Origin of the sequence: Kangiella shandongensis (genome assembly GCF_020005365.1) — a bacterium.
In the GTDB taxonomy this organism is placed as follows: domain Bacteria; phylum Pseudomonadota; class Gammaproteobacteria; order Enterobacterales; family Kangiellaceae; genus Kangiella; species Kangiella shandongensis.
This window is the reverse complement of sequence record NZ_JACNML010000002.1, coordinates 115,344-173,014: the sequence shown is the minus strand read 5'-3', so window position 1 is coordinate 173,014 and position 57,671 is coordinate 115,344. Positions and strand designations below refer to the sequence as shown.

At 43.8% G+C, this 57,671-nt stretch carries 52 protein-coding genes and 2 tRNA genes (2 of these 54 cut by a window edge); 21 read left to right on the top strand and 33 right to left on the bottom strand.

Annotation, left to right across the window (positions count from 1 at the left end; genetic code table 11):
• On the top strand, positions 1 to 658 hold the 3' end of the coding sequence (locus H7708_RS02665) for a ligand-binding sensor domain-containing diguanylate cyclase (protein WP_223668927.1). Its footprint begins 2,633 nt before the window's first position; the window shows 658 of its 3,291 coding nt (coding positions 2,634-3,291); its start codon lies off the left edge, out of view; its stop codon occupies positions 656 to 658.
• Positions 659 to 666: 8 nt separating this feature from the next.
• On the opposite strand, the gene H7708_RS02660 is transcribed toward H7708_RS02665, so the two are convergent.
• The 3 genes from H7708_RS02660 to H7708_RS02650 all read right to left on the bottom strand — a co-directional run bounded on the left by H7708_RS02660 (position 667) and on the right by H7708_RS02650 (position 3,038).
• Entirely contained in the window at positions 667 to 1,404 is a 738-nt protein-coding gene (locus H7708_RS02660; protein WP_223668926.1) for a hypothetical protein, read from the bottom strand.
• Entirely contained in the window at positions 1,404 to 2,798 is a 1,395-nt protein-coding gene (locus H7708_RS02655) for an FAD-binding oxidoreductase (protein WP_235727476.1), read from the bottom strand. The genes H7708_RS02660 and H7708_RS02655 overlap by 1 nt, the downstream gene beginning before the upstream one ends.
• A gap of 164 nt (positions 2,799 to 2,962) precedes the next feature.
• Positions 2,963 to 3,038, bottom strand: a tRNA-Val gene (locus H7708_RS02650).
• A 208-nt stretch (positions 3,039 to 3,246) separates the two neighbouring features.
• Between H7708_RS02650 and gltX the strand changes: the two genes are divergently transcribed.
• Positions 3,247 to 4,665 carry a glutamate--tRNA ligase gene (gene gltX, locus H7708_RS02645; protein WP_223668924.1) on the top strand — a complete coding sequence of 473 codons (1,419 nt, stop codon included), beginning with the start codon at positions 3,247 to 3,249 and terminating at the stop codon, positions 4,663 to 4,665.
• A gap of 60 nt (positions 4,666 to 4,725) precedes the next feature.
• Here gltX and H7708_RS02640 read toward each other — a convergent pair whose 3' ends face one another.
• Complete coding sequence (locus H7708_RS02640; protein ID WP_223668923.1) at positions 4,726 to 5,343, bottom strand: hypothetical protein; 618 nt, start codon at positions 5,341 to 5,343, stop codon at positions 4,726 to 4,728.
• Between the two features lie 45 nt (positions 5,344 to 5,388).
• Positions 5,389 to 6,270, bottom strand: a complete 882-nt coding sequence (locus tag H7708_RS02635; protein ID WP_223668922.1) for a cyanophycinase — start codon at positions 6,268 to 6,270, stop codon at positions 5,389 to 5,391.
• A gap of 241 nt (positions 6,271 to 6,511) precedes the next feature.
• Between H7708_RS02635 and H7708_RS02630 the strand changes: the two genes are divergently transcribed.
• The 3 genes from H7708_RS02630 (at position 6,512) to H7708_RS02620 (ending at position 9,794) form a co-directional block, all read left to right on the top strand.
• On the top strand, positions 6,512 to 8,470 hold the full coding sequence (locus H7708_RS02630; protein WP_223668921.1) for a M1 family metallopeptidase: 1,959 nt from the start codon (positions 6,512 to 6,514) through the stop codon (positions 8,468 to 8,470).
• A 99-nt stretch (positions 8,471 to 8,569) separates the two neighbouring features.
• Positions 8,570 to 9,160, top strand: a complete 591-nt coding sequence (locus H7708_RS02625) for a carboxymuconolactone decarboxylase family protein (protein WP_223668920.1) — start codon at positions 8,570 to 8,572, stop codon at positions 9,158 to 9,160.
• A 301-nt stretch (positions 9,161 to 9,461) separates the two neighbouring features.
• Entirely contained in the window at positions 9,462 to 9,794 is a 333-nt protein-coding gene (locus H7708_RS02620; RefSeq protein WP_223668919.1) for a YegP family protein, read from the top strand.
• A 38-nt stretch (positions 9,795 to 9,832) separates the two neighbouring features.
• On the opposite strand, the gene H7708_RS02615 is transcribed toward H7708_RS02620, so the two are convergent.
• Positions 9,833 to 10,354: a TIGR00645 family protein gene (locus H7708_RS02615; protein WP_223668918.1), complete on the bottom strand. Its 522-nt coding sequence runs from the start codon at positions 10,352 to 10,354 to the stop codon at positions 9,833 to 9,835.
• Between the two features lie 121 nt (positions 10,355 to 10,475).
• Between H7708_RS02615 and H7708_RS02610 the strand changes: the two genes are divergently transcribed.
• The 3 genes from H7708_RS02610 (at position 10,476) to clpA (ending at position 13,912) form a co-directional block, all read left to right on the top strand.
• On the top strand, positions 10,476 to 11,048 hold the full coding sequence (locus H7708_RS02610; protein WP_223668917.1) for a SixA phosphatase family protein: 573 nt from the start codon (positions 10,476 to 10,478) through the stop codon (positions 11,046 to 11,048).
• A gap of 205 nt (positions 11,049 to 11,253) precedes the next feature.
• Positions 11,254 to 11,586 carry an ATP-dependent Clp protease adapter ClpS gene (gene clpS, locus H7708_RS02605; RefSeq protein ID WP_223668916.1) on the top strand — a complete coding sequence of 111 codons (333 nt, stop codon included), beginning with the start codon at positions 11,254 to 11,256 and terminating at the stop codon, positions 11,584 to 11,586.
• 52 nt (positions 11,587 to 11,638) lie between these two features.
• A complete protein-coding gene (gene clpA, locus H7708_RS02600) occupies positions 11,639 to 13,912 on the top strand; it encodes an ATP-dependent Clp protease ATP-binding subunit ClpA (RefSeq protein ID WP_223668915.1) in 2,274 nt (757 codons plus the stop codon).
• A 96-nt stretch (positions 13,913 to 14,008) separates the two neighbouring features.
• Here clpA and infA read toward each other — a convergent pair whose 3' ends face one another.
• The 5 genes from infA to H7708_RS02575 form a co-directional block, all read right to left on the bottom strand.
• Positions 14,009 to 14,227, bottom strand: coding sequence for a translation initiation factor IF-1 (gene infA, locus H7708_RS02595; protein WP_223668914.1), 219 nt, complete (start codon positions 14,225 to 14,227; stop codon positions 14,009 to 14,011).
• Between the two features lie 112 nt (positions 14,228 to 14,339).
• Positions 14,340 to 15,059 carry an arginyltransferase gene (locus tag H7708_RS02590; protein ID WP_223668913.1) on the bottom strand — a complete coding sequence of 240 codons (720 nt, stop codon included), beginning with the start codon at positions 15,057 to 15,059 and terminating at the stop codon, positions 14,340 to 14,342.
• Positions 15,060 to 15,099: 40 nt separating this feature from the next.
• On the bottom strand, positions 15,100 to 15,810 hold the full coding sequence (gene aat / locus H7708_RS02585; protein WP_223668912.1) for a leucyl/phenylalanyl-tRNA--protein transferase: 711 nt from the start codon (positions 15,808 to 15,810) through the stop codon (positions 15,100 to 15,102).
• Between the two features lie 37 nt (positions 15,811 to 15,847).
• The gene (locus tag H7708_RS02580; RefSeq protein ID WP_223668911.1) at positions 15,848 to 17,095 is read right to left on the bottom strand and encodes a Y-family DNA polymerase; all 1,248 of its coding nucleotides are present in this window, start codon (positions 17,093 to 17,095) and stop codon (positions 15,848 to 15,850) included.
• Positions 17,092 to 17,514 (bottom strand): LexA family protein, encoded by a 423-nt coding sequence (locus H7708_RS02575; RefSeq protein WP_223668910.1) that lies wholly within the window; start codon positions 17,512 to 17,514, stop codon positions 17,092 to 17,094. Before H7708_RS02575 ends, H7708_RS02580 begins: the two co-directional genes overlap by 4 nt.
• A gap of 242 nt (positions 17,515 to 17,756) precedes the next feature.
• On the opposite strand from H7708_RS02575, the gene H7708_RS02570 reads away from it, so the two are divergent.
• Positions 17,757 to 20,621 (top strand): TonB-dependent receptor plug domain-containing protein, encoded by a 2,865-nt coding sequence (locus H7708_RS02570; protein WP_223668909.1) that lies wholly within the window; start codon positions 17,757 to 17,759, stop codon positions 20,619 to 20,621.
• A gap of 48 nt (positions 20,622 to 20,669) precedes the next feature.
• On the opposite strand, the gene fghA is transcribed toward H7708_RS02570, so the two are convergent.
• Both fghA and H7708_RS02560 read right to left on the bottom strand, forming a co-directional pair.
• Positions 20,670 to 21,506: an S-formylglutathione hydrolase gene (gene fghA / locus H7708_RS02565; protein WP_223668908.1), complete on the bottom strand. Its 837-nt coding sequence runs from the start codon at positions 21,504 to 21,506 to the stop codon at positions 20,670 to 20,672.
• A gap of 25 nt (positions 21,507 to 21,531) precedes the next feature.
• Positions 21,532 to 22,656 carry an S-(hydroxymethyl)glutathione dehydrogenase/class III alcohol dehydrogenase gene (locus tag H7708_RS02560; protein ID WP_235727475.1) on the bottom strand — a complete coding sequence of 375 codons (1,125 nt, stop codon included), beginning with the start codon at positions 22,654 to 22,656 and terminating at the stop codon, positions 21,532 to 21,534.
• Positions 22,657 to 22,753: 97 nt separating this feature from the next.
• Here H7708_RS02560 and H7708_RS02555 point away from each other — a divergent pair, with 97 nt between their 5' ends.
• The 4 genes from H7708_RS02555 (at position 22,754) to H7708_RS02540 (ending at position 24,880) form a co-directional block, all read left to right on the top strand.
• Positions 22,754 to 23,620, top strand: a complete 867-nt coding sequence (locus H7708_RS02555; RefSeq protein ID WP_223668907.1) for a LysR substrate-binding domain-containing protein — start codon at positions 22,754 to 22,756, stop codon at positions 23,618 to 23,620.
• A 51-nt stretch (positions 23,621 to 23,671) separates the two neighbouring features.
• Positions 23,672 to 23,747: transfer RNA gene (locus tag H7708_RS02550), tRNA-Arg, on the top strand.
• Between the two features lie 65 nt (positions 23,748 to 23,812).
• On the top strand, positions 23,813 to 24,493 hold the full coding sequence (locus tag H7708_RS02545) for a rhodanese-like domain-containing protein (RefSeq protein WP_223668906.1): 681 nt from the start codon (positions 23,813 to 23,815) through the stop codon (positions 24,491 to 24,493).
• Between the two features lie 15 nt (positions 24,494 to 24,508).
• Positions 24,509 to 24,880, top strand: coding sequence for a VOC family protein (locus tag H7708_RS02540; RefSeq protein ID WP_223668905.1), 372 nt, complete (start codon positions 24,509 to 24,511; stop codon positions 24,878 to 24,880).
• Between the two features lie 43 nt (positions 24,881 to 24,923).
• On the opposite strand, the gene aguB is transcribed toward H7708_RS02540, so the two are convergent.
• The 5 genes from aguB to speD all read right to left on the bottom strand — a co-directional run bounded on the left by aguB (position 24,924) and on the right by speD (position 30,203).
• Entirely contained in the window at positions 24,924 to 25,784 is an 861-nt protein-coding gene (gene aguB / locus H7708_RS02535) for an N-carbamoylputrescine amidase (protein ID WP_328798963.1), read from the bottom strand.
• 20 nt (positions 25,785 to 25,804) lie between these two features.
• Positions 25,805 to 26,794: an agmatine deiminase family protein gene (locus H7708_RS02530; RefSeq protein WP_223668903.1), complete on the bottom strand. Its 990-nt coding sequence runs from the start codon at positions 26,792 to 26,794 to the stop codon at positions 25,805 to 25,807.
• Between the two features lie 2 nt (positions 26,795 to 26,796).
• Positions 26,797 to 28,725, bottom strand: coding sequence for a biosynthetic arginine decarboxylase (gene speA / locus H7708_RS02525; RefSeq protein WP_223668902.1), 1,929 nt, complete (start codon positions 28,723 to 28,725; stop codon positions 26,797 to 26,799).
• Between the two features lie 135 nt (positions 28,726 to 28,860).
• On the bottom strand, positions 28,861 to 29,709 hold the full coding sequence (gene speE / locus H7708_RS02520) for a polyamine aminopropyltransferase (protein ID WP_223668901.1): 849 nt from the start codon (positions 29,707 to 29,709) through the stop codon (positions 28,861 to 28,863).
• Positions 29,710 to 29,729: 20 nt separating this feature from the next.
• Entirely contained in the window at positions 29,730 to 30,203 is a 474-nt protein-coding gene (gene speD, locus H7708_RS02515) for an adenosylmethionine decarboxylase (RefSeq protein ID WP_223668900.1), read from the bottom strand.
• 602 nt (positions 30,204 to 30,805) lie between these two features.
• Between speD and H7708_RS02510 the strand changes: the two genes are divergently transcribed.
• Complete coding sequence (locus H7708_RS02510) at positions 30,806 to 32,029, top strand: hypothetical protein (RefSeq protein ID WP_223668899.1); 1,224 nt, start codon at positions 30,806 to 30,808, stop codon at positions 32,027 to 32,029.
• A gap of 291 nt (positions 32,030 to 32,320) precedes the next feature.
• A complete protein-coding gene (locus tag H7708_RS02505; protein ID WP_223668898.1) occupies positions 32,321 to 34,138 on the top strand; it encodes a winged helix-turn-helix domain-containing protein in 1,818 nt (605 codons plus the stop codon).
• Between the two features lie 43 nt (positions 34,139 to 34,181).
• Here the strand turns inward: H7708_RS02505 and H7708_RS02500 are convergent, their stop codons facing one another.
• The 6 genes from H7708_RS02500 to mfd form a co-directional block, all read right to left on the bottom strand.
• Positions 34,182 to 35,219, bottom strand: a complete 1,038-nt coding sequence (locus H7708_RS02500) for a Glu/Leu/Phe/Val family dehydrogenase (protein WP_223668897.1) — start codon at positions 35,217 to 35,219, stop codon at positions 34,182 to 34,184.
• Between the two features lie 62 nt (positions 35,220 to 35,281).
• Positions 35,282 to 36,802, bottom strand: coding sequence for an L-piperidine-6-carboxylate dehydrogenase (gene amaB, locus H7708_RS02495; protein WP_223668896.1), 1,521 nt, complete (start codon positions 36,800 to 36,802; stop codon positions 35,282 to 35,284).
• 295 nt (positions 36,803 to 37,097) lie between these two features.
• Positions 37,098 to 37,337 carry an EF-hand domain-containing protein gene (locus H7708_RS02490; protein ID WP_223668895.1) on the bottom strand — a complete coding sequence of 80 codons (240 nt, stop codon included), beginning with the start codon at positions 37,335 to 37,337 and terminating at the stop codon, positions 37,098 to 37,100.
• 24 nt (positions 37,338 to 37,361) lie between these two features.
• On the bottom strand, positions 37,362 to 38,501 hold the full coding sequence (locus tag H7708_RS02485; protein WP_223668894.1) for a saccharopine dehydrogenase family protein: 1,140 nt from the start codon (positions 38,499 to 38,501) through the stop codon (positions 37,362 to 37,364).
• 33 nt (positions 38,502 to 38,534) lie between these two features.
• A complete protein-coding gene (locus tag H7708_RS02480) occupies positions 38,535 to 39,275 on the bottom strand; it encodes a CsiV family protein (protein WP_223668893.1) in 741 nt (246 codons plus the stop codon).
• 98 nt (positions 39,276 to 39,373) lie between these two features.
• The gene (gene mfd / locus H7708_RS02475) at positions 39,374 to 42,826 is read right to left on the bottom strand and encodes a transcription-repair coupling factor (RefSeq protein WP_223668892.1); all 3,453 of its coding nucleotides are present in this window, start codon (positions 42,824 to 42,826) and stop codon (positions 39,374 to 39,376) included.
• Positions 42,827 to 42,983: 157 nt separating this feature from the next.
• On the opposite strand from mfd, the gene H7708_RS02470 reads away from it, so the two are divergent.
• Both H7708_RS02470 and H7708_RS02465 read left to right on the top strand, forming a co-directional pair.
• A complete protein-coding gene (locus tag H7708_RS02470; RefSeq protein WP_223668891.1) occupies positions 42,984 to 44,300 on the top strand; it encodes a hypothetical protein in 1,317 nt (438 codons plus the stop codon).
• A gap of 79 nt (positions 44,301 to 44,379) precedes the next feature.
• On the top strand, positions 44,380 to 44,898 hold the full coding sequence (locus H7708_RS02465; RefSeq protein ID WP_223668890.1) for a hypothetical protein: 519 nt from the start codon (positions 44,380 to 44,382) through the stop codon (positions 44,896 to 44,898).
• Positions 44,899 to 45,011: 113 nt separating this feature from the next.
• Here the strand turns inward: H7708_RS02465 and H7708_RS02460 are convergent, their stop codons facing one another.
• The 6 genes from H7708_RS02460 to H7708_RS02435 all read right to left on the bottom strand — a co-directional run bounded on the left by H7708_RS02460 (position 45,012) and on the right by H7708_RS02435 (position 51,053).
• Entirely contained in the window at positions 45,012 to 45,230 is a 219-nt protein-coding gene (locus H7708_RS02460) for a hypothetical protein (protein WP_223668889.1), read from the bottom strand.
• 128 nt (positions 45,231 to 45,358) lie between these two features.
• Complete coding sequence (locus H7708_RS02455; protein ID WP_223668888.1) at positions 45,359 to 45,787, bottom strand: hypothetical protein; 429 nt, start codon at positions 45,785 to 45,787, stop codon at positions 45,359 to 45,361.
• Between the two features lies 1 nt (position 45,788).
• Complete coding sequence (locus H7708_RS02450) at positions 45,789 to 46,901, bottom strand: hypothetical protein (protein WP_223668887.1); 1,113 nt, start codon at positions 46,899 to 46,901, stop codon at positions 45,789 to 45,791.
• Positions 46,901 to 47,728 (bottom strand): hypothetical protein, encoded by an 828-nt coding sequence (locus H7708_RS02445; RefSeq protein ID WP_223668886.1) that lies wholly within the window; start codon positions 47,726 to 47,728, stop codon positions 46,901 to 46,903. Before H7708_RS02445 ends, H7708_RS02450 begins: the two co-directional genes overlap by 1 nt.
• A gap of 99 nt (positions 47,729 to 47,827) precedes the next feature.
• Positions 47,828 to 49,705, bottom strand: coding sequence for a cation:proton antiporter (locus tag H7708_RS02440; RefSeq protein ID WP_223668885.1), 1,878 nt, complete (start codon positions 49,703 to 49,705; stop codon positions 47,828 to 47,830).
• 142 nt (positions 49,706 to 49,847) lie between these two features.
• Positions 49,848 to 51,053, bottom strand: a complete 1,206-nt coding sequence (locus H7708_RS02435; RefSeq protein WP_223668884.1) for an HD-GYP domain-containing protein — start codon at positions 51,051 to 51,053, stop codon at positions 49,848 to 49,850.
• A 232-nt stretch (positions 51,054 to 51,285) separates the two neighbouring features.
• On the opposite strand from H7708_RS02435, the gene H7708_RS02430 reads away from it, so the two are divergent.
• The 3 genes from H7708_RS02430 to H7708_RS02420 all read left to right on the top strand — a co-directional run bounded on the left by H7708_RS02430 (position 51,286) and on the right by H7708_RS02420 (position 52,725).
• Positions 51,286 to 51,606 carry a YeaC family protein gene (locus H7708_RS02430; RefSeq protein ID WP_223668883.1) on the top strand — a complete coding sequence of 107 codons (321 nt, stop codon included), beginning with the start codon at positions 51,286 to 51,288 and terminating at the stop codon, positions 51,604 to 51,606.
• A 187-nt stretch (positions 51,607 to 51,793) separates the two neighbouring features.
• On the top strand, positions 51,794 to 52,249 hold the full coding sequence (locus H7708_RS02425; protein WP_223668882.1) for a M48 family metalloprotease: 456 nt from the start codon (positions 51,794 to 51,796) through the stop codon (positions 52,247 to 52,249).
• Positions 52,250 to 52,260: 11 nt separating this feature from the next.
• Positions 52,261 to 52,725, top strand: a complete 465-nt coding sequence (locus tag H7708_RS02420) for an OsmC family protein (protein ID WP_223668881.1) — start codon at positions 52,261 to 52,263, stop codon at positions 52,723 to 52,725.
• Here the strand turns inward: H7708_RS02420 and ansA are convergent.
• Both ansA and H7708_RS02410 read right to left on the bottom strand, forming a co-directional pair.
• Positions 52,722 to 53,735: an asparaginase gene (gene ansA, locus H7708_RS02415; RefSeq protein WP_223668880.1), complete on the bottom strand. Its 1,014-nt coding sequence runs from the start codon at positions 53,733 to 53,735 to the stop codon at positions 52,722 to 52,724. The genes H7708_RS02420 and ansA overlap by 4 nt on opposite strands.
• A gap of 91 nt (positions 53,736 to 53,826) precedes the next feature.
• Positions 53,827 to 55,131 carry an amidohydrolase gene (locus H7708_RS02410; RefSeq protein ID WP_223668879.1) on the bottom strand — a complete coding sequence of 435 codons (1,305 nt, stop codon included), beginning with the start codon at positions 55,129 to 55,131 and terminating at the stop codon, positions 53,827 to 53,829.
• A 125-nt stretch (positions 55,132 to 55,256) separates the two neighbouring features.
• On the opposite strand from H7708_RS02410, the gene H7708_RS02405 reads away from it, so the two are divergent.
• Complete coding sequence (locus tag H7708_RS02405) at positions 55,257 to 55,901, top strand: site-2 protease family protein (protein ID WP_223668878.1); 645 nt, start codon at positions 55,257 to 55,259, stop codon at positions 55,899 to 55,901.
• Between the two features lie 656 nt (positions 55,902 to 56,557).
• On the opposite strand, the gene H7708_RS02400 is transcribed toward H7708_RS02405, so the two are convergent.
• Positions 56,558 to 57,671, bottom strand: partial view of an acyl-CoA dehydrogenase gene (locus H7708_RS02400; protein WP_223668877.1) — the end only. The gene runs 1,301 nt beyond the window's last position; 1,114 of the gene's 2,415 nt are visible here — the last part of the coding sequence; its start codon lies beyond the right edge, outside the window; its stop codon occupies positions 56,558 to 56,560.

Below are 57,671 nucleotides of genomic sequence, written 5' to 3'. Positions count from 1 at the left end.
TCAGCTAACCGGGTTTAAGACTAAGCACTATCTGAAGCAGCATATTGATAAAGAATTAGAAAGCATTGCCAGCACATGGATTGAAAATGATGGCATTGCCGGGGTTTATCTTGGTGTATTTGCAGTTGATATCGACAATTTGTCGATGATTAATAAAGAGCACGGTCATCTGTGTGGTAATGAAGTGTTAAAGCAAGCCGCTGAGTGCTTGCGAACCATCAGCTATGGTACTGATACGCTAGTTCGATGGCAGGGTGCGACACTGTTGATACTCAGTCGTGGCATTGAGAAACGCGAACAAATGATTATGGCTGAAAAGATACGCTCTATCATTGCGTCTCGAAAATTCGATCTGGGGAATGGTGCGAGTATTGATGTCACCTGCAGTGTTGGCTTTGGTCGCTTCCCGTTCTTGCAAGATCCTAAGGAGGTGATCACCTGGGAGCAATTAATCTATGTCATCAGCCGTGCATTGGCTGTAGCTAAGAACAATAGTCGTAATGCCTGGCTCGGTATTTATACAAATCAGTTCTCCCATCCCCAAGAGATCCGGGCGCAAATTACCACTAACTTAAGTGGCTTATTGGCAAGCGGCCAGTTAGATTATGTTTCTTCGATTCCTAAGTCGAATAAAATCAACTGGAGCGCAAATAATTAGTCTTTGGCTTAGTGGTGTAAGTGATGAAGAATAAGCACCAACAGAGCTGCGATAACTAGACCTGCGATGAAATACCCTTTATGGTGGATTGAATTCACGAACTGGTGTTCTGCGGCATCTTCATGGGTGTGAGCATGGGGCTCGTCATCTTTATGATCATGGCTGTGAGGTCTGTGTATAATGACGTGTAATAGTGTGCCGCTGACAATGGCCTGGAAATAATCAATAAAGGTATTGTGTAAGCCAAATAGCTGTTTCTCGCCAATATAAAAGCCTGCGGCTGTGGCGATTAACATCAGTCCAAAAACGATGGCGGATTTTTTCTGACCCCACAGTGGGTTTACGATCCACCACAGGCTTAAGCCGACCACAAGGCGGTGGAGAATGACAGCATAGGGTAGCATTTCGTTACCTGTTACGGTTACAACTGCAGCCCCATCGATGGCTGAATGCGTTAATAAGCCGGCAATGCCCAATACTAAAGCGACGCTATGTGTTTTATGGGCAAAGCGCCTAAAAGTAATTTCTGCTAATGCGGGTCCAAAAAAGCCTAACAGTAGCAATGGTAATAGAACGATACCGATATTGTTCCACAGTACTGGAAGTACATCGAAAATAAGTAGTGAGCCTACTGAAACCAAAACGAACGGGAAAAGAAAATCATCCATACGTCTGTTGTGCCCAATAACTCTTAACGCTAATGGGCCTATTAACAGAGCCACCAGGCTCAATAGCAGCAAGACCATTAAAAAACCTTTCCAGGGTTCATAATATTATTTGGATCAAAGGTAGCTTTAATCCCTTTCATGTAAGTTATTTCCTGCTCAGAGCGACTATAGGACAAATAAGGTTTCTTCAGTAAACCCACACCATGCTCTGCAGAAATACTGCCGTCCATCTTTTCTAGTTCAGAGAATATTAGTGGGTTAACTTTTTCACAAGCTGCAATGAAATCAGAATATTCCATAGTTTCTGGAGCTAAGATATTCAGGTGCAGGTTGCCATCACCAATATGTCCAAACCAGATGACTTCAAAGTCAGGGTAGTGTTTCGACACAATGTCATCTACTCGATGTAAAAAGTCAGAAACTTTATCTGGAGTGACAGCAATATCATTTTTATAAGGTTTGCGCGAGGAAATGGTTTCAGAAATATACTCACGGTACTTCCATAGTTCCTCAGTTTGCTGCTGACTCTGGCTCATGACACCATCTATAATGGAACCATCTTCTAACCCTGATTCGAAGCAACCAAGTGCCTTCTCAATAATATCCTCTGAAGAAGCATCAAACTCAAGTAGGCTGTAGAAGGGGGCCTCTGTTTCTACAGGACGAGGTAAGTCATGATGTGCCATAACCTTGACCAGGGCTTCTTCTGAGAAAAATTCAAACGCGGTTAAATCGACTTCTTTCTGGAACAAGTTAAGCAGGGCTTTAACTTTATCTAACTCAGGGGTCGCCAGCAGCAGTACCGTCAGGTTGCCTGGTTGGCGAGTGAGTTTTATGGTGGCCTCAGTAATCAGCCCCAAAGTCCCTTCGCTACCGATAAATAGATGACGCAAATCTAAGCCGGTAGCATTTTTTATCAAACCAGAGTTAAGCTCCAGAATGTCGCCTTTTCCGGTTACGACCGTTAGGCCCATCACCCAGTCACGGGTCAGGCCATAGCGGATGACCTTGATACCACCTGCATTGGTTGCGATATTGCCGCCGATCTGGCTCGAGCCACTTGAGGCAAAGTCTACCGGGTAGTAGAGATCATTATCTGCCGCAAACTGTTGCAGCTGTTCAGTAATAACACCTGCCTGACAGTGGACCTGTTGTGTCGAAGCTTCGAAGCTACCAATATGGTTCATTTTATCGAAGGCAACGACCAGTTCACCGTTACTGGCGACAGCGCCGCCGCTCAGGCCCGTACGACCACCAGAGGGGACAAGAGCGATATTGTTATCGTTCGCCCAGCGTACGATAGCTGCAACTTGCTTGGTGGTTTTAGGAAGCGCTATAGCTAATGGAGCGACAGGGTAGTTATTCGTCCAGTCTTTACCATATTGCTGCAGAGCGTCGGTATCTGTGAGTAAACAGTCGGCGTCAAGTATGCTTTTTAAAGCGTCTAACGAAGGTTGCACAAAGAGCTCCATTTGTCTTTGATTTCAAAAGGCTGAGGCATATTTTGCCAGAGCTTTTACCGAAAAGAAACGAGTTGTGCTTTTATCTTCCCGGTTATAAAGCATTGAGGCAAAAAAAAGCCCCTGAACAAAGTCAGAGGCCTGGAATACAATTCAATCTAAAAGGGTATGGAAAGTGGTGGGTGGTACTGGGCTCGAACCAGTGACCCTCGCCTTGTAAGGGCGATGCTCTCCCAACTGAGCTAACCACCCACATTCCAATGTGTTCCTCAAGAACGGGGCGCATTCTAAGAGCGGGAGCGAAGAAGGTCAACTGTTTTTTTCGAAAAAAGGAAAAAAAGTTTCAAATCAATAAAATACGGCGGTAAATTGCTTGATTATTAAGCGTTTAAGCTAAATAGGTTTTGAAACAGTTGTGGTCTTGGTAGAATAGCGCCAACTTCGATAACCTGTTTATATTATGACCGTTAAAACTCGTTTTGCTCCTAGCCCTACGGGCTATTTACATGTTGGTGGCGCTCGTACTGCGCTTTATTCCTGGTTATATGCAAAAAAGCATCAGGGGAAGTTTATCTTACGTATCGAAGATACGGACAGAGAGCGCTCAACAGAAGCATCGGTACAGGCGATCTTTGATGGGATGAGCTGGCTGAACCTTGGGCATGATGAAGGTCCTTTCTATCAGACGGAACGTTTTGAGCGTTATAAAGAGCAAATTAACAAGCTGCTTGAGTCTGGTAATGCTTACCGCTGTTACTGTTCAAAGGAACGTTTAGATAAGTTACGTGAAGAGCAGCAGGTGAATAAGCAAAACATTGGTTATGACGGCCATTGTCGTCATTTATCCCAAGATGAGCAGGACATCAGTCAGCCGCACGTTATTCGCTTCAAGAACCCACAAGAAGGCACAGTAGTCTTTAATGATTTAATTAAAGGCGAAATTGCTGTTAGTAACAGCGAGCTTGATGACTTAATTATTGCTCGAACCGATGGTACACCTACTTATAACTTTACGGTTGTGGTGGATGATTCTGATATGGAGATAAGCCACGTTATCCGTGGTGATGACCATGTTAATAATACGCCTCGCCAAATTAACATGATTAAAGCGTTGGGCGCTGATGTCCCGCACTATGCTCATGTACCAATGATCCTTGGCGATGATGGTAAGCGTCTGTCTAAGCGTCATGGTGCGGTCAGTGTGATGCAGTACCGTGATCTGGGCTATCTGCCACAGGCGGTGCTCAATTATTTGGTCAGACTGGGCTGGTCGCATGGTGATCAGGAAGTTTTCTCGATTGATGAGATGATTGAGTTGTTTGACCTGAAAGACGTGAACCGTGCACCTTCAGCATTTAATACCGAAAAATTGAACTGGCTGAATCAGCATTACATGAAAAACTTACCAGTGGAAGAGGTGATGCCACATCTTCAGTGGCATATTGAGCAGGCTAAGCTAGACGTTAGTAATGGGCCAGATCTAAAACAGTTAATTCCAGTCATGGCGGATCGTGTTAAGACCTTGAAGGAGCTTGTAGCTTCGGTAAGTTATTTCTACCAGGATTTTGATGAGTTTGATGCAAAAGCTGCTAAGAAGCATCTGCGACCAGTAGCAAAAGAGCCATTGGAGACGGTCAAATCCAAGTTGACTGCACAAAATGACTGGACGGCAGATTCTCTTCACCACTTGGTTAGCGCTACTGCTGAAGCGCTTGATATTGGTATGGGTAAGGTCGGTATGCCGCTACGTGTTGCTGTAACTGGTTCCGGAATGTCTCCAGACTTAGGTATTACATTGGAGTGGATCGGGAAAGACAGAGCGTTACAGCGAATTGATAAAGCTTTAGCATTTATTGCGGAGCGTGAAGCGCAGGCTTAATTGCCGTAGCGATTAATAAAAAAGCCTGCAGATGCAGGCTTTTTTATTGAGTGAGGAAAATTAATTCTGAGTTAGTTCAACACTATGTTTGCCTTTGATGCTGTTAATGGCCTGCAAGATATCTTCTGCATGGGAGCCCTTAAGATCATCAACACCAGCTGTGAAGGTATATTTCATACCGCCAGCAAAAAAGTCCGCAGCAATGACTGAGCGCCAGTTTGATAGAGGGAAGACCTGATAACACTTTGCGCCATTGTGGCAGGTGTGATGAGTGTAACCACCAATTTTATGGTTATCGTTGATTTGCTTGTAAGTTTTGCGCTTTAGCTTAGAGCCTGTGCGATACAGGATTGTGACACTGGCTAAGTCTTTTTTACTTTTATTAATGTTAAAAGTTGAGCGCTTTGCTTTATAGCCTGAAATCACTAAATGTACATTTTTGTTTTTGATAGTGTAGCTGACATAGCCTTTAGGCATGATGTTTTGCTTTAGCTTCCAGCTTGAAGGAACCTTCATGTAGTTATTGGCACCGATGTTGGCATGCTCGTAGGTTTTCTCCTTTTTGACAGGAGTCTTTTGCGCTACCGGTGTCTGTTTTTTCGGAGCGGAGCTACAAGCCCATAAAAGTAATGACCCCGTGATAATAATACTGATATTTTTTAAGTTACTCTTTGTCATTAATGTCACCTAATGAATACTAAATGGTTGAAGTTGAACTTGTTATTAAGCCCAATGCTCATCATATGCTTGATGATCTGAGGCTTTAAATCGGCTTCCTGGTGCCAAAATATGCATCTGTAAACCAAACAGCGAAATATAGTCGCCACTGCCTGCTGAACCCATTGAAGAATATTGCAAGTTGCTCGGGTCTATCAGCGTTGCTGAACCTTTGCCATGAACTTGCAGTTCTTCTTCAGGACTAATAAAAAGCGCTGAACCCTCATCTATGCCTATCCCAATAGTAAATGGGTTGTAGGAGAGGGCTGTTAACAGTCGCCCTAACCTGCCAGGCTGTTGAAAGTGATAGTCAAGCATAAAGCGGTTGGTCAGGCCGAGTCCTGGAGCCATGGTTACACCGTCTTGTTTCGGGGTTATCGATTCTTCCCCCCCTGCAATCATATGCTCACTCAGCAAGGCCGCAGCGCCATAACTGCCGGCGATATGGACCCCATCAGCATTTAACTTACGAAGCTGTTTGGCCATCGGGGTACCACCAATAATTGTTGAGATCTGTAATGGCCTTTGCCCCACGATGATGATGAGATCATTGTCTGCCAGCTGTTGCACCAGCTCTTCTTGGCTAGCATCCTGTCGAGAAGTAATGGTTACTTCTGAGCAAGTGCTAAAACCATTGTCGATAAGGTTGCTACGCAAATCATGCTCAATGGTATTAGAGCTAATGGTTAAGATGACTGCCGAAGCATTTGCATTAAGGCAGATGCTTCGAATTTGTTCAGCTATGTCATCCGTTATGTGGTGCTTACAACCGCCGATAGGGATGATATATCCTCTATCATATTTACCGCTACCCAGTGATGGCATCGACTTACTCCATGGTTCTCGGTTACTACACTTCGCTATCAGTGCCGGCACTGTAGCAGCCAATACTAACACCAACAATTGACAAAAAATGTGCAGGAGTTGGTGCTATTCGTAAAAAAAGTTGACACTTTAAGCAAAACCTTTCCGAAGTAATTACTGCAACTTCTTGTTTTTATTAACACGTCATGAAATTTTATGTAATTTATACAATTCAGCTAAGAGTGCTCATGACTTGACTTGCGAGCTTTACTTCATTTTTTTTTATTGGTTAAATGTCTGTCTTCTACGATAAAAGAGAAGTGTGATGAAGACAAGTTATAAGTATTTATTGATGGCTGCAGCCCTTGGCTTAGCAGCATGTCAGCAGGAGTCGGAAGACAAAGTTGATACCGCTCAAGCAGCTGCTGCGCAAGAGGCAGAAAGTGTTAAGGACCAGGCCGAAGAAAAGGCTGAGCAACCAGCAAAAGAGGTCAAAGTAAGCTCGCGCATAGATGAGCATTCTTACGGTAATCTGAATGAGGTTCAGCTACAGCACCTCGATCTCGATTTAACGGTAAATTTTGAAGAGAAAGAGTTACAGGGCCACGTAGATATCAGCTTTAAGCGTTTAAAAGATGACGTTACACGTCTGGATCTGGATACTCGTGACATTGATATTGAGAAATCTCAGATTTGGTCCAATGACACTTGGCAGGATACGACTTTTGAGTTAGCTGAAAAGGATCCAGTCTTAGGCTCAAAATTGAGCATTGCTCTGGACGATAAAACAACAAAAGTTCGCGTATTTTACAACACACAGCCACAGGCTAGTGGCTTACAGTGGTTAACGCCAGAACAGACGGCTGGTAAAGAGCATCCCTTTGTCTATAGTCAGGCGCAAGCCATTCATGCGCGTAGTTTTATTCCTATCCAGGACTCGCCGTCAGTTCGTGTCACTTACAATGCCAACTTAAAAACACCGAAAGAACTATTAGCTGTGATGAGTGCTTTCAATGAGCCAGATACTGAGCTTGATGGCGACTATCACTTCGAAATGCCACAGGCGATTCCACCGTATTTGATCGCATTAGGCGTTGGTCACCTTGAGTTCAAGCCGATGAGTGATCGCACCGGCGTTTACGCTGAACCTAGCTTACTGGATGCTTCGGTTGCTGAATTTGAAGATACCGAAGAGATGGTTAAGGTGACGGAAGAAATGTACGGCCCTTATCGTTGGGGACGTTACGATTTATTAATTCTTCCGCCAAGCTTCCCATTTGGAGGTATGGAAAACCCGCGTCTATCTTTTATTACACCAACAGTGATTGCCGGTGATAAGAGCTTGGTTAACTTAATCGCTCATGAATTAGCACACTCCTGGTCAGGTAACCTGGTGACTAATGCCACGTGGCGCGACTTCTGGTTAAACGAAGGTTTTACCAGTTACGTAGAAAACCGCATTATGGAAGAACTTTATGGCGAAAAGCGTGCTGTGATGGAAAAGGCATTGGCGGTTCAGGACTTGCGTCATGAAGTCAAAGAGTTGCCAAAACATTACACCGTATTAAACGTCAATCTGGAGGGTAACGATCCTGATGATGCTTTCTCCGGTGTTCCTTACGTCAAAGGTCAAATGTTTTTGGTTTACCTTGAGAAAAAGTTTGGACGTGACGTGTTTGATGAATTTCTGGTCGACTACTTCAACAATCATGCATTCCAGAGTTTGACGACGCAAGAGTTTGAAAAGTACCTTAAAGAAAACTTACTGGACAAGCACCCTGGGGTTGTTTCGATGGAGCAGGTGACAACCTGGTTACACGAGCCTATGTTGCCTGAGATGATGCCTAATCCAACTTCTGATGCTTTCACTACGATTAATTCTGAAACTCAGTCATGGTTAGCTGACGAAGCTAGGTTAGACGATTTGGGCACTGACGAGTGGACTGTGCATGAATGGTTACACTTCATTAATAATCTGCCTGAAGATTTGGCTCAGGAGCGTATGAAGCAACTGGATGAGACCTTTGGCTTAACAGACTCGACCAATAATGAGATCGCTCATGCTTGGTTGTTGCTATCGTTAAAGGCTGGTTATGATGCTGTCATGCCGCGACTTGAGACCTATCTTGTATCTATTGGTCGTCGTAAATTAATTGTGCCACTTTACAAGCAGCTAATGGAAACCGAGGAGGGAGCGGTTTTTGCCAAAAGAGTCTATGATATTGCTCGGGCTGGCTATCATCCTCTGGCACAAGGTACACTTGATGAAATAGTAAACAAATAATCAGTTAAAAGGCTTTCTTCGGAAAGCCTTTTTTGTAACAGATGACAGAATAACGTATCTATATAAAATGATAAAACGCAAATGATATAAGGACCAACTATGGCTTTTTTAGAACCACTATCAAAAGACTTACATCCTGAATTGGCAGAAGATTTTGCCATTTTCGAAGAGATCCTTGGCTTTGTTCCAAATAGCTTATTAACCATGCAGCGCCGTCCTGAAATTGTGAAAGGTTTTGGTGTATTAACTAAGGCTGTTATGTCACCGGACGGCGAGGTTGATCTCGGCTTTAAGCGATTATTGGCACACTTTGCCAGTCGCGCGGCCGGTTGCCAGTACTGCGAAGCACATTCTTTGGTTGCTGCAAAAATACACGGCATTAGCGAAGAAAAACTTGAACAAATCTGGGAGTACAAAACGAGTGACTTATATTCAGAGGCTGAGCGAGTTGCATTGGACTATGCTTTAGCAGCCGGAGCAGTTCCTAATGACGTTGATCAGCCATTGATGGAGCGAATGAAGCAGCACTGGAGCGAAGATCAGATCGTGGAAATTCTGGGAGCGATTTGTCTGTACGGTTTTCTCAATCGCTGGAATGACTCGATGGCAACCGAGCTGGAGGAAGCACCTACAGCCATGGGTGAAAAAATTCTCAGCAAAGGTGGTTGGGATGGTAAACGCCACAAATGATGAAAAATTACAGCTTTTCGGGATAGTGTGGTCATCACAAGTTGTTACAGACTGTGGTGGTTCCTGAGAATGCCACCCTTTCTTTCATGTTTTTTTTGTTGCAGGATACTCTTAACTTAGTGTAAGCAGAAGCTTTTGCTCTGAACAGATCTTATTATGCATTTAATATCCATCAAATATTCAAATGTTGAGAAAGTGTTAAATGTCAATCTAGTTGCTTGAACTTTTTATATAAATCAGTGATATTGATTGGCGGGAGGCTGTAAAAGAATCAGCTGAATTAACGAAAGAGGTAATAAAAATGGCAGGAAAATTTGTAATCTCAAAGGGTAATGACGGAAAAAGTTACTTTGTATTAAAGGCGGGTAACGGAGAAACTATACTGCAAAGCCAAGGATACTCATCCACTTCAGCATGTGAAAATGGTATTGATTCGGTCCGAAAAAATTCACAGGATGATAATCGCTTTGAAAAGAAAACAGCTAAAGATGGGCGTTACTACTTCGCACTAAATGCATCTAATGGACAGCAGATTGGTAAGAGCCAGATGTATAAATCTGAAAGTGGTCGCAATAACGGGATAAGCTCCGTCGCCCGGAATGCTCCTGATGCTAACGTCGTCGAGGAAGAATGAGTAATACTAAAAAGCCCCGCGATCGGCGGGGCTTTTGCTTAATGATTATGGCTACTTTTCGATGTTAAGTAATCCATGACGGCGAACAGTAATCCTGAAATAACGAAAACACCGTGTATTAATAACTTCCACTTCACAACCTCGAGGCTAATGGTTCCATCATTGTCCAGCTGCATATAGGTCCGTAGTAAGTCGATGCCGGATATGGCGACGATAGAGCTGATTAGCTTAACCTTAAGAGTGGAAAATCCAACCTTGCCCATCCAGCCGGGCTTGTCTTCGTGCTCGGATACATCCAGCTTTGATACAAAACTTTCATAGCCACTAAAGATGATGATAATTAACAGGTTGGCAAGTAGCGTCATATCGACCAGGGCTAAAATACCTAAAATCGTATCGGTCTCACTTAGCGAGCCAAAATGAGTGACAAGATGCCAAAGCTCTTTGGCAAAACCGCCAAATAAAATAGCTATAGACAAGATGAGTCCTACAAAAAATGGTGCGAGAATCCAGCGACTACTAAAAATACCGGCTTCAAGTACGTGTTCCACTTTTTTCATATTTAATCCTAAGTTACATCCAGTTCTGAATGGGCAATATTGTAGTCTAAAGCAAAGATCTGTAAATAATAATATGATGTATTGATGTAACAACGTTTAACATGTCATAAAAGTGTTGTTGATGTGTCATATAAGCATCTTTGTAGGCCGCTATGATGTGTACAAATGTCATAAACCAGAAGACTTGAACGTGGCAAATAAAAAGTTATATATTTTCCGACATGGGAAATCAGACTGGAAAGCTAAATTTAAAAATGACTATGAACGGCCTCTAGCCGAACGGGGAATCGAAGCGGCCAAAAATATGGGGGCTCATATGAAAAAAGTTGGACAAACACCGGATTGTATTATGAGTTCCAGCGCTAAACGCAGTTTTGATACTATAAATTTAGCTATGGAGTTTGGTCAATGGGAGTCATCTTTAACAACAACGCGCTCGTTATATTTAGGAAGTGTTGAGGAAACGATTGAGCTGATTCAGTCTTTTGACGGTGATGAAAAGCGGTTAATGATTGTATCGCATGAGCCATTATGCTCTGCACTGCTTGCTGAGCTAACCATGGGGACTCACATCAAATTTCCGACAGCGAGCGTTGCCAGGGTTGATTTTAAAGTAAGCTCCTGGGCTGATGTTGACTCCGATAAAGGGCAGCTCGCCTGGTTGTTAACCCCAAAAAGTATATTTGGTAAGTAAGAGGTGGCTTAAGCACTGTCCATTAAGCTTTCTTACCTCTTTAAACAGGCTTCTTAAAACTTATTTTTCAATAAGTTAGCCAAGGTATTCGGGTAATAAAATATACTCTTGCTTGCAAAACTTTACCAAAGATCAAGCTTGAACTCCTTCCAAATGCCCTCATTAATAGCCATAATAGAGGTAACAATGCCAGTATTGATACATTATGAGTAACGAGCATAAGTTTAATGAGGAAAAAGACCATGGGTTGGCGGTGGCAGAGGCAAAGCCGAAGCTAAAAAAACCTCCAATGTACAAGGTCATGATTTTAAACGACGATTACACACCCATGGATTTTGTGGTTGAAGTGTTAAGAACCTTTTTTTCGATGGATCAAGACAAGGCCACTCGAGTGATGCTTCAGGTTCATAATGAAGGTCAGGGGGTATGTGGTATTTATACTCCTGATATCGCGGAAACGAAGGTCGTACAAGTTAACGAGTTTTCGCGCTCTAATGAGCATCCGTTGCTTTGTGTGATGGAGCCTGAAGAGGAATAGGTTGAATCATTGGTTAGCCACGTTGCGGCGGGCCATGTAAGTAGAGGTTATTATGCTTGATAAAGAGTTAGAACGGTCTCTGAATAAGGCATTTCATCGAGCCAGAGAGTATCGTCACGAATTTATTACCATTGAGCACTTAATGCTGGCGTTGCTGGATAATAAGGATGCTGTAGAGGTCCTCAAAGCCTGCTCCGTTGATTTGTCCAAGTTGCGCGAGGAATTAGAAAACTTTGTGGGTAAAACCACGCCTCAATTTTCAGAAGACAACGAGGAATATGAAATTCAGCCAACCATCGGCTTTCAGCGAGTGTTGCAGCGTGCTGTTTTTCATGTGCAGTCTTCAGGTAAGGAATCCGTTAGTGGCGCTAATGTCTTGGTGGCTATGTTCAGTGAGCCAGAATCGCAGGCGGTTTACTTATTGTCGCAGCAAGATGTGTCACGATTGGACGTGGTGAACTTTATTTCACACGGAGTATCAGATGACGAAGAGTTTGATACTGCGGAAATAGAAGATGACGTACAGCCTGAAGAAGCAACCGAAGCGAAACCTTTGGATCAATATGCAATTAACCTGAATCAGCTGGCCGAAGAGGGCAAAATTGATCCTCTTATTGGGCGTACTCATGAAGTGGAACGAGTGGTGCAGATTTTATGCCGTCGCCGGAAAAATAACCCGCTTTTAGTGGGTGATGCGGGTGTGGGTAAAACCGCTATTGCCGAGGGGCTGGCAAAGCGAGTTACTGATGGCGATGTACCGGACGTTATTTCCGATGCTGTGGTTTATTCTTTGGATTTAGGCGTGTTGTTGGCTGGCACAAAATACCGGGGTGACTTTGAAAAGCGCCTGAAAGCAGTATTGGCACAGCTGAAAAAAGAGCGTCATGCGATCTTATTTATTGATGAGATTCATACCATCATCGGTGCAGGCGCGGCATCTGGCGGTACCATGGATGCTTCTAATTTAATCAAGCCGGTGTTAGCTAACGGCGACTTGCGTTGTATTGGTTCGACAACTTTTCAGGAGTACCGTGGTATTTTTGAAAAAGATCATGCCTTGGCACGTCGCTTCCAGAAGGTGGACGTTAATGAACCTAGTGTGTCTGAAACCGTTTCTATTCTTGAGGGGCTGAAAGAGCGCTATGAAAAGCACCATCTTGTGAAATATACGCAGTCGTCGTTGAAGGCAGCTGCTGAACTGTCGGCAAAGTATATTAATGACCGCCAGTTACCGGATAAAGCCATTGATGTGATTGATGAAGCTGGTGCTCGTCAACGTATTCAGCCCGATGATAGTCGTAAGAAAGTGATTGATACGACTGATATCGAGCAGGTTATCTCTAAAATAGCACGTATTCCTGAAAAGACGGTATCGTCATCTGATAAGAAGCTGTTACGCAACCTGGATCGCAACCTGAAAATGGTGGTTTTTGGTCAGGATAAAGCGATTGATACTTTATCCGAAGCGATCAAATTATCGCGTGCAGGCTTGGGACAGGAAAACCGTCCGGTGGGCTCCTTCCTCTTTGCCGGCCCTACGGGTGTTGGTAAAACGGAGGTTACTCGTCAACTGGCTAAGTTGATGGGGGTTGAATTAATACGTTTCGATATGTCGGAATATATGGAGCGGCATACGGTATCTCGCTTGATTGGGGCGCCTCCAGGTTATGTCGGCTATGATAAAGGTGGGCTACTGACCGAAGCGGTCAACAAGAATCCGCATGCTGTGGTGCTGCTTGATGAGATTGAAAAGGCACACCCGGATGTTTTTAACTTACTCTTGCAGGTTATGGATCACGGTACCTTGACGGACAACAATGGCCGTAAAGCAGATTTCCGTAATGTTGTGCTTGTCATGACCAGTAATGCGGGAGCCCAGGATCTGGTAAGGCAGTCTATTGGGTTTAAAGAGCAGGATATGTCGCGTAACAATGAGGAAGCGATTAACAAAACTTTCTCTCCAGAATTTCGCAACCGATTAGACGCTACTGTTTGGTTTAATGCATTACCGAAAAAAGTCATTTTGTCCATCGTCGATAAGTTCTTAACCGAGGTGCAGGGGCAACTGGATGCGAAACAAGTTAACCTTCACGTTGATGATGAGGCGCGTGAGTGGCTGGCTGAACATGGCTATGATGTCAACATGGGCGCGCGTCCTATGTCACGTCTGATCAGCGATAGAGTGCGTAAGCCTCTAGCCAACGAAATTTTATTTGGTGAGCTGGTTGATGGTGGCGATGTGTATGTTGGTCTCAAGGATGGGGAGTTGGATATAAAAGTGGAGCCGTTGCGTAAGAAAATCACACAAAAGGAAGAAACTGAATAAGTTGAGACTGTTAGGAGCTAACAAAAAGGTGTTGTTTTTAAGCAACACCTTTTTTAATTTGCCTGCGCTTAGATTCTTAACCAGCGCAAGAGCCAATTAACGCGCACGGAAGGTAATTCTACCTTTAGTTAGATCGTATGGGCTGATCTCAACCGTTACCTTATCGCCCGTTAAAATACGAATATAGTTTTTACGCATTTTCCCTGATATGTGGGCGGTAACAATGTGACCATTTTCTAGTTCTACTCGGAACATAGTATTTGGAAGGGTTTCAAGTACCTTCCCCTCTAGTTCAATTACGTCTTCTTTCGCCATCCGGCTAATCTCTCCTGTGCAATTAATTAATAATGTGCTTAAAAAATGGGCGTATGATGCACTATTTAGCCCATAATCGCAAAGTATTTTATCACTTTCTGTCTCTGCTTCGTTAATCGAGACTTAACCAGCGTTTATTTCTAAAGACCTCTGCGGGGCGGTATTTTACTTTATAATCCATCTTTTGACATCCTTTTACGTAGTAACCCAAATAACAATAGGGAAAGCGCATTTTTTGGCAATACTCGATGCTTTTTAAAATAACGAAAACGCCTAAACTCTTATAGTCGGAGCTGGTATCAAAAAACGAATAAACTGCAGAAAGGCCATCATCGAGAACGTCCAGACACATTACGGCAACCAGCTTGTCACCGTCTCTAACTTTCAGCAGGACCGTATCACACCACTCGGAAAATAAAAAGTCGGCATACTGACGTTTTGAAGGAGGGTACATGTCGCCATCTTTATGCCGGTTAGTGATATAGTGTTCGTACAGCTGATAGTCTTCTTCGAAGCAGTCCGCAGGCTCCAGGCTGACGTGATAATCGCAGTTATTGCGCAAAACTCGTCGCTGGCTTTTACTGGGTTGGAATTGATCCGCCAGCACTCTGTAAGCCCAGCAGGCAGAACAACCAGGACAGTGCGGACGATAAACGTGCTCGCCGCTACGTCGAAAGCCTTGGCGACTCAATTCAGAATATAGTTCACTATTGAGCAATAAACTTGGATCAGCAAAGACGGATACTGCAATTTTGTCATCGAGATAGCCACAAGCATGCTCTGGCCCTTTAAACAGCCTGATATGCTGTGTCGTTTTTTGCTTATTACTCATACCCTTAGGGTACTATCCTAGAATGACTTTTACCACCAGATTATTGCCATTCAGAAAGCGTTTTAGGCAGCCACATACCCTTCGGTTGCGGCCAGTCGATATGCGTATTCAATAAGTTTAAGAATTCACTTCGTGGTATATCCACTGCCCCCATACGGTATAAGTGCGGGTTACCGACCTGACTATCCAGTAGTAGAAAACCCTGTTCTTTCAAGTAATGAGCAAGGTATATCAAGGCAAACTTTGAAGCATTTGGTGCGCTGCTAAACATTGATTCACCAAAGAAAAAACGCCCCATGCTAACGCCGTATAACCCGCCAAAAAGCTGCTCATCGCGCCAGACTTCTACCGAGTGCGCAAAACCTCTTTGATGCAGTTGCTCATAGGCTTGCTTCATCTCCGGTAAGATCCAGGTCTCTGGTTCTTTGGCTCTCGGTGCCGCACAACCGTCGAGGACTTCCGCGAAAGCTCTATTAATAGTGACTTGATAAGGTTTTCGTTTTAATTCTCGGCGCATAGAGCGAGATATATGAACATCATCAATAGGGAAGACACACCTAGGATCGGGAGACCACCATAAAATAGGTTCGCCTTCAGAATACCAGGGAAAGATTCCATGCCGGTATGCCTCAATTAACCTTGGTAGAGACAAGTCGCCACCGATGGCAAGCAAACCGTTTGGCTCATCCTGTGCAAGCGATGCATCGGGAAAGTTAACCGAGTCATCTAACAAGAATATACTGTGTTTCATTAATACTAGCCTGATTTTAAGGACGACAAGTTCTCAATTAAGATACTTTGATTATTTCGCTCCACCGTGTTGTATAATGCGGCGACTGGGCATTGCAGCGCATGGCCCATCGTTTGGCAAAACCAAGACTTCCAAACTTAATCGTGTCTTGCCCATATTTTTTGTTGATGGTGTCCAAGCTATCCATCAATTCTGGCCGCTGGGATGTATTACTGAAAATATCAGACTGGTAACCGCTACTTGGTACTAATCCGAATAAGACAACTCCCGCTTTCTTATAAACTTCGCCGGCTTTATAAATCTTTTGCACACCGCTATTAATAGCTTTCAGGAAGCAGCTGGTATCGTCAGTTGGCTCTGAAAAAGGCAGAGTGATGCCGTGATGGTAACCATCGCGAGTATATAGAAACAACTGAATACTGGATGCTAAAGATGATTGCTTGCGTAATTTTTCACAGCACCTTGTGGCATGATAGGCTAGCGCTTCTTTTAAATCACTTTGCTCAGTAATCGGGTTACCGAATGAGCGAGAATTTAGAATAGATTGCTTGGGTTGTGGTAGTTCACTAAATGTTAAACACGGCTGACCACGTAGCTCTAAGATGGTCCGCTCCATATTCACAGAAAACATTCGTTGCAGAGTTTTATAGTCAGCGTTATGGAGATCCCATGCTGTGATAATGCCATGAAGTTTGAGCTTTTGTGTCAGACGCCGACCAACACCCCATATATCGCTTACCTGCATTCGCCTGAGGGCCCACTCACGATGCTGTTCGTTTCTTAAATCGACGACACCCTGCGTTGAGCCCTGGTGTTTTTTTGCATAGTAATTAGCCACTTTTGCTAAGGTTTTCGTCGGGGCTAATCCAATACAAATAGGCAAGGATAACCATTCATCTACGGTCTTCCTAAGTCGTTTACAGTGCTGTATTAAATTATCGGTAAATCCATCGAACTTCAAAAAAGATTCATCCACGGAATAAGGCGACACCTTGTCGGTAAACTGGCTGAGAACCCAGTTAAATCGTTGTGATATATCACCATAAAGGCCGTAGTTTGATGAAAAGCACTCGATATCATGTTTTTTAATAAGCGTCTTTATTTGGAAGTGGGGAGTACCTATTTTGATACCCAGTGATTTCGAGTATTCACACATGGCAATAGCACAGCCATCATTATTGCTGAGCACGACCACTGGTTTATTCTGTAGGTCTGGGCGGAAAAGGCGCTCACAGGCAACGTAAAAGCTGTTAACGTCGCAAAGAGCATAGGTGCTCTTGCTCATCGTAAACTCCTGGCCAGGCCTGTAACTACTCCCCAGATCGTAAGCTCATGTTCTCCAGTGACAGTAATATTCGGGTAGTTGGGGTTTTCAGACTGTAATATCGGGCTTTCAGGGTTTTTCAGACGTTTGACAGTAAATTCATTGTCGAGTAAGGCGACTACGATATCTCCATCTTTGGCATCAATAGAGCGGTCAACCACTAAAACATCTCCCTGAAATATGCCTGCCTCAATCATGGAGTCACCCTCGACTCGAGCAAAGAAAGTGGTCGCGGGCTGTTTAATCAACAGTTGATCAAGACTGAGCGTATCTTCCATATGCTCATCCACAACACCAGGAAATCCCGCGGATACACGTCCAGAATAGAGAGGAATGTCTGAATAGCTTCCTTGAGGTTTTAATATGGATACTTTGCTCATTCGTGTGCTGTTGTGATGATTACGTGTAGTATTCTATGACTAATTTAGAGTGCTTTACAAATATCTCAGCCTATTTTTTTGTTGAGTTTTAAAGAGCCATTTTAAGTTTATATTAGATTTTATTAATAAAAATGTCGTGTTTTAGATTTTTATGGTTCTAAAATAACGTTTTATGTATTAGTATTATTCGGCCAAAGTTATTATTGGCGACAATAAAATTAATGAAAATGGGGTGAAGAACAATGACAAAGCACAACATTATCGCTCAAGCGGTAAAAGTAGCGCTTCTTGCTTCTGCATCTTTGGCTTTTACTGGGACAGCATATGCTGCCGATGAAAGTTCAGAATCAGAAGAGGAAACTGCAAATAACGAACCTGAAAAAATAACTGTAGTTGGTTCACGTATTAAAAGGACTGCGATTGAGGGTGCACAGCCGGTAACCGTCATTACAAATGAAGATATGGCTGAACAAGGCCATGTTACCGTTTTTGATGCTCTCACAAATTTAACACAAAACAGTAGTTTTCAGTTTGAAGGCCCTGAGTTTTCAAGCGGATTTACTCCGGATGTTCAAACATTAAACCTTCGTGGTATTGGTGTCGGTAACACATTATTACTGTTAAATGGGCGCCGTATTTCTTCATATCCCGCGGCGTATCAGTCAGATACTTCTGTGTTTAACTTTGGCGCTATTCCTGCCGCTGCGGTTAAAGAAATTCGTATCTTAAGTACTGGTGCTTCAGCGATTTATGGATCGGATGCGGTTGCTGGTGTTGTTGACATTATTTTGAAGGATGATGTTGATCAGACAACGGTTAATTTAATCGTAGGCACTCCAACTGAAGCCGATTCGAATCCGCTGGATACACAGCTAAAAGTGGTTACTGGTAAAACTTTTGATAAAGGTAATGTGACGATAGCATATCAATATACCGATAGAGAATTGATTACTGCTGGGGAGTTTGATGATTTTGACTCTGATTTGGATTACCCCTATGGCGAAGGGGTTTTAACACGCTACGTACTGGGGTTGAACTGGTGGGATAATCTCAACGGACGTGAATACTATATGGACCCTGGAGTCGGTACCTGTTCTGGTATGGCGAACGGTACCGAGCGCTCATTCCGCCCCGTGGCTGGTTATTTCTGTGGTGATGATGGTGCTGCACAAACTTCGTTTCGAAATGCAAAAGAGTCTCACTCTTTGTTTGTACACGGTGACTATCAGTTAAGTAATGACGTTAGTTTGTTTGCAGATGTTCTTTACTATCAAAGTGAGTCTACAAATAACAGTCATTATTTGTTTGTGTCAGAAGATATCCTGGATACCTCGACAGTGGTGGATACCGGTTTTGGTTTTAACTACTTTGACTGGTATTTAGGTCAAAGGCTGTTTACCGAAGAGGAGCTGGGACGAAGCCTTGATACAGAATTTGAAGATGACTCTTTGAGCTTCACAGTAGGGGCTAATGGCTTTATCGGTGCACACGAGTGGGAAGTTGCTTTGAATCGCTCCGAGTACGAGTATGAGTCAAAAAGCCCATGGTGGAAAGCTGAAGAAGTGATCAATTTGTTTTTAGGTGATTACATGGGAACAAGCTTCTTTGGTACTGACTGGTGGTCTGGTACAGGTGTTCCTTTTGGTTTACGCGGTAACTTGTTTGAGCCTTTAAACGATACAACACGCCCATTGGTGCAAAATGCTATTGGCATCCAAACTTATGGTAATGAAACTTCATCAACTAGTGCTAACTTTAATATTACTGGTGACTGGTTCGATAACTGGGCGGGTACTGTTAGTTATGCAGCAGTCTTAGAATATGAAAAGCAAGAGTTTGAGTTTGTACCGGATGCTCGTATTTCACAGGACCCACCATTGCCTAACTTACCTGGCTCAGGTTGGTGGAAGTTAACGGGCTATCAAGGTGAAGGTGATCGTACCCGATATGCTCTTGGTGGTGAGTTGCTAATTCCAATGAGCGATACGTTTGAAGTTAACTTGGCAGCCCGTGTTGATAACTACGATAGCCAGTCTTCGTCTATTGGCACTCGCACAACACCGTCGTTAACTTTCACATGGAGACCTGTCGATGAATTCTTGTTACGTGGTGGATATACAGGGAGTTTCCGAGCTCCAGATTTGAACCAGGTATATACAACAACGGGTTTCTTTACTGGAACTACTGATTTAGTTCAGTGCTTGCAGGTCCATGAGTTTAATGGTGGCACTCAAGATAACTTTGATCCGAGCACCTGTAGCAGCAGTAGCTCATTCGTTCAGCGTGTGGGGTCTCAGGATTTAGGTGGGGAGCCCTTGGACGATGAAACAGGATACAGTGCATGGCTAGGCTTCTCGGTAGACATTACTGAGGAGTTGACTTTAATGACCACTTACAACAGGCTGAACCTTGAAGACCGTGTCCAGACAGAGAGTGCTTCGAATTTATTGCGTGACGAATTTGAATGCTACATCAATAGTGGTGAAGTTGATCAGGCTCGATGTGATTATATTGATGCTCGCATTGATCGAGAAACAGATCCAGGAACAGGTATCTCTTTTGTCTCCAGGTTTAATGTATCGCCGATTAACGCATCAAAAACCGAGATTGACACCTTGGATGCGAGCCTACGCTGGGGGCGAAATTACGATGCGGGTCGTTTAGAGTTCAATATTGATTATAGCCATATGCTATCCAATAAATACCAAGCTAATGACGATAGCGAAGAGATTGATCTTCGAGATGATGAGATCTTAGGTGGCTGGGATCCACGTTCGCGTGTAACTACAACGCTAGCATGGTCAGCAGAAGACTACCGTGTTGCCTTGACGGCATTCCGTCGCGGTGGTGTGACAGCATGGCGTCCAAGTCAGCGTGACCCTGAGCGTGATTACCGCATGCGTCCGTACATAACGTACAACTTGACGGCTAATTACAACTGGACAGATAGTTTCTCTACAGGTTTGAGAGTTCGTAACTTGTTTGATGCTGAGCCGCCTAAAGATGAAACCTTCCAGTTCTATGATTACCCTTGGTATAACCATTTTGTATATGCCGGTGCGGGTATTGGTCGAGAGTTATATTTAGAAATGAATTACACTTTCTAAAGCTATCGATTACTCACAAAAAAGCCGCTTTAAGCGGCTTTTTTGTGTTTAAGGTAAATGTTTTGCATGAAACCGTAAGTGGTCTTCAATAAAGCTACTGATGAAGTAGTAGCTATGATCGTAACCTTCATGCTCACGGTAAGTGAGAGGGTAGTTAACTTTATTAGCCACGTTGACCAGGTTTTGAGGTTTCAGTTGCTCTGTCAGGAACCCATCAGATAACCCCTGATCGACCATTAGGGGAATCTGCTTTTCTGCCTGAGACATTAGTTCAGTTGAGTCGTAGTTTTTCCACTGCTCTCTATCGCTACCCAAATAGGCTGTAAACGCTTTTTCTCCCCAGGGGCAAGCTACTGGATTAACAATGGGGCTAAAGGCCGACACAGACTGATATTTGTCCGGATTTTTTAAAGCCATCATGATAGCGCCATGTCCACCCATGGAGTGCCCGGAGATGGACCATTTATCTGAGACAGGGAAGGTTGCCTTGACTAACTCTGGAAGCTCTTCATTGATGTAATCATACATTTGAAAGTGCTTGTTCCAGGGAGCTTCTGTGGCATTGACATAGAAGCCCGCACCTTGCCCCAGGTCGTAACCGTCATCATCTGCCACACCATCACCTCGAGGGCTGGTGTCTGGTGCAACAATGGCAACTCCCAGTTCAGCAGCGATGCGATGAGCTCCAGCTTTTTGCATAAAGTTTTCATCGGTACAGGTCAACCCCGAGAGCCAGTACAAAACAGGCACTTTATTGCTTTCACTGGCTTGGGGCGGCAGGTAAATGGCAAACTGCATTGAGCAGTTAAGCGCAGAGGAATGGTGCTGGTATTGCTTATGCCAGCCACCAAAGCTTTTCGCCGTACTTATATTTTCGATTTCCATCATTATCTCCTGAATAAAACTTATCCTAGTAATGAATTACACTGCGAATGCTTTTACCTTCGTGCATAAGATCGAACGCGTCATTGATATCTTCTAGTTTCATGGTGTGCGTAATAAAATCATTAAGCTTAAACTCACCATTCATATAGCGCTCAACATAGTCTGGAAGCTCTGAACGTCCTTTTACGCCACCAAAAGCAGTGCCTTTCCATACGCGTCCTGTTACCAGCTGGAAAGGGCGGGTGGAGATCTCCTGGCCTGCTCCTGCCACACCGATAATGACAGATTCTCCCCAACCTTTATGACAGCACTCAAGTGCCGAACGCATGACATCAACGTTACCGATACACTCGAATGAATAATCCACGCCACCATCTGTCATGTCTACGATGACTTCCTGAATCGACTTGTCGTAATCTTTCGGGTTAACGCAGTCGGTAGCGCCCAGCTTTTTAGCCAACTCAAACTTGCTCTCGTTGATATCGATGGCAATGATTCTCGATGCTTTGGCCATGGCGGCACCAATGATAGCTGATAGACCAATACCGCCGAGACCGAAAATCGCGACAGTGGCGCCTTCTTCGACTTTCGCCGTATTCATCACCGCGCCCATGCCTGTGGTCACGCCGCAACCCAGTAAACAGACTTCCTCAAGCGGGGCTTCTTTATTGACCTTGGCCAGTGAAATTTCCGGTAATACCGTGTACTCAGAGAAGGTTGAAGTTCCCATGTAGTGGTAAATAGGTTTTCCATCTTTATAAAAACGAGTGGTACCATCTGGCATTAAACCTTTGCCTTGAGTTTCTCGAATCTTTTGGCATAAATTGGTTTTCCCAGACAGACAAAACTTACACTCACCGCATTCGGGCGTGTAGAGAGGAATCACGTGATCGCCAACTTCTACGCTGGTCACGCCTTCACCAACCTGCTCGACGATACCGCCGCCTTCGTGACCTAGAATGCTGGGGAATACACCTTCAGGGTCATCACCGGAAAGTGTGAAAGCATCAGTATGGCATACGCCTGTCGCCACAATACGTACCAATACTTCGCCTTTTTGTGGCGGCATAACGTCGACTTCTTCGATGGATAGAGGCTTGCCGGCTTCCCAGGCAATGGCTGCTTTAGACTTAATAAACTCTTGAGACATAATGAACTCCTATATTTGATATAGAAATCATTATATTTGTTTACTATTTGTTGTTAATATCTCTTCTGTCAATTCACTATTACCTATATGTAACAATATGGAATGGCAAGGAATCTCAGAATTTGTTGCTGTGGCCGAGAGTGAAAGTTTTACTAAAGCCTCGCAGCAAATTAAATTATCAACAGCCCAGGTCAGTCGGCAAGTTAGCCAGCTGGAGCAACGTCTGGGCATTAAGCTACTTTACCGCACAACGCGAAAGGTCACACTGACGCAGGAGGGTAAAGTATTTTATCAACATTGTCGAGCGGTACTGGATGGTTTACAGAATGCGCAAGATATCGTACAGAATCTGCAAAACAAACCAAGAGGGGAGTTAAAAATATCAGCAACCGTGACTTATGGTGAGCAGGTTATACTGCCTTTAGTGAACCGCTTTATAAAACAGTACCCTGAAGTTGGAGTCGAAGCCTATTTAACTAATAAACAGGTTGATTTGGTGGATGAGGGCTATGATCTGGCTATTCGTATTGGTGACTTAAAAGATTCAAGCCTGATGGCGAGAAAGTTGAGCAAGCGTTCGAACTATGTTTGCGCTTCCCCTGATTATTTACGACAGTTTGGGACGCCGCATACGCTGTCAGAGTTAGCCAGCCATAACTGCCTGCTGGGTACTTTGGATTACTGGCGTTTTAATGTAGAGGGTAAAGAAAAAACCGTTAAGGTTTCGGGTAATGTGCGATATAACAGTGGTTATGCTTTAACTCAAGCGGCACTGCAAAGCATCGGGATCGTTCAATTGCCAGACTACTACACTCAGGAGTATCTGGAGAGTGGGGAGCTGGTACCGGTTCTTGAACCGTATCGAATTCCTGAAGAGGGTATTTGGGCAGTTTATCCACAAAATCGATTCGTCTCGCCCAAGGTTCGTGCATTGATTGATTTTTTAGTCGAAAATATTCATTAAACAATTTATCTTTTTGAATCAATTCTTATAATAGTGCTGTCTTTTCATTGCGTCCCCATCGATTAACTGGATAAATCATGGGCCTCCTAAGCCTAAGCTCCTGGTTCGAGTCCAGGTGGGGACGCCATTCCTTGCTTTTTATTTCCGTTGATATAACAATGAATCAGTTCATTGCTATATCAGGAAGCTTCTATGCGATTTTTTAAATTATTTTTTCTGTCATTAATTGTTTTACCTTTTATTTTGTCATGTCGTGAGCAATCTCTAGCAACAGGTTCAGATGATCTCCCTCGAGATTTTACGCTGCAGGCTGGAGAGCGAGTTTTGTTCAATGATATCGACTTCCAGTTTGAGAGGGTTGCCGAGGATTACCGTTGTCCTAAAGGAGTGCAATGCGTTACTGGCGGGGTAGCGAAAGTATTAGTTAATTATACGGTCGACAATAAACCTATCCAGAAGTCATTGCTAATTGGTGCTACTCAGCCGGCTGAAAGTGAAATGACTGTTGGAGATACTCGCCTGATTCTAGCTTATTTAAAGCCAGCTCCTGCGGCTAATATAAAAATTGACCCTGCGAGCTATAGGGCGCACTTTATCGCTTATAAAAAAGGCGATTTATCCGATGCTAGAGTGATTGATGTTCGTACCGAAGAAGAGTATCAACAGGGGCATTATCAAGATGCGACGCTATTACCAGTGGCAACGTTGACTGACACTATTGGCTCACTGAATTTAGATAAAACACAACAAATTGTGGTGTATTGTCGTAGCGGTAATCGTGCGGGCAAAGCGAAAGTTGCTTTGGAAAAACTAGGTTATAAAAGTGTGATTAATGGTGTTAACAAGGATATTGCAGAATATATAGTGCAGTGAGTATAAGGAGTATTTATGGGAAAGGTCGTTGGTGTTGGCGGAGTGTTTTTTAAGTCTAAGGATCGTAAGGCCTTGGCTCAGTGGTATCAGGATACTTTGGGGTTTGCTATTGACCCGAGTTACGGTGGTACCAGCTTTTTACAAACGAATGCTCCCGATAAAGCCTGTACGGTGTGGGGACCCTTTAAGGAGGATACCGATTACTTTGAGCCATCCTCTAGGGAGTTTATGCTCAACTTTATTGTTGATGATATTCATCAGTGCTTAGAACAAGTAGAAAGTGCGGGAGGAACACTGATTGGTGAACCTAGTGAAGATGACATGGGGATTTTTGGCTGGTTTATGGACCCTGAAGGCAATAAGATCGAGCTGTGGCAGGTAAAGTAATTTAAACACAAGGGCAGAATAATCTGCCCTTCTAATTTATCGGTTATAACTGAGTGATTCTATCGTAATACTCGGGTCTGCGATCTCGAAAAAGTCCCCAGCTGGCTCTGTCTTTCACCAGTTTATCCAGATCAAATTCGTGCGTAATCACGCCTTTTGTCTGGCTATCCATTTCCTTAACTTTTGCTCCAAAGTTATCGGTTATAAAAGAGGAGCCATAGAAAGTAATATCACAGCTATCTCCTTGTTCAGTACCGATGCGGTTAGCAGCAATAATGGGTACCATATTGGCCCCACTATGTCCTTGCATGACCCGTTGCCAATGGGCTTTTGAATCCCATGACGGATCCTGAGGCTCTGAACCTATTGCGGTTGGATAGAAAATGACTTCAGCTCCTTTCAGGGCGAGAATACGGGCTGCTTCAGGGAACCATTGATCCCAGCAAATAGCAGCGCCTAAACGTCCAAATTTCGTATCCCAAACCTTAAAACCCGAATTGCCTGGGCTGAAATAAAACTTTTCCTGATAGCCGGGTCCATCGGGGATATGCATCTTACGGTAATTGTCCAGAATAGAGCCATCAACGTCGATCATGGCTAACGAATTAAAGTAGGCATTTCCAGACTGCTCAAAATAGCTGACGGGTAACACCACCTCTAAGCGTTTAGCCAGAGTAGAGAAGTGTTGCAGGATACGGCTGGCGTTATAAGGCTCGGCCCATTCAAAGTATTTGGGGTCCTGATCTTTACACCAGTAGAATCCGGCAAAAAGCTCCTGCAGTAAAATTGCCTGGGCACCTTGTTCTGCAGCTTCCTCAATCAATGATTCTGCGATAGATAAGTTTTCATCGAAGTTATCTGTAACTGCAAACTGGGTTGCCGCGAATGTAACGTTTCTCATGATGTTCTCTCGAAAGTTGGCAATTAGATTGCCGGTTGCTGCATGGTGATGCAATGAATACCGCCACCACCAATAGTAATTTCATTAGCATTTAACTGAGTAACAGAGCGCTCCGGAAACAAACCCTGAATGATGCTCTTTGCCTCATCATCCTGTATACAACCAAAGGCAGGGATAATCACCTGCTCATTAGCGACGTAGTAGTTAATATAGGATAAAGGCATACGCTGTCCATTTAAATAGCGTGACTCTGGTTCGTGGATCTCAATCAGATCGAAGCCATGGTCCTGAATTATGCGGCGGTTCTTATCGTAAATGATGTCGTTCTCACTATTCGGCTGACTCACTTTTTGGCTTAAAATGGTGTGGCTATCGACGAAGCAGGCTATATTGTCAATGTGGCCATCAGTATCTTCATCACCAAAGAGCCCTCGCTCCAGCCAAATGATCTCTCGCCCCCCGAATGCATCAAGTAATTTCTTCTCAATAGCTGATTTACTCATACCGGGATTGCGATTAGGATTAAGCAAACACTCTTCTGTAGTCATTAAGACCCCAGCCCCATTACCATGAATCGCACCACCTTCTAATACAAAGTCGTAAGCGGTGAACTGGCTTGAACTTTGTTTAATAATGAAGTCAGCGACTTTGGCATCCTGCTCGTAAGGTGCAAACTTTTCACCCCAGGCATTAAAAGTAAAATTCAAGGCTTCAGCTTGATCGTTATTAATAATCCATAATGGTGAGAAGTCGCGTGCCCAGCTATCGTCTAAACGGTATTCGATTAATTTTACATTCGAACTGAGAATTTTTCCTGCAAAGGCAGCATGCTCCGGTCGAACCAGCATTTTGACTGGTTCTGATTCCGATATTGCATTAGCGACGTTAGCAAAAGCCCGCTGTGCGACTTCCAGTCCGTGTAGCCAGATTTCCTTACGGCAGGGCCAGGCCATCCAGGTTGCCTTATGCGGTTCCCATTCCGCTGGCCAGCGTTTGTTATCTTGAATCGACATGGTTAATCTTCGAGGTAACTATAGCCATAAATACCTTCGCGTAATTCCGCGAGGTATTGGCGTTGTTGCGTCAGTTCTAAGTCACTGGCTTTTAACTGGCGGCGATAGGACTCGAGTAATGATTTTGCATCGAAGTCGACATAATCGAGTAGTTCATCCACGCCAGAGCCATAATCTGTGCTATAAATATCCAGCTCACCGTTATCCGTCATTGCCAAATCGATAGTATGCGTATCGCCGAATAAATTATGCATGTCGCCGAGGATTTCTTGATAAGCGCCGACTAAAAAGAAGCCTAGCAGGTATTCCTCCCCATGCTTGTACTGAGGAAGCTGAATGGTTGACGTAATACCATGGTTATTAACGTACTGCTTTAAGACGCCGTCACTGTCACAGGTAATATCTTGAATAATGGCACTTTCGGTTGGCTCTTCGTTCAAACCCTGTAACGGCATCACGGGAAAAATCTGGTCAATAGCCCAGGCATCCGGTAATGACTGGAATAGTGAAAAGTTAACGAAAAACTTGCTGGCTAATTGTTCGTTTAACTGCGTCAGTATATTTTCCTGCTCCTGGTTTTCGGGTTGCAGCCGTTGCTTGATTGTCATCAGTATCAGGCGATGAAGGCGTTCTGCAATCGCTCTTTCAGAAAGGCTGAGAACCTGATGGCTGAACATCCCCTGTGCGTCATTAAGATAGTAGCCCGCGTCGTGATGGGCCTGGATCAGGCGATTGTTATCACTGTTTAAACTGTCCTGATAAGTGTTCCATAAATTATGTAAGACATTGGCGCATTTAGCTTCGGGTTGCTCAATATTAAATTGTACTGGCGACTCAGCATCAATGACATTTGCCACCAGCACGGCATGATGCGCTGTCAGCGCACGCCCTGACTCCGTAATGATGTTGGGCTGGGGCAGTTGGTGTAATACCGCTACTTCATGGAAGGCCGCGACAACATTATGTGCGTACTCTTCTAATGTGTAATTCATTGAGCAATGACTTTGGCTTCGTGTGCCTTCATAATCGACACCGAGGCCGCCACCGACGTCAACTGTCTTGATCGGAGCGCCTAACTGCTGCAGCTCGGCAAAGAATCGGGCACACTCTTTTAATGCATTACGAATATCGTGAATGGATGTGATCTGAGAGCCAAGATGGAAGTGCAGTAATTGGAAAATGTCCAGTTGTTGCTGCTCCTGCAGCGTCTCTACCAGCCGCAGGATCTGGCTTGCTGACAAGCCAAACTTCGAATGATCGCCGCCTGAGGTTTGCCACTTCGACTCACCCTTAGACGCCAGACGGGCGCGTACACCGATGGTTGGTGTTACGTCCATGATTTTAGCTTCTTCCAATAGCAGGTGTAATTCTGAGAGCTTTTCTATAACGATATAAACCGTATGGCCCAACTGGCTCCCAATAAGTGCTGCGCGGAGGTACTCCCGATCTTTGTAGCCGTTACACACAATAGTCGAGTTGGTATTTTCAGACATCGCCAGCACGGCCATCAACTCAGGTTTACTACCGGCCTCTAAACCAATCTGTTTGTTCCGTTTATCAATATTGGCCTGACTTTTGACGATTTCTTCGACTACTCGGCGTTGTTGATTCACTTTAATCGGGTAGCAGATGGTGTAGCGACCACGATAGTCAAGCTCTTCTATAGCTTGATTAAATGCATGACACAGGCTATTAACGCGATGGTGAATGATGTCTCCAAAGCGTAGAAGGGCAGGCATCTGAAAGCCCCTTTGCTTTAACTCCTGACAAATCGAAGGCAGTGGAAACTTTAAGTCAGGTCTATTTTTATCTGGTGATACCGTCAGTTCACCCTGATCATTAAGATCGAAGAAGCCATCGCTCCAGTAAGGCAAGTTATAAAAAGCACGAGCCTGTTCTATTGACCAGTTTGTATTTGTGTTAGCAGTCATGTATTGCTATATCTCCATCGCCATGATCTAAAGTATAGACGTTGAGGCGTTAATAAAACAGTGGGACAAAACCCAACAGCTACAAAAAAGGCGGTGCCAGAGCCCGCCTTGATTGTTGTCTTGTATCTCGCTCTATCAGTCCAGAGCATTTATCACATATTGTGGCAGGGCAAAGCTGGCTACATGAAGTTCTGGTGTGTAATACCTCGTCTTCATGTTAGTTTGACTAAATCGCTCTCGAATCTCTTCAGCCGATTGTTGACGCAGTGAGGCATCGTCTGTGCCCCAGGCCAGTGTCATAATACCACCAACATAGGTCGGCACAGGGGCAGCATAAAACCAGCGATCCTTGAACAGGCCTTGAAAGCGGTTATAGGTTGTTTGTACTTCCTCAATTTGCATAAAGCTGACACCGTTCTGAGTGGCCAGAACACCGCCTTCCGTTAGGCTATTTTTGCAGCCTTGATAAAAGCGAGAGCTGAATAATACTTCGCCAGGGCCTTCAGGATCGGTAGAGTCGGAAATAATAACATCGAACTTTTCCGTGTTATTAACGATAAATTCCACGCCATCGTTGATAACAAGATTAACTCGAGGATCTTCAAAGGCACCGTCCGAGTGTTTTGGGAAGTACTTTTTGCACATGTCGACTACAGCCTGGTCGATTTCGACCATGGTCACGTGTTCGACTTCAGGGTGGCGCAAGACCTCCCGTAAGATACCGCCATCGCCGCCACCGATAATGAGAACTCGCTTGGCATTGCCATGGGCAAACAGAGGCACATGGGTTAGCATTTCATGATAAATGAACTCATCTTTCTCTGTTGTCTGTATGACGCCATCCAGGGCCATGACACGACCAAACTGTTCATTATTAAAAATGATAAGGTGTTGATGCTGGGTTTTGCTCTCAAACAGAATTTCATCAATGGTAAAGCTCTGACCGTAGCTTTTATATAGTGTTTCTATAAAACGTTTACTCATAATAAGGTACGCTACGCTGGTTAGCTATGAACTTCGCCACGCAAAATTTCTTTCACCGTGATTCCTGATGGTAAAAAAGCCTTGCGCAGTATTTCAGTCGCTTTATGAGGTTTGGCGTCGCCGCACATAAACACGTCAAAAGCCGCATAGTCCCGTTCAGGCCAGGTATGGACACTGATATGTGACTCTGCGAGCACAGCCACACCGGAAACGCCGCCGTTTGGCGTAAAGTGGTGCATATGGATATGGAGCAGGGTAGCGCCGCATTCAAGCACAGCTTCACGGAAAGCCTGCTCCATCAGCTGTAAGTCATCAAGTTTGGAAGCGCCCCATAAATCAATAATTAAATGGGTGCCTGCGTACTGTTTACCGTCTCTTTGGATGAAATGATCGTTTCGCTCATCGTTCTCATTGACGTTTTTAAAAGAAGGCCACTGAGTTTCTGTTGCGCCAGTAGGATCAATCTCTTGGTTATAGTCGAAGTCTTTATACACTTCTTTAATCTCCTCATCATGGGGAAGCCATAAACAAGCTTTTATATGTATTTTCCGGGGGCGTAACGATAGAAACTTCCCGGACCTACTGAGCAGGCTAATTTCGTTATAGTTCAAAGGGTTATCGACTTTTCTGCTCACGCTCGACAAGCGGCATTTTGAGCAGTATTAACCAGCACAATTTAGACTGTGCTTTATACGCTTTTTTGTTAAAAATGCAATAGCTTTTGTTTATTTTTTGTATGAAAATTAGTCAGCGTCGACACGCTACCACAAATAGAGTGCATTAATGTGAAGCAAGTTATTTAAATTAAGCTATCTCGCTGGTAACTATCTCAAGTTTGAGATATATTTATGCATTACTTAAATAACAATAATTTATTGTTATTTATTAAACTACAGTCTATATAAGAAACTATAAAATTCACCTGTTTAAATTTCAAACAAAATCAAAAGGATAGGACCTTATTTATCTTATGGGTAGCTTAAAAGTACGAAAAATGTACAAAAAGTTACGTTTTAGATAAAAAATTATGTGAGGTAAATCAGGGATTGTGTAATAATGGCTTGAAAGATGCAAATTTGCTTTAGTGGAGAGAACCGTGAGTAAGACATTATCTCGTAAGGAACTATCCCTTATAGGGCGTGAGGGAGAACGAATTAAAAGTGGGTTATCAAACCTGGTAGAAGATTTCCCTAATCATGCCAAAACCATTACAGGTATGTCTAAATGGTTAAAGGCTAACAAGTCCACTTGCCAACGAATGGTTGAAACCATAAATAAAGCGGATGATGGTTTGCAAGTTATTCACTCATTGCCTGGTCCGGCAGGTATCAAGGGCTTTATCGATTTAGCTCAGGAGAAGGGAAGCAGTGTTAAACTCGTCGAGGAAGCTCGGGAAGTTGTTCAACGTTTTGAAAACTTGATTTACGAGTATTCTCGCAGCCATTCAGCCTTAAAAAAACTTATTGATGATTCAAGCTCTGTGAAAGAGGCACCAAACTCTAAACGGGATAATCGTGCCGCGCTTTTTGAGTCAGTAAAAGCGATTACCGGCGAAACGATGGAGAGCTCATTTTCAGCATTTATTCTTAAAGAAAATGAACAGGCTCCAAACTATCTGCAGCAATTCACATTAACTTATTATGAAGCTTGTAGTGCCGCCGAGAATTCGCGCCCTATCATGATGCCTATCGCATCTTGTGAAAGTTCTGCTGGTTTTGACAAACCAGAGCTGATTTCGCAGGACGAGCAAAAAAGTGATCAGCTACCTGTCGCTTCAATTATTAAAGAGCTCACAAGTTCATCTATTGTTGACAGCTTTGACAGTTTTTCTCGGGATGGAAACTGGATGGTGGTACCGACTCAGTTAGACTCAAGCGTGAGCCAGAACCTGGGTGTCATCAAGCACTATCCAAAACTGCAACAAAGCCCCTTACATGGGGGAAAAAAAGCAAGTTGCGTCGGTGTTCATACCCGCTACCCTACAAAAACGCTTTATATAGCATGCTTCTTAGAGAAGAAGTTTGCCATGCGTAGTGTTGCTAATGCCGGGGTCTACTCAAGTAGTTCGGACATCAATAATATTTCGAACCCTGACTCCTTATGGTATGACCGCTTTCACGACGAGGCTGATTTAGGCCTGTCTGAACCACGTGATGATTTCAGTGAAAAGTTTGACTACCCATTAGCCAATGAGCTGGTTGAGCAGTTGTTTGCCATGTCGGGTTGTAACCGAGATGACTATACTTGTTTTTTGATGAAAGTAGACTATCCAATATGGTCGGCAGCATATCGTATGTTCTTCCAGTACGCGGTCGACTAACTGGCTATAGGGCACAGTATTAAGACTGTGCCTTTTTCCTTGTCCTGTTGTGTCACCGCTGATAACCCCAATGGGTTTCATTGTATTTCCGATTTACCTGTTCAAGGTATAAACCAACTTCTCTCTGTATATTCCGATACTTCTGTTAACCCTGTTTAGCGCTCATAAGTGTAAAGCATTCTGACGCCAACTTTCAGCTGATTGATACTTAAGGTGTTTATCAGTGAACTGAATCGGCACATAAAAAAAGGTATAATCGGTAACCAGGGTTACTGATTCAAGGAAGCAGGTATGGAGCATCAGGTAGCTAAAGATACGGAGCCTATCAAAGTAGGAGATATTACGCTTGACCCCTGTAATCATCTATTGATACTCAATGGGCAGAAGATGCATCTAAGGCCAAAAACATTCAAAGTTCTACAGGTGCTGCTCAATAAGCCTCGAAAGATTGTTTCTAAACATGAACTCATGACAGAAGTGTGGGGCGGTATAGTTATTTCTGAAGACTGTTTAACACAATGTATCATGGAGCTCCGCAAAGTTTTACACGATGAAAGTCGAGAGGTGATTAAAACCTACCCTAAATACGGCTATTGCCTTGAACCTGACGCATTACAGGTGAGTATGCCCCCTCCAGCTAACCGTTCATTTGTCTTCCTGTGGTTGATCGCTGGGGTCGTTTTAACCTTGGCAATAGTTGCATTATGGCATGCCTATACCAGCAGCTCGCAATCGAGCTGGCAACCTGCTTCTACTAGAAGTATTGCTGTTTTGCCGCTATTTGGAATTGATAAGGTGGATTTTGGCGGACTGGGTAAGAGGTTTATTGAAGATGAAGTGGTTCGCCTGGTGTCTGAGCACACCGAGTTACAAACCGTTTCACGGAGTGCTTCGTTTAAAGCTTACCAGAAATTTTCTGACGACTATGAGGAAGTTGCGAAATCACTTAGGGTTGCCTACTTATTAATTGGAAAAGTCAAAAATAATAATCAAGGTCAATCATTATCTTTATCGTTAATTAAAGCAGACAATCAGCATGTGGTCTGGAGTCAAAGCTTCTATGGGGCGCTGGACGAAGTAAGCCTCGTTCCTTTCTATATTACTAACCGCTTAATTACATTCTTTTCTGAGCCCGAAATAATGTCAAAGGGTACATCATACGAGCCTCTTGCGACGGAATATTACTTACAAGGGAAGCAATTTTTTGATTTGAAAGGTGAACACAACTTACACCTGGCAAAAGATAAGTATCTTAAGGCCTTAGAGCTGGAACCCAAATATGCCGATGCGTTGGCGGGATTGTCCTCGGTTTATCTTTTTATTTATTGGGCAAGCGAAGGGAGTGATATTAATTCTCTGATCAAGGCCAGGCAGTATGCTGAACAAGCATTAAATGTTGCTCCCAATCATCCTATAGCCAATATCAGGATGGCTGACACTTTATTTTTTGAGCAGGGGGAGCGTAGCATGTACCAAAGAAACTTTTTTGAAAAAGCTTTGGTTCATGAGCCTGACAATACTTTAGTTTTAGGACGTTTAGCAGGCAGCTATATGTATGAGTCGGAACTTGGTAAAGCGTTAGCCATACAGAAGAAACTGGTTGCTGTAAACCCTAAGTCCTTCGTTAACAGAATCAATTTAGCCCATCTTTACTACTACTTAGAAGAGTATGATAACGCGCTTAGTGAGCTGCCAGAGGTTATAGAGTTCAATAATGAGAGGAGCGATGAGGTTTTAATACTCCAAACGAAAATACTTCTAATCCAGGAGAAGATGCAAGAAGCAAGAGAAACTATTTCACAGCTCACAACGGGAAAATACCAGTTTATGTTTGAACGTTATGTGGATGGTAAATTGGAAGTGTTTGATTTTGAACCTGCATCCTGTTCGACTCGAGAAAACCTGAGGTTTTGTCTGGATCTGGCAGAGTTATACGTATTGTATGGCTTAGATGAACCCATGAATAAGGTTATAATGATACTTGAGCAAGAGCTACCACGGGGAAGGGGAAATACGGCTTATCTATCGCTGGTCATCGGGTTGGCGAACTCACCGTTTTTAAAAGATAAAAGCTCAGTTAAAAAGTTGTTGAAGACATTACAAAAGTAAAAAGCGAGCTTCGAGCTCGCTTTTTACTAGAAGGTTGGTATTACTACTTTTGCTTAGCGTCTGCAACACGTTGACGAGCAATTTCGTCAGCGATAACGTTGGTCGGACGTCCAGAAGATTTAGATGCTTCAAATACTTCTGATAAGGTACCGTAGATTTCATCCACTTTCTTCAAGGCTGCTGCCTGATCGTAATTTTCCTCAAACGATACATTAATAATACCACCAGCATTAATTACATAGTCAGGGGCGTATAAGATGCCTTTTTCCATAAGGATTTGACCATGACGATCTTCTGCTAGCTGATTATTCGCTGCACCAGCAATAACTGACGCTTGAATTTTTGGGATAGTATTATCGTTAATTGTCGCACCCAGTGCACATGGAGCGTAAACATCTACTTCCTGATGATAGATTTCGTCAGTATCGACAGCTGTTGCACCGAACTCATCTACCACGCGATCAACACTTTCCTGATTAATATCTGTTACGACTAATTGAGCACCTTGCTCGTGAAGGTGGCGACAGAGGTAATAACCAACGTGGCCAAGACCTTGGACCGACACTTTCAATCCATCCAGATCATCACGCCCTAAACGGTGGTGCACTGCAGCTTTTAGGCCAGTAAATACACCATAAGCTGTAACCGGAGAAGGATCGCCTGACTTACCTTCAAGACCCAGAACGTGATCCGTTTCTTTGTGTACGATAGCCATATCTTGTGGGGTAATACCGACGTCTTCTGCCGTGATATATTTTCCACTTAGCTTATCAACAAAACGGCCAAAAGCACGGAATAGCTCTTCTGACTTCATGGTTTTAGAATTACCAATGATTACAGACTTGCCGCCGCCCATTTGTAGGCCAGCCATAGCATTTTTATAAGTCATGCCGCGAGACAAGCGAAGGGCATCAATCAATGCGCCTTCATCAGAATTATAATCCCACATACGACAACCACCGACCGCAGGGCCCAGGTTAGTATTGTGAACACAAATAATTGCTTTTAGACCCGACTCGACATCACGACAAAATACGATTTGCTCGTGATCGTCATAGGCACGAAGGTTAAAAACCGCCATAAAAAACTCCTATAAATAAGGATAAAACAAAAGCCACTCAACTGTGTGGCTATCAAATGAATTTAGCCCAGGTCGAATTTGATACCTTGAGCTAGAACTGGGGTTTCGCCCCAGAAAATAGTGTTAGTCTGACGACGCATGTAAGCTTTCCATGCATCCGATCCAGCTTCTCGACCGCCGCCAGTTTCTTTCTCGCCACCGAATGCACCGCCAATTTCAGCACCGGATGTGCCGATATTAACGTTTGCAATACCACAGTCAGAACCAATGGCGGACAAGAATTTTTCCGCATTCTTAACATTCTGCGTAAAAATTGCAGATGATAAGCCTGCTTTAGATTGATTTTGCATTGCTAATGCTTCATCAATTGTTTCGTAAGTCATTACGTATAAAATGGGTGCAAACGTTTCTGTTTGCACAATGTCCCAATGGTTTTCTGCACGAATAACGGTTGGTTCAACAAAATGTCCAATGCCGTCAATACGCTTACCACCAGTAAGGATTTCACCGCCAGCTTCTACCGTTTTAGTGACTGTATTCTCGAACTTATAAACTGCTTGCTCGTCAATAAGGGGGCCCATTAATGTGTCTGCGTCTAACGGGTTACCAATTTTGACTTGCTTGTAAGCATTAACAATTGCTGGAATAACGCTGTCGGCAACATCTTTATGTACAATTAAACGTCGAGTTGAAGTACAGCGTTGACCTGCAGTACCGACCGCACCGAAAACAACGGCTGGCACAGCCAAGTCAAGATCTGCTGTTTGATCAAGAATCAAAGCGTTATTACCTGAAAGCTCCAATAATGATTTGCCCAATCTTTCTGCAACTTTCATCCCGACCATACGGCCGATTTCGCTTGAGCCAGTGAAGGACATTTTTTTAACTCGGGTATCTTCGACAAATTTCTGGGAAAGTTTGTTTTGTTCACCGTCGATAAATAGGTTGAAGATACCTTTGTAACCATTCCTTTTTAGAACCTTGTTGCAGATATTTTGAACGGCAACACCAGTTAGAGGTGTTTTTGGCGATGGTTTCCACACAACTGTGTTACCACAAACTGCAGCAATGAATGCGTTCCATGACCAAACGGCTACTGGGAAGTTAAATGCTGAAATAACACCAGTAACACCAAGAGGATGCCATTGCTCGTACATACGGTGTTCGGGACGCTCTGAGTGCATTGTTTTGCCGTATAGCATACGGGATTGTCCAACGGCGAAGTCCGCCATGTCGATCATTTCTTGAACTTCGCCATCGCCTTCAGGTTTGATTTTGCCCATTTCAGCGCTAACCAAACTGCCTAGAGCGTCTTTATGTTCACGTAATGCATCAGCCATCTGGCGGACTAACTCACCACGGAGCGGGGCTGGAACCATGCGCCATTCTGCAAAAGCAGCTTCCGCTTCTTGCATGACTTTATCGTAATCTGCGGTTGAAGTTGCGTTAACTTTCGCAATCAATTCGCCTGTTGCAGGATTAATCGATTCAATAACGCCTGCATCTTGAGTGTCGGTGTAGCCCTCACCCCAACTCGCTGATTGGTTGACGGCTTCAATACCTAACTCTTTCAAGAATTCCATCTGAACCCCTAAAGTCGTTAACATCAAGGAAAGTGTTAAAAATGAACACGTTCCACATCTCAATTTTGCGCAGCAACCTTACCACTCGAGGTCATTTTTAGCCAGCAAATTTTGGGCGGATTGGTTAAAGAATGAACGATATTTAATCTGGTCGGACAAGTTTTTCAAGTATTCTCTATAGGAAGGTTTTTATTGATTAGAAATATTTATGATTGGCTGCTGATTGGTCACTATTGATGGCACTTGGGTAGGGCAGTTTTGACACTACAGGTGTACAGTATTTTGGCCGGAGAGATTAGTATTCCCACCAGCAGGTTTTCCACCATGATAGAAATTCATCGAACTCAATGTAACCACTTCCATTGGTATCAATCAGAGAAAAGCCTTCTTTTGCCTGCTCTGGGTTGGAATCAGGAGAAAGGACTGCCAGAAGCTCAGCAAACTCTTCAAGATCAATACGACCATTGTTATCACGATCAAAGAATTTAAAATGGTTTTGTATTTCCTCAAGCTGCTTGTCAGTTAAAGCTTCCATAAAGCTCCTTATGAATAAGACGTGTTAATCTAAAGAATTGACTTCCAGTCGATATCGAACCTTGCGTTCTTCCATATAATCGATAACTGTTTTACAACAATCAGTATGGCCACCGATATGCTCTGGAGCATAGACCCCAACCTTATCAAACTTCTCCTTGAGAATCAGTCCCGCTATCGCATTGGCCGCGAAGCCGGTAGTCCTGGCCATGGAGGTTTCATGTTTGATTCTGTCATATTCATCGTACAGATCATAAACATATTCTTTACGTTTGCCGTTTTCAATGCCCCGTATACGAATACGCATTATGGTGAATTCTTCTTCTTTTCTTTTGAGCTTCCACTCATTGATTAAGACTTTTGAAGTGAACTCAATCGGACTGATCTCCATGCCATGAAGAGTCACTGGCTCTGAATCAAAAAAGCCACTCTGTTTCAGTGTCCTAATGGCTTCGACATGTCCAGGATAGCGAAGCGTCTTCTCTTTCATATTGGGGATATGACTCATGGTATATATCAGGGTCCGTAACCCATCGGTGTTAAAGGCTTCCAGGGTTCCAATTTTGTTAAACTCTACCAGTTCACGATCGGTTAATGGCTCTTTCACTAACTCACGCCCATTTTCAAAATAGTGGACGGGCCTGATGTATTCTGCAATAACATCTAAAGGTGAGAAGGGAGCTTTGTATTCAAACGGCTTGCTTCGAGTTTTGGGAAGGCCACCAACAAGACACTCAAAGTCAGTTACTTCCATTTTGGTATTTAAAAAGCCCAGGAGCAGGTTATCCATGCCAGGAGCTACGCCACAGTCGATTACGGCTGTAACCTTATGTTTTTTGGCGAGGTGATCGAGCTCCAGGCAATTTTCCGGGGCAAAAGAAATATCGACGACATTTTTGTTCGATTGGATAACATTTTTTAGAGTTTTAAAGCCTATGTTTCCTGGGACAGCACAAATAGCAATATCGAACGGAGCAAGAGCATTCTTTAGGGCTTCACTATCCAGTACATCAATTTCTAATGTATTAATGGACGGCTGACGCTTTTTTAGTAACTTTAGAGTCTGTGGATCAATATCAGCAACGGTGACATCATGTTTTTCAGAGATATCTCTGGCGATAACATTGCCTACCATTCCTGCGCCCAGTACAATTACATTACTCATAAAGTTTCCTTTTCAACTCAGGAAGTTCCGAGGTTAATTTAAAGCGTCCTGTTCTTCAAGACTTGCTTGATACGGTGTTACTTTGATCAGTAATCCCATTGTAGGGTGATCAATATAGTACAGTTTATCCAGTTTGACTTTTAAGGTTTCGGACATTTCAAAAAAACCGCTAAGTTCATCTGGAACTTGAAAGTCTTCGTCCGTCGCGTCATTTTGTTCTTGTCTCTCATCGTTATCGGTGAGTAAGTTGAGAGTTTCTTGCGTTGCTTTGTTATCGGTGTCTAGTTCGATAGTTTCAATTGCTTTCTGTTGTGCTAGCTTACCCTGACGGTAGCCGACGACTTGATTTTCTACGAGCAACCCCTGGTTACGACTGAAGCGAATGAGACCATTGAAATCGACCAGGCCCGGAAGCTCCGGATCGTCTTGTAGTTTGAAACTTATCCAAGGAGTTTCTGCTTTATCATAAAGTGGTTGGCGCCAGCCGACATGCAGTAATGGGCGCATGTCACTGCTCGTCTTTAAACGGTGGAATACGCCTTCGAGCTTTTGCTCTGAACGTTCTAAAACCTGGTAGTCGGGAGGGAGCTGGCTTTCACTATTGCCGATAGAGTATTGAGCTGAACTTTCAGTCAAAGGAATTGGCTGCTCTTGACCTTTAAGGTGCAAGTCATTGATTCTTTTGAAAAAGACGATCTCAACGTCGAAAATGCTCTGAGCCTGTGACGCTACGGTTGCTAACAGTAATGCGAAGCTAAATAGTAATTTTAACATGCTATAGTTCATTGATAGTTATAATATGTTTTATGTTATTAACCCCATTTAAGCCAATGAGTTTAACATGATTTTTTCATAAGCCCAGCGCATTTTAGTTATTGGATCTTCTCAAACACCAGTCGGATAGCTTTTAATAAAGGCTTTAACTCTTCTTCTTCGGTGAGGATCTTGAGGATGACACTGTCTTCAAACCGATACAGAGCAGGGTTCATCTGAATCATTTTTATCAGTTTGGTTGGATCTACCGGGCTGTCCTGATTGAAGCGAATACGGACACCTGAATGAACCAGATCAATTTTACTGATACCCAGTGGCTGAGCTTCCAAAGTTAGCTCATTGATAGCAAACAGGTTCTTAAGCTCTTCAGGTAAAATACCGAACCGGTCGATAAACTCAATTTGTAACCCATCAAGCTCATCTTTTGTCTTGGCGCTGGCAATTCGTTTATAGAGCGATAAACGCGTTGCGACGTCACCAATATAATCGTCGGGAATAATCGCTGAAACCCCAAGTTCGATTTCTGTTTTTTGGTTTAGAGCCTGTTGCAGGCTTGGTTCTTTACCTTCTCTAATATCCTTGATAGCTTGCTCCAGCATATCCATAAACAGGTTAAAGCCAACTGCCTGCATCTGGCCTGATTGTTCTTCACCGAGCAATTCGCCGGCACCGCGGATTTCCAGATCGTGGGTTGCCAGGGTGAAACCGACCCCTAAGTCCTCTAATGAGGAGATAGCGTCCAGACGCTTTTCCGCGTCTCGAGTCACTTTTCGTTCTGCCGGCGTTAACAAATAAGCGTAAGCTTGATGATGTGAACGACCAACACGCCCTCTAAGTTGATGCAGTTGAGCCAGGCCAAACTTGTCGGCACGATTGATAATCATGGTGTTGGCGTTGGGGTTATCAATCCCCGTCTCGACAATGGTTGTACAAACCAGCAGGTTAAATCGCTGGTGGTAGAAGTCACGCATGACCTGTTCGAGTTCGCGCTCGCGCATCTGACCATGGGCGAAGTTAACACGAGCTTCGGGCAGCAACTCTTGTAATTCGTTAGCAGTTCGCTCGATGCTTTCCACACTGTTGTGAAGGAAATACACTTGGCCACCGCGCAAGACTTCACGCAGTACGGCTTCTCGGATCAGCGGCTTGTTAAATTCACGGACAAAAGTTTTCACTGACAGACGCTTCGCCGGAGGCGTAGCGATAATCGAAAGATCACGCATACCTGACATCGACATGTTGAGCGTTCTTGGGATGGGCGTTGCGGTTAGGGTTAAGATATCAACTTCTGCGCGATATTTTTTCAGTTGTTCTTTTTGACGCACACCAAAACGATGCTCTTCATCAATAATCAATAAACCTAAACGTTTAAATTTGACACCTTGCTGAATGATCTTGTGGGTGCCGACGACAATATCAATAGTACCGTTTTCAAGTCCTTCTAAAGTTGCTTTGTTTTCTTTGGCTGTGGCGAAACGAGAAAGTGCTGCGACTTTAACCGGCCAGTCGGCAAAGCGATCGCTTAAGGTTTCAAAGTGCTGCTGTGCGAGCAGAGTGGTTGGTACCAGCATGGCAACCTGTTTACCGCTATTGGCTGCGATAAAGGCAGCACGCAACGCGACTTCAGTCTTACCAAAACCAACGTCGCCACAGACTAGCCGATCCATGGGCTGAGGCGCGCACATATCACGGATAACGGAGTTGATGGCGGTAACCTGATCGGGTGTTTCATCAAAGCGGAACTCGCTACAGAAGCGGTTATACTCAGCTTCGTCAAGCTGGTAGGCAAAACCTTCTTTGGCTTCACGACGAGCATAGACATCTAACAGCTCTGCCGCTACGTCTCGTGCGCGTTCAGCGGCTTTAGCTTTTGCTTTATCCCATTGTTCATTACCCAGCTTATGCCAAGGTGCTAACTCAGGATTGGTGCCGGAATAACGGCTGATCAGATGGAGAGACTGTACTGGAATATAAAGCTTGTCTCCACCAGAGTATTCGATCATTAAATATTCTGCTTCCAGCTCACCACTGGTCAGCTTCTCCAGACCTCGATAGCGACCAATACCTTGCTCTACATGTACTACAGGGTCGCCTTCTCTTAGCTCGGCGAGATTACGGATAACATCTTCGGCTTGAACAGATGCCTTATTGTCTTTATTCGCTGTACGTTGTTGTATAGCCTGCTCACCAAACAGTTCCATTTCGGTAATAACGGCGAGGTTACCTATAGCAAAACCCTGAGTCAGAGGGGCGACGCCAACCTCTAATGCATTGGGTTCAATGGTTTTAATGGCCTCTTGCCAGCCAGCGGAGACGCTGCTGGTGATGTCGTGTCTTTCCAGCAAGTCTTTCAGCGCTTCACGGCGTCCGGGAGATTCGGTTGCTATTAATACTTTACCGCCCCAATGAGACAGAAAGTTACGCAAATGATGAACCGGATCGGGGTTTTTATGCTCAATCGGCATTTGTGGAATAGGCTGAGTGATGGTCTTGTCAGCAGGCGACGATGGATCGAGACGTATTCTTATGGTCTCTTTTAGTCGGCTGTTTAGTTCTTCTTCGCTTAAGTAGAGCTGTCTGGGCGCCAGGATAGGCCGCTCTATGTCATGACGCCGCTGTTCATATCGCTCGGTGATTTCACCCCAATATTCTTCGATAGCCGATTGATGGTTTCCCAGCGAACAAAGCATGCTGCCTTCTGGTAAATAGTTGAATAACGTATTCACTTCGTCGAAAAATAGCGGTAGATAATATTCGATTCCAGCAGGAGCATTGCCATTACTGACTTCCTGATATAACCAGACACGCTGCAAATCGACATCAAAGGTACTGCGGAAGTTTTGTCTGAAGGTTTCGATGCCGTCCTTATCCAAAGGAAACTCTTTCGCTGGCAGTAGCTCGAATCTATTGATGGTTTCATCAGACAATTGACTTTCAGGATCGAAATAGCGAATGGTATCAATTTCATCGTCAAAAAAATCAATTCTTAATGGTTTGTCACACCCCATTGGGAAAACGTCCAGGATGGAGCCTCTAACCGCGAACTCACCGTGTGAATAGACCTGATTGACCGAGTGGTAGCCGTGTTGCTCGAATAAAGCTCTTACCTCATGCATATCAAGTTCTTGGCCGGTATGCATGATGAGGCTGTTTTGCTCAATGTAGTCTCGAGGTGGCAGGCGCAATAACAGCGTACTGATGCTGATCAGCACGATACCGTGCTTTAAGCGAGGCAGCTGATACAAAGTGAGTAAGCGTTGTGAGACGATATCCTGATGCGGGCTGAAATTATCGTAAGGCAGCGTTTCCCAATCGGGAAAACTGAAAACCGGAAGTTCGGCCGTTTCATTTGAGTGGCTTTTGCCCAGGAAAAACTCAATTTCTTGCTGTAGGTGCCATACTTGTGGCGCATCATTGCAAATAACTACCAATGGCTTGTTTGAGTTTTTAGCCTGTTCTGCGATGGCAAGCGCACGGCTTGAGCCTGAAAGGCCCTGCCAATGATTGATAAAGTTCGTTTTAAGTTTCAGCTCTGGTAGTTGTAATAGCATTTCAGTCGCTTTTGCTGTCGTTACTTTAGGTCAATGTCGCTGGCGAATTATAGCGAGCTTGGACAGCCGATAATAGTATTTGCACAACTATTTGCACAGAACAAGGATTCTGGATAAGGTATGGTAATCAGTAGTAAAAGCAACTATTTAGGTTTTTATGAACATTACTTTTAAGCAAGCGGAAGGCTTTTCGGTAACCCCCTCTCTGTTTATAGCTGGCTGGAAAGTCTGGTTTAAACGCTTTTCCGAGCATCCACAGCAGTGGAAGTATGGGAAAATGCCATTAGGGCAAAGCTCGGATACTTTAAGTGCCTTGATTCGTCGGAAACAGCGGTTTTCAGTAGAGGTTCTGGCGAGAATGATGGTTCCATGGGCTTATCGGAATACCAGTCAGGTTAACGAGGATTTTGTGGAAGAGTACTCGACCTGGTTTGAGCTCACGAGCTTAAATGATGAGCAAGGAAATGATATCCCGGCAGTTTGCTTAACGGAAAAGGCCGTCGACTACTGGAATAGTCTGGCCTTTGTCGTTCAGGATGATTTCATGAACTACGCCGAAGCAAGAGTTCAGGCCGATATTGAGGCTCCTTCAAGCGATCCTGTGGTACTGGATGATCAGGGGATTGAACTCATCGGTGAAGATACTTACCCGCCTTATGTGCCTGATGCTAACGCCAGTGATGAAGAATTTATCCGAGCTTTAGTGCAGTGGATTGATGATGCGCCGTATCAGCCCTATTACCTCAAGCAACCGGCAGGGGAGGCTGTCGCTGGTTGGCACGATAGGTTAACGTCATTCTTTTGGCCTAAGCCACGTATTGGCTATGCTCTTTACCAGGCAATGATTGATCCTTTGTATTATCGCGCAACTGAATTGGCAAAGACTGTCGATTCCGGTGGTGATTGGGATAGGGAGTGGCGAGATATGGCGGTCAAAACTGCTGTTGAGTTATTTGATGTCAGTGGTACTCCGCAAAAAGGCGTTACGCTCGATAATGTGCACAACGTCATTCAGGCAGCTTTATCGGAGGATTTCGATTCCAGTGCAAAAATGAACAGTGGCTGGTCATTCTTAGCGTCGGCGGCAACCTCTCATTTAGATGACAAAGAAGGGCGCTTACCCATGGTCTGGTGGAGTAGTCGAGTCGCCAGTTCGGTTATTTCTCGCTTAGACTTTTTGCTGGCAGAAGCCGGTGTTACAGCGCTTGGACAACGCTTTAATGATATTGGTACCGTGCCGGGTTATGGAGGCACTCGTCCACGACAATTTAGCTTACAATGGCCTGAGGGTTATCGTTCCTGGAAGTCTCAAATTGCCGCCAGTAAACTGGTGCAGCAGATAGCGACAATTTTAAATACGGATAAGGATGAACAGGGGAATCGTCGTTACCAAGCCATGCCATTAGCGGGCGGAGGAGTAAGTGACTGGACTGTCCAAGGTGTGCAAACCGTACTATTTGCGGATGGATACTAAAAATTAATGGTGTAGGGTGCGTTGAAACGCATCGCATAAAACGGATAATAATTTTACTAAAACACATGGAGTATTTTATTTGAACAAGAGTTGGCTAATACAGGCCTTTATGTCTCTTCTGGTTGGAGCTGGGGTGTTTTATATATCAGCGCCACATAGCTGGGGAATTGGTGTATATATACAAGAGCCAATTTATATATTTCTTTCTTTATTTATAACTCTGGCAATACTAATACCAGCTTGCTTAATTATCTTTAAACATAAGAGAATTTACTATGGCTCAGTGATATTATTCAGCTTCATAGGAATCGTTTTAGTATCGTATTTTTACCCTGCGCATGAACGATACTCAACCCCATCAGATACAATCGAAGCAGACGTGAGTCTATTATTAAAAGATGAAGGAATGCCGTCAAACGTGAGGTTTAAAATCAATCTAAGAAAGAAGGTTCCTTTTGATCTCTTATCCGAGCACAGATGGGAAGGTGAGATCTCAGGAAGTAAATCGGGGACTTATTTATATTTTTACTATACTGAACGATTTGGTAATGGAGAGTTAATAATGCAAGGCGAAAAAGACTGGTCAAAACTGAATTAAAAAGTGTAGGTTGGGGGGCGAGTGACTGGACAGTACTGGGTGTACAAACTGTCCTCTTTTCAGATGGCTATTAGGTGGTTAATAGCTACTAGATTATAAGTCCTCTGCTTCTTCTAGAATTTGTTCCATAAACCCACACTCTCGCTGAAGTCTTTTACTAGGCATATCGGCGAATAATTCGCTGTAGTAAGTTGAGCCTCGTTATATTTTTCATGGGCGTGAGCTGCTTTACCAAACTTTTCCTCTAATAGCTGGTAAGCTTCTTGGTAAAGCTCTTTATTATCGGTATCAAGATTGATACAGGGTTTATGTATGGCTTCAACCATTGCCAAGAACGTTACCTTAGCTTCAATAGGGACTTCACATCTAGTGCCAGATAAGCATTGTGAAGTGGCTTTAAGGTTCCAAGATAGGACACAGAGTATGAAAATCGATATACCATGTTTCATTATTTAATCCTTTATTGGATTGCTTCAAGGTGCTCTTTCTTAGCTTTTTCTAAATCTTTTCCGCACAAATCGCCAGCATCAACTTGCCAGTGAGTAGTTTGCACTCTTGCATCATGAGCTAAATAAAAATATTTTTTCACTTCATCTTTTGTATAGCTAACAGATTTAGCTTTTGACGAAATGGTAACAGTGAAATCAGTTCCTAGTTGTTCGAGCAGCTCTTTTTTCATACCAAGATTTATATATGATGTTTTTTCTTGTGGCGGAACGTTTCTGTGGTACTGATGTTCTGGATTAAAAGTTATTTCAAATTCAACTTCTGATTCACAGGGGTTTGAAAGTCCTATCAAATAAGAAGGGTAAAAAGGTTGCTTTGCATTGCAAGCACTTAAACATAAGGCTAAAACTATAGTTGCAACACATTGCTTGAGTATTTTCATATTAGTTTCCAAACTCTACACTGGTTAGCCAAAAAAGACTTAAAACATCAACTTCTGCAGCGATGATTCTATTGCCATTTCTTACGGGATCAGTATGGTATTCGTAGTATTTCATCAGATCAATTTCTCCGGACGACGGGAGGTTTTGGTTGTCTAGAGTGCTTTGAGTCAGAACTGTAGAGGAGTCTTTATGGCTCCATGAATAGCCAAATCTACCACCGTAGTTATTTAAAATGAGGTGACCTATTTCATGTGCTGCAGTCTCTTTGAAGTTTTCATCAGCTTCTTGCTTCACAACTCCTAGTCCTAAACGCGCATTTCGTCGATAGTGAAACCCGTAATTATAAATAATGGATTTAAAGACCCAAAAGCTCGTCGAGCGGCCAAAGTCTGTGTCATAGTTCCTTTCCAAATCAAAATCGGAAGCCGAAGGCTCTGCAAACTCAACCTTTACGCGAACATCAAACTTGCCTTCTGGACTGTTAACTGCTCGACTTCCTGTTCTTGACCAGTATTTTTCGATACCTTGTTTGGCTAGTTGCTTAACATAGTCGTAGCTGACTACGGTAACGCCTTGTGGTGGAGTGCCATCAATGCCATCGTCGGAGAAGGAAGGGCGTAGGGTGACTTCGGCTGATCCTGAGTTTTTATCTATTCTGACATCAAGCCAATCGACTTCTTCTGCATCATTATCAAACTCGATGGTTCTCTTTTTATCAATACCGTTTTTAGTGCCAATAAAGACGATCTTTAGAGCATCACTTTTTAATACTTTTGTATCTAGAATTTGGTTATTGTCGTAGCCGTCCCATTCCCACAGGTGTGTTCCACGATTTAGGAACTCTCCTGATAAGGATTCATTGTAGATAACATTACCCTCATGGATAACTTCTACATCTAAGCTATCGGCTTTACAGTTTTCAATCCCTACATTAAAGCCAACACTACTAAAAGTAACATCGCCATTAAAGCTCGGTACAGCTAAAGGCGTCAGTACGTCTCTTTGGCCTGAAAGTTCAACGTCTAAATCAAAGTCACAAGGATAAGTTGTTGAAATCGGCTGGTTATTAAGACCCGCATCTGGCGATCGAGCTACTCCACAAGTCGCTGACATTATGCAATTTCCTTTTGTGTGCTATTTTGTAGTTGGCGAATGCTATCTAACTTAGACTTTAAATAATGTTTCACCATTAGTTTTAGCTGCTCAGTTAACTCACCATTTTTTAAGTTCTTTTTCTCCTGTAAATAGCTTAATACAGGATACTTGGGATCGATGTCGAATCTAGAGCCTAATACGAACATTAGGCTGATATACCAGCAAATTTCATTTTCAGCATTGACATTATAGTTACCGCATAATGCAAAGCCTTCATCAATCATATTGCTGACACTTTGGGTATCCATTTGGCGATACTTATCTGGGTAATACATGGATAAGCGCTTGATGATTCGTTCTTTTAGAGGCCTTTGTATATCATCAAAAGGAGCTAATAAGGCATGGCTACGGAAGGTTTTGAAAACCTGATTTAAGTATTCGCTGTTTGGACCAAAGATATTCGCATTAAGCTGCTGTTGTTTCTCCCATAATAATGCAACTTTCTCACTTGCTGTTATTGTGGGTTGCTGGGGCGAGTTCTTTTTAGCCAATATAGTTTGTGTCCAAGGGTATAGCGGATCGACGTCAAAATGATTACCGAGGAAGGTGAACATCAAACAGACAAAGCTACAGATATCATTTTTGCCGTAGATGCCATGGCTATGAGCTTTTTCAATTCCTAGTTCTATAGTGTCGTTTATCTGTTTTGTATCAAAATAATCGTGAGTTCCAGGAAAGAACTCTTCGAGATAATTGCCAACTGTTTGCACAAAGTCATTGTGTGCTTTGAGTTGCTGCTGAACCACTAGTTTGGCCGATATTGTCTTTTCCATGCTCTTTGCCATGGTGTACTCCTTTACATCCCGTAAACTCTATAAATTATAGTCTAAATCAGAATCTTATATAAGCTTAAGATTTGTGACCTACTCAACATTTAGGAGCTTTTAATCCTCAATCTTCTTTTCCTTATCCGCTAGAGCCTTTAGTTTGTTCTGTCCGTTTTTACTGGTCTTCTCGTTCGGCACCGTCTTTTTATCATCAGGGTTGTGGACAAGGGCGATAATTTTAGTCCCTTTCGGGATGTTTTTTCCCGTCTCTGAGGAGAAAACCTTGAGCGAGCCATTTTTTTCGATCATGTAAAGCGCGACATAGTTTTTGTTGTCTGCACGATATTGCTCGTAGCTGTAGTTTTCGGTGATGTTGGTAGTTTTGATCTTTGCATTTTTAGTGATCATGCTGGCGAGTTGACCGTAGTTTATATCGCCAAATAACCAGGCAGACTGCCAATACTCATTGCGTTCCTGACGTTCGTTCTTTTTGTTTTTGTCGTCTTGAAAGCGTAAACGATAAGTATTCTTCCTGCCGAAAGTGTGGCGGTAATTCATTTCACACAGGGTATTGAGTTCGCGATCAAGACTCATGGCAAACAAGTGGCCGAAGCCAATCAGATCGAGGTGGCGATCGGCATGATCGGATACGGGGTTACCGAAGTAGGTTTTGATTCCATCCATGCGGGCGCGAGAGATGTTGGTGTAGTTATTGTGCGCCATAATTACGTCGAACCCTGAGTCTTTAAGTGCTTGCGCTACTTTTTGCGCGACTGGGTTACTACCGATAATTAACACGCCGTTATCCGACGCTTCACGAACTTTGAGCAGGTTGCCAATAGGTTTTGCGCCAAGGCTTTGAATTAGGACGGTTCCGATAATGACCACAAAAACCAGCGGCACCAGATACTCGGTTCCGGCTAAATTGTATTCATCCAGCTTGATCGCGAATAGTGAGGAGATCGCTGCAGCGACAATACCGCGGGGGCCGATCCAGCTGAGCATCAGTTTTTCGTTAACCTTTAATTTGGAGCCAACACTCGATGCCCAAACCGAAATAGGGCGTGCGATAAACATAACTACGGCAAGCAAAATTAAGCTCGGCCCACCAATAGCAAGCAGGCTATTTAGATCCAAACGTGCTGCCAGCACAATAAATAGTACAGAAATCAGCAATAGCGATAGTGATTCTTTAAAATCGAGCAGATCGTCTTTTTCAAACTTGGGCCAGTTGGCCAGTGCAACACCTAAAATGGTGACGGTTAACAGCCCTGATTCATGTTCAATATGATTAGAAACCGAGAACAGGAGCAGGACATAAGCTAAAGCAAAGACATTCCGTAAATACTCAGGAATAAGATGCCTTTTGAATAACTGCGCTAAAATGTATGCGCCGATTAAGCCTATCAGAGCACTGACAAGCAAGATTTTACCGAAAACCAGCAAGGCGTGATCACCGGAGCCGCCAGAGATAATGTATTCATAGACCAGAACTACCGCTATTGCTCCAATGGGATCGATAATAATGCCTTCCCAGCGTAGGATGTTGCTGATACTTTTATTAGGACGGACGCTACGTAGTATCGGAACGATAACGGTGGGGCCGGTAACACACACCAGAGCACCAAACAAAATCGCTATTTTGGGGTCCATATCAAACAGCAAGTAGGCTGCTACTGAGACAATGATGATGGTAATCAGGACACCAACGGACACCAGCATCTGCACAACCCGTCCATGGCTTTTTACCTCATGAAACTCCAATGTCAGGGAGCCTTCGAATAATATCACTGCAACGCCGAGAGAAATAAAGGGAAATAACAGGTCACCAAGCGTTTCGTCTGGGTTAAAAAAGCCGAGAATTGGCCCAATGATAATTCCTATTAACAATAAGAATAGGATGGATGGTTGCTTCAGGTACCACGCCAGCCACTGGGCACCTATACCAAGCGCTAAAATACCGGATAAAATCAGGGCAAGATCAAGAGTTAACATAGTGTTGATTTATAGATAGTCCGTTATGGGTGGTTTATTCAACGAATGACTTATTATTTCAATGGCAATATGATGATAGACAACGGGCTTGCTGTCCAGTAAAAGCTAAAATTTTACATCTGGTTTGAGGGGGAGTCGAGGATTAGCAGTTATGAGTTGATTGTATGTATTGGCGCATATCAAAGCCCATAGCACCATCTGGTAGTGAAGCTGTAATTTTGTATTCATTGCCACTGCTATCTTTAGGAACTTTCTGTAAATCTACAATGATTGAACGCTTCAATTGGCCATCTTTATTTTGAACCAGTTCGACCTTGGGTAACAATTTATGCTTAGCATCGGTTGAAATAACAATACCAACTTCGCCGTTAGACATTTTCACGAGGCTGCCGGGGGGATAAATTCCCATCATCTGAATAAATTTACCAACTAATTTACCATCAAACTGCTTGTCTCGCTGATCAAAAAGAATACCTAATGCTTCGCGAGGGGAGCGGCTTAATTTGTAAGGGCTTTCACTGGTAATGGAGTCGTAGGCATCAATAATACTGACAATGCGGCAGTAAATACTAAGGGGCTGATTTACCGAATCCCTGGGATAACCTTCTCCGTTAAAATGGATGTGATGGTTTTTGATAACATTTTTAACCTCGGTATTAATCTCTGAGTCGTGCATGATGAGCTCATAGCCAAGAAGGGCGTGTTTCTGCATAACCCGGTATTCAGCTTCATTCAGGGGAGCTGGCTTGTCGACAATATCTGCTGGAATCTGGCTCTGACCTAAATCGTGGAGTAAGCCGCATAAACCCAGTAGCTCAAGTTCCTCGTGACGCATACCCAAATATTTGCCGAAAGCTATGGACAGGATAGCTACTCTTAACCCATGCTCGGCAGTAAATTGTCTTCTATCCTTGATGCGAGTAAGCCAGAATAGAGCGTTCGCATTGGATAAGATACTGGTTATACAGCTATTGATAACCTGCTTACACTGTTTAACATCAATGGGTAAGCCGAGTTTTGCCTCTTCGAACAGTTCTATGGCAAATTCACGAGCTGACTGGAAGGTGCTTGATGCCCTTGGCAGTTCGTGATGGATGGGAGTATTTTCCGGTAGCGCGTGGCCTGTGGCTTGTTTACTGAGCTCTTGTTTCTTCTTTTGCCAGAGAAAGGCATCGATTTCAATATAGACGTATTTACAGTATTCACGTAAGACTTTGAGTTCGCGCTCGGAAGAAACTTCGAATTTCTGGAATGCCAGAGGCACGTCGGTCCACGGTCTGTCGAGTTCAACGACAAACATACCGATATCAATACAATCAGCAGGTATTTTGGCTTTTATTAGCGCCATTATATTTCCTAGCTCTCCAGCGGGCCCCAAAATTGTGAACTGTCACAATAATTATTGTTAACTATATCACAAAAAAGTCTCCATACAACTGAAATATGGGGAATTCCACCTATGCAGACATTTGCTTTGCTCAATAGGCGGTTCATTGAATATTACTCCACATGATGCTCACTGGATCATTTGCGCAAAATTCTGCATAATTGCGTCTCGTTGAGGCTTATTGTGAGCTTTTATGGACTATTCCAAACTAATTGAAACCCTGACTCCTGATATGATAGAGCGCTTTACGGCTGCTGTGGAAACAGGGAAATGGCCGGACGGCACCAAGTTATCTGAACAACAGAAAGAAACCTGTCTGCAGGCTATTCTATTATATCAAGCCAAACAGAATGATGCTGCTGAGGAGCCTTTTACTATTACAAAAGATGGTGAGCTTGTTACTGGTCAAAAGCTTAGACAGGATTATTCAAGTAACTCCTCAACAGAAGAAAGCCAACAGACAAGCGTAAAGGTTGATCCTGCACTTATTATTCCGAACACAAATAAGCACTAGCGACATTATTCAGGAAGAGTGTTTAAATAAACGTTTAAGTAATTATTGGTATACTGTGGGACTTGTTATCTTAGAAGGGCAACTCTATTATAAAAGTAACTTCTGGTTCTGGAAGTTGCCTGCATATAGCTGAAAACAGTCTATTTTAGGTGTATTAAATAGCTGTTTCATAACAAAGGAAGTGTGTATGAAAACGTTTTTAGTAAGCCTTGTTACCCCTTTATTGTTCACACATTTTGCTGCGAAAGCGGCTGTTCCAATTCGAGAGATTCCAAACCCAAACTTATCTGATGTCGCTGTAGCGTCGATTGATGCGCAGGGGCCTGTTATTTATTACAACCCTAGAATTACGCAACAGGCTGGTCCATATTTAAGCGAGTTTTTCAGAGCGCATGAATACGGGCATCATCACTTAGGACATTTGTATAGGGAGCAGTTTCAAGCGAATCCTTATAACCGAGCCTGGGTTAGACAGTCTTATGAAAAAGAGGCTGATTGCTATGCTGCCAGGCGAGTTTCACCTACAGCAGCTAGAGCTGCGGTTAGTTTTTTTAATCAATTGCATGGAGCTTCACGCCCAGACTGGTATCATCCAACTGGTTATGAGCGAGCCGCTGTAATTATTCGCTGTAGGCAAGGGTAAAAGGAAAGTAAATGGCACAATATTTCGCAACAATAAACTGGTCTCGTGGCGACCAAAAATTTTTCGATAATCAGTATAGCCGTGCACATCAATGGTCGTTTGATGGTGGAGCGGTAGTTGAAGCTTCGTCATCACCACATATTGTGCCGCTGCCGCACTCTGTTGAATCGAATGTCGATCCAGAGGAGGCTTTTGTTGCTTCACTTTCAAGTTGTCATATGTTGTTTTTCTTATCGATTGCCGCAAAAAAACGTTTAGTCGTCGATAGTTATGAAGATGAGGCTGTCGGAGTAATGGGTAAAGATGAGCAGGGCAAAGAATTTGTTGAGACTGTCACTCTTAAGCCAAAAGCGGTTTTCTCAGGAGAAAAGCAACCAAGTGCAGAAGTGCTTGAGAAAATGCATCATCAAGCACATGAGCTTTGCTTTATTGCGAACTCTGTTAAAACTAAGGTCTTAACAGAAGTTCGTTCTTAATTTGTTAGCTCTCCGCGCAAGCTTATCACCATATTCTTGCGAATAGTTTCTACATCAAGGCCGCGGCTAAACAGATAATAAAGTTTGGCCAGGGCTGCCTCTGTAGTCATATCAAAACCAGACGTAACTCCTGCATCCATCAGGATTTTCCCTGTTTCATAGGTGCTCATATTAACCGAACCCTTAAGGCATTGAGTGCAGTTAACAATGACCTTGCCCTGACTGGTTGCCTGCTTAATAGCATCCATTAATGGCAGGTTGTTTACTGGGGCATTGCCAGCGCCATAACTTCGTAGCACGACACCGTCGATATCCTGATTTAGGAAGTCTTTGACCATTTCCTCCGAGATACCGGGAAAGAGCGTCAAAATAGCAATCTTTGGAGAATTGAAATGGCGAACAGTCAGTTCTTTATGTTTGCGTTGCCAGATTAAATGCTCACGTACTTTAATTGTGCTGCCAATACTGGCTAATGGCGGCATATTCGGCGAACTGAAAGCAGCGAAGCCATCAGCATCGGTCTTTATCGTGCGATTTCCACGATGCAAATGATCGTGGAAGAACAGGCTAACCTCAGGGATAGGATAGTTAGCAGCCAAATACACAGCGTTAATCAGGTTATCTCTGGCATCGGTACGAAGCTGTGTCAATGGAATCTGCGAACCGGTAAAGATTACAGGTTTCTGTAACCCTTCAAGCATGAAAGACAGGGCCGAAGCCGTATAGGCCATGGTATCGGTACCGTGTAGGATGACAAAACCGTCATAATCCTGGTAGTTTTTTTCAATATCATCAGCGATAAGATGCCAGTCTTTAGGCGACATATTGGCCGAATCAATCGGCTCTGCATAATCGTGCACCGTAATTTCCGGCATTTCTGGATGATCAAACTCTGGAAAACTCTTCAGGGTATCCTTAAGAAAGCCTTTTTGTGGCACAAAGCCCTTGTCACTGGGTTTCATACCAATGGTGCCGCCTGTATAAGCGATATAGACTTTCTTTCTTGCCATAATGAGTACCGGTTACTGAACAGTTTTAAGGCGGGAAGTATAGCGATTACCAGCGGAGATAAAAAGCCTTTATCACCGCTGGTTGTAGGAGTTATTCTACGTTGGCCTCAAGATAATCAATAGTCAAACGGGACAGGGCCTTAACGCCAAGTTTCATGCCGGACTCGTCAATATAGAAGTCAGGTGTATGGTGTGGTGCTGCTTCTGAGGCAGGAAGCCCTTTGGGTTTTCCTCCGATAAAGAAGAAAACTCCGGGCACTTCTCGAGCATAGAAAGAGAAGTCTTCCGCGCCAGTAATGGGCGGAATAATGTTTACGTGATTTGCACCAGCGACTTCTTTAAATGTTGGCATCATTTGATCGGTGAGTTCAGGGTTATTGTAGGTCACGGGATAGGATGAAGAGTAGGGGACTTTAACCTCAACCTCGGCTCCCATCGACTCGCCAATTAATGTTGCTTTTTTGCGCACCAGCTCCAGAATTCTTTCACGATCCTGAGTGCTCAGAGTTCTGATGGTGCCGGTCATTTCAGCGGTTTCCGGAATAATATTGGAGCGTACGCCAGCGTCAATCGTGCCTACGGTGACCACTGATGCCTGACGGGTTAGCGGCATATGACGGCTGACGATGGTTTGCAGGCCATTAATAATTTGTGTTGCCGTCACGATAGGGTCGATCGAGTCCCAAGGGGTTGAGCCGTGAGCCTGTTTGCCTTTGATGGTAATTTTAAAGTCATCGGAACCTGCCATAATTCCACGCTTACGGATATTGATGGTGCCGACATCCGTGCCCGCTGAAATGTGAAGGCCAAATATGACATCCACGTCAGGATTTTTTAGAACTCCTTCCTTAACCATCAACTCAGCGCCGCCTTCTTCACCAGGAGGGGCGCCTTCTTCCGCAGGTTGGAAAATAAACTTTACTGTACCTGGAAGCTGGTCTTTTATCCCCGTTAATAGCTCGGCAACACCCATCAAAATAGCCATGTGCGTATCATGACCGCAGGCATGCATCACCGGAACTTCTTTACCCAGGTACTCGCCAATAGCCTTGGAGGCAAAGGGGAGTTCTGCGCGTTCTTTGACAGGAAGCGCATCCATATCGGCTCGTAGCGCTACCACAGGACCGGGCTTCCCGCCCTTAAGTACTGCGACTACGCCAGTGTGAGCCACACCAGTTGTAACTTCCAAACCAAGCGCTTCTAAATGGCGAGCTATGTACTTGCTGGTCTCAAATTCGCGATTACTCAGCTCAGGGTTCTGATGCAGGTGACGCCGCCAGTCGATAACTTTTTGTTCTAAAGAATCGGCTGCCTCAACAACTTCCTGCTTAGTATCTGCATATACCGCTGGCAGCAAGGACGCTGATAGCAGTATGCTCATAATGGTTTTTTTCATAATGCCCCTCCGGTTTTTAACTACTTTTACAGGCTTTGAGAGCATAATGCAAACCCGCAAGTGCTTGTAATATAGGAGAACAAACCCCAGAATACTCCTAGCTAACCTATTAATGAGAAAGACACATGTTGCCACTATTAACCAACGGCCATTATGCCGTTTTCGCCATTGTCATGTTTGTGATTATTTTTTCACTGACATTACACGAATTTGGACATGCATATTCCGCCAAGTTACTCGGCGATGATACTGCTGAGAAAATGGGGCGGCTGAACCTGAACCCACTTAATCATATTGATCCGGTGGGATTGTTGGCGGTGGTATTAATTGGTTTTGGTTACGCCAAACCGGTACCGATTACGCCCCGTAAATTAAAGCCTCACTGGGGCAGTGCAGCCGTCGCCGCAGCCGGGCCTTTTATGAACTTTCTGATCGCGCTAGTCGCTGTCAATTTACAGGCCGCAGCATGGGTTTTTGATATAGCCTCGCTGCAGTCGCAAGTAGCCCAAACCTCGCTTAGCTTCCTTGCCATGATTAATATTCTACTGATGCTGTTTAACTTATTGCCGATCGGACCGCTTGATGGGCACTATGTGATGGAATGGTTATTACCGAAGCGTTATAAATACCAATACCACCAGCTCAACGGCAAATACGGCACCATGTTCTTTATGGCACTGATCGTCCTGAGCATTTTGGGTGTACCGATTTTTAGCTTTTTATGGAGTGCAGCGCAGACCATGTCGGGGTGGATTAATTTTGTGGTTTGATATGGTCCTTTAATTTTTTCGTATTTCGCTTTTCAGCAAGTTACTTTCTCTTACGTGGTTAAGAGAAAGTAACCAAAGAGAAGACCACCCGATATTGAGGTCATGCAAGCATGACTTCCTAGCCTCATCACAAAATATTTAACGCAGGGTCTGCCCCTCTGGGTACCAGAGTTTACAGCACTTCCTTGTGCTGTAAACTCTTATCAAAATCGTCCTGATTTTGATTGCTATATTTTGTGATGAACCTAGCTCAATATAAGGGACTAGAGTAACCTGATAATCATTTATTACCCCTTGGAGTTAGTTGAGTGAATACAAAGTTATAGCGCAAATTTGTAGGTGACCGTAAGGAAATCCCTTGGGAGATAGCCAAATTTAGTCAAAACGAGTAGGTGACTGAAAGGAACTCCTTTAGGGGATGTTGAGTTTGACGACGCGCGAGTCACTTTTGCGAAGGAAGACTATAAGGCCTAATGCGGGGTGCATTCTTTTGGTCCTTTTTCTTAGCCAGATAAAGAAAGGAACTCGATGAGAGTCGAAAGGCTTAACTAAAAATGCCGCTTACTTTTCAGTAAACGGCAAGCTCGTCATTCCCACGAAGGTGGGAATCTATATGAGGGGAGATCCCCGACTTCGCGGGGATGACGTAAGTGGTTTTAGTTCTCCGATAAGTGATGCTTCATTTCTTCTGGAGCAAAGTCGTCAACATTAACCACTTCCAGTCGAGCTTCTTCGGCATCTATTACCAGTTGATACTCGTCTTGCGTGATATGACCTGCATCGAGCGCTTCTTTGGCGAATGGCACCACCTGATGGTTTGCTGCACGCTTGCCAAGTGCTTCCGAGAATTTCTTAACGATAGGCTCCATTTCAAGCTGTAGACGTAACGCTTGATCAACTTTATATAAGTTGCTGGCGTCGGATTCAGACTTGAAGATGCCGTGCGTCAATTCTTCGCGCATGGCTTGCGGTTCTTGTAGCTGTCGCGCCAGTTTACGGCTTAACTTATCGCTTGGGGGGGATAGAGTTAACCCCAGAGGAAAAACATTTAAGCGCAAAGCCTTGCCCATCCAGCCAATAGGAAAGTTTTTGAGGACGCCGTCAGCCGCCATTTGCGTTTCGTATAGGCAGTGTTCAAGGGCCCATTGTACGATTTCTTTATCGTGTTCAGGACGACCTTTGTCGTGGAACATCTTTAAGACCGCCGAAGCGATATAAAGATTACTTAACATGTCACCCAGACGACCTGAAATCATTTCACGACGTTTTAATTCACCACCAAGTACACCCATGGTGACATCTGATAAGAAGGCGAGGGCGCTTGAGAAACGGGTAATATGTTGATAGTAACGACCAGTAAAGTCCGACTGTGGCTTTTTGACTAGTAAGCTACCAGATAGACCTAACCAAGTCGTACGGATTTTATTACTCATGGCAAAGCCGATGTGGCTAAACAGAGCTTTGTCGAAGTCTTTAATCGCTTCTTTGCGGTTTTCGTTTTGTGTTGCCTGAATTTCTTTTAGCACGTAAGGATGGCAACGGATCGACCCTTGACCATAGATAATCAGGCTACGGGTTAAGATGTTGGCACCTTCTACCGTGATCGAAATAGGCGCACCTTGATAAGCACGAGCCATGTAGTTTTTTGGTCCTACCATGACGGCTTTACCACCATGAACATCCATGCCGTCAATAGCTGCGTCTTGCGCAAGGGAAGTACTGTGGCATTTAACAATCGCAGAAGCTACTGATGGTTTCTCGCCACTATCA

Bases quoted from the DNA above. Each gene is read 5' to 3' on its own strand.
- H7708_RS02660 (WP_223668926.1), bottom strand. From the start codon at position 1,404: ATGGTCTTGCTGCTATTGAGCCTGGTGGCTCTGTTAATAGGCCCATTA.
- H7708_RS02655 (WP_235727476.1), bottom strand. From the start codon at position 2,798: ATGGAGCTCTTTGTGCAACCTTCGTTAGACGCTTTAAAAAGCATACTT.
- gltX (WP_223668924.1), top strand. From the start codon at position 3,247: ATGACCGTTAAAACTCGTTTTGCTCCTAGCCCTACGGGCTATTTACAT.
- H7708_RS02640 (WP_223668923.1), bottom strand. From the start codon at position 5,343: ATGACAAAGAGTAACTTAAAAAATATCAGTATTATTATCACGGGGTCA.
- H7708_RS02630 (WP_223668921.1), top strand. From the start codon at position 6,512: ATGAAGACAAGTTATAAGTATTTATTGATGGCTGCAGCCCTTGGCTTA.
- H7708_RS02625 (WP_223668920.1), top strand. From the start codon at position 8,570: ATGGCTTTTTTAGAACCACTATCAAAAGACTTACATCCTGAATTGGCA.
- H7708_RS02620 (WP_223668919.1), top strand. From the start codon at position 9,462: ATGGCAGGAAAATTTGTAATCTCAAAGGGTAATGACGGAAAAAGTTAC.
- H7708_RS02615 (WP_223668918.1), bottom strand. From the start codon at position 10,354: ATGAAAAAAGTGGAACACGTACTTGAAGCCGGTATTTTTAGTAGTCGC.
- H7708_RS02610 (WP_223668917.1), top strand. From the start codon at position 10,476: ATGTGTCATATAAGCATCTTTGTAGGCCGCTATGATGTGTACAAATGT.
- clpS (WP_223668916.1), top strand. From the start codon at position 11,254: ATGAGTAACGAGCATAAGTTTAATGAGGAAAAAGACCATGGGTTGGCG.
- clpA (WP_223668915.1), top strand. From the start codon at position 11,639: ATGCTTGATAAAGAGTTAGAACGGTCTCTGAATAAGGCATTTCATCGA.
- infA (WP_223668914.1), bottom strand. From the start codon at position 14,227: ATGGCGAAAGAAGACGTAATTGAACTAGAGGGGAAGGTACTTGAAACC.
- H7708_RS02590 (WP_223668913.1), bottom strand. From the start codon at position 15,059: ATGAGTAATAAGCAAAAAACGACACAGCATATCAGGCTGTTTAAAGGG.
- aat (WP_223668912.1), bottom strand. From the start codon at position 15,810: ATGAAACACAGTATATTCTTGTTAGATGACTCGGTTAACTTTCCCGAT.
- H7708_RS02580 (WP_223668911.1), bottom strand. From the start codon at position 17,095: ATGAGCAAGAGCACCTATGCTCTTTGCGACGTTAACAGCTTTTACGTT.
- H7708_RS02575 (WP_223668910.1), bottom strand. From the start codon at position 17,514: ATGAGCAAAGTATCCATATTAAAACCTCAAGGAAGCTATTCAGACATT.
- H7708_RS02570 (WP_223668909.1), top strand. From the start codon at position 17,757: ATGACAAAGCACAACATTATCGCTCAAGCGGTAAAAGTAGCGCTTCTT.
- fghA (WP_223668908.1), bottom strand. From the start codon at position 21,506: ATGGAAATCGAAAATATAAGTACGGCGAAAAGCTTTGGTGGCTGGCAT.
- H7708_RS02560 (WP_235727475.1), bottom strand. From the start codon at position 22,656: ATGTCTCAAGAGTTTATTAAGTCTAAAGCAGCCATTGCCTGGGAAGCC.
- H7708_RS02555 (WP_223668907.1), top strand. From the start codon at position 22,754: ATGGAATGGCAAGGAATCTCAGAATTTGTTGCTGTGGCCGAGAGTGAA.
- H7708_RS02545 (WP_223668906.1), top strand. From the start codon at position 23,813: ATGCGATTTTTTAAATTATTTTTTCTGTCATTAATTGTTTTACCTTTT.
- H7708_RS02540 (WP_223668905.1), top strand. From the start codon at position 24,509: ATGGGAAAGGTCGTTGGTGTTGGCGGAGTGTTTTTTAAGTCTAAGGAT.
- H7708_RS02530 (WP_223668903.1), bottom strand. From the start codon at position 26,794: ATGTCGATTCAAGATAACAAACGCTGGCCAGCGGAATGGGAACCGCAT.
- speA (WP_223668902.1), bottom strand. From the start codon at position 28,725: ATGACTGCTAACACAAATACAAACTGGTCAATAGAACAGGCTCGTGCT.
- speE (WP_223668901.1), bottom strand. From the start codon at position 29,709: ATGAGTAAACGTTTTATAGAAACACTATATAAAAGCTACGGTCAGAGC.
- H7708_RS02505 (WP_223668898.1), top strand. From the start codon at position 32,321: ATGGAGCATCAGGTAGCTAAAGATACGGAGCCTATCAAAGTAGGAGAT.
- H7708_RS02500 (WP_223668897.1), bottom strand. From the start codon at position 35,219: ATGGCGGTTTTTAACCTTCGTGCCTATGACGATCACGAGCAAATCGTA.
- amaB (WP_223668896.1), bottom strand. From the start codon at position 36,802: ATGGAATTCTTGAAAGAGTTAGGTATTGAAGCCGTCAACCAATCAGCG.
- H7708_RS02490 (WP_223668895.1), bottom strand. From the start codon at position 37,337: ATGGAAGCTTTAACTGACAAGCAGCTTGAGGAAATACAAAACCATTTT.
- H7708_RS02485 (WP_223668894.1), bottom strand. From the start codon at position 38,501: ATGAGTAATGTAATTGTACTGGGCGCAGGAATGGTAGGCAATGTTATC.
- H7708_RS02480 (WP_223668893.1), bottom strand. From the start codon at position 39,275: ATGTTAAAATTACTATTTAGCTTCGCATTACTGTTAGCAACCGTAGCG.
- mfd (WP_223668892.1), bottom strand. From the start codon at position 42,826: ATGCTATTACAACTACCAGAGCTGAAACTTAAAACGAACTTTATCAAT.
- H7708_RS02470 (WP_223668891.1), top strand. From the start codon at position 42,984: ATGAACATTACTTTTAAGCAAGCGGAAGGCTTTTCGGTAACCCCCTCT.
- H7708_RS02455 (WP_223668888.1), bottom strand. From the start codon at position 45,787: ATGAAAATACTCAAGCAATGTGTTGCAACTATAGTTTTAGCCTTATGT.
- H7708_RS02450 (WP_223668887.1), bottom strand. From the start codon at position 46,901: ATGTCAGCGACTTGTGGAGTAGCTCGATCGCCAGATGCGGGTCTTAAT.
- H7708_RS02445 (WP_223668886.1), bottom strand. From the start codon at position 47,728: ATGGCAAAGAGCATGGAAAAGACAATATCGGCCAAACTAGTGGTTCAG.
- H7708_RS02440 (WP_223668885.1), bottom strand. From the start codon at position 49,705: ATGTTAACTCTTGATCTTGCCCTGATTTTATCCGGTATTTTAGCGCTT.
- H7708_RS02435 (WP_223668884.1), bottom strand. From the start codon at position 51,053: ATGGCGCTAATAAAAGCCAAAATACCTGCTGATTGTATTGATATCGGT.
- H7708_RS02430 (WP_223668883.1), top strand. From the start codon at position 51,286: ATGGACTATTCCAAACTAATTGAAACCCTGACTCCTGATATGATAGAG.
- H7708_RS02425 (WP_223668882.1), top strand. From the start codon at position 51,794: ATGAAAACGTTTTTAGTAAGCCTTGTTACCCCTTTATTGTTCACACAT.
- H7708_RS02420 (WP_223668881.1), top strand. From the start codon at position 52,261: ATGGCACAATATTTCGCAACAATAAACTGGTCTCGTGGCGACCAAAAA.
- ansA (WP_223668880.1), bottom strand. From the start codon at position 53,735: ATGGCAAGAAAGAAAGTCTATATCGCTTATACAGGCGGCACCATTGGT.
- H7708_RS02410 (WP_223668879.1), bottom strand. From the start codon at position 55,131: ATGAAAAAAACCATTATGAGCATACTGCTATCAGCGTCCTTGCTGCCA.
- H7708_RS02405 (WP_223668878.1), top strand. From the start codon at position 55,257: ATGTTGCCACTATTAACCAACGGCCATTATGCCGTTTTCGCCATTGTC.